This window comes from Streptomyces sp. NPDC015144, from assembly GCF_043079735.1.
In the GTDB taxonomy this organism is placed as follows: Bacteria; Actinomycetota; Actinomycetes; order Streptomycetales; family Streptomycetaceae; genus Streptomyces.
On the sequence record NZ_JBIBUU010000014.1, the window covers coordinates 1 to 56,783 of the forward strand.

Sequence of the window (56,783 nt, forward strand, 5' to 3'; positions counted from 1 at the left end):
TCCATCCCGGACTGACCGCCCAGCAGAGCCGACAACGAACCGTTCAACGCCGCCGTGATCTCGTCCGAACGACTCTTGAACGAATCGAACGCCACACGGCCCGAACCGTGGAACTTCCCTTCCAACGGCGCTGCGGCCTGCACCAGCTGACGGATCAACGTCCCCAGGTCATCACTCGACCCACGCGACTTCGACGACAGCGTCGTCAGAACCTGCGACCCCATGTCGAACTTCATCCAGTCCCCCTGCCAACCCGATCGACAACCGATCAAACAAACGTCCCGACCATCCCTATCAATCCCGCCACGATCGAAGCAATCGGGTACCGGAGGCTGTGGACAGTCTGTGACATGTGATCCCGCACCGACATGATGACGGTATGACCGACCATGAGACCCATCCGGTGCCCGCCGCCCCTCCCGCCACCCCGGCATCACCCGTGCACGCGCTGATCGTTGTGGATGTGCAGAAAGACGCCGTCGAGGGGGACCGGGCGGTGCCCGACGCGGCGAGGCTCGTCGACCGGACGGCGGAGCTGATCGCCCGCGCCCGTGCGGGCGGCGCGCTCGTCGTCCACGTACAGAACGACGGGCAGCCCGGGGCCGGGGACGAGCCGGGCACGCCCGGGTGGGCGCTGCACCACCCCGTGACGGAGTCGGCCACGGAGCACGCGATCCGCAAGACCCGGGACGACGGCTTCCACGAGACGCCCCTGCGCCGCCTGTTGACGGACGCCGGGGTGCGGGCGCTCGCCGTGTGCGGGGTGATGTCCGAGATGTGCGTGCAGGCCACCGCCCGTACGGCGTTGGAGCTGGGGTACCGGGTCGTCATGCCGCACGACGCCCACGCCACGCACGACATCCCGGCCGCGCCGGGGATCAGCGGGGTGGTTCCGGCCGCCGCGGTCTCGCGGGTCGCGGAGTGGGCCCTCGGCAGCGATCTGGAGGTCGTGCCGCACGCCGCGGACGTCTCCTTCACCGCCCCGGACGCCCCGGCCGGCTGATTCCGGAACTCCGGGAACCGCGCCCCACGCTTATGCCGTCCTTACGCCCGCGCCACCCCGCGCGGCCCGTGCACCGGTGCCCGATCCGGCGCCGTCCCCAGTGCCGCGCGGACCGCGCCACATCCGAGGAGTTGAGGAGCAGCATGAGAGTGAACGGCAGCACGCGCCCCCACGGCGGCAGCCGGTCCGGTACTGGTTCCGCACCGCGCCGCCGCTCCCGTACGGCTCTGCTGAACGGTTCGAAGGCAGTGCTGGCGGTCGCGCTCGTCCTGGGCGCGGGCAGCGCCTGCGACAAGGGGACGAGCGACGGGACGCATGCGGCCAAGGACTGGAAGGTCGGCGACTGCGCCGGTCCCGACAGCAGCGCGAAGGACGCCTACCAGCCGCTGGACTGCGGCGACTCCAAGGCGACCATCAAGGCCCTGGAGGTCAAGGACGGAGCGGTCTTCGCCGACTCCATCCAGTGCCCGGCCGGCACGGACGAGATCATCTCGGTGAAGGTCTCCTTCGGTTCCGGCGACGCCAAGGGCGGCATCCCCAGCAAGACCATCTGCGGCCGCAACCTGGCCGGTGAGCACCCCGGTGACGCCGGTGCGGGCGGCGGCCAGCTGGTGAAGGGCGACTGTGTGACGGATCAGGCCAAGGAAGTGCCCTGCGCCGACGGCGGCGGGAGCAAGGTCCTCGACCTGACGAAGAAGGCGGAGGACTGCCCGTCCGGCAGCACACCGCTGGAACTGTTCCCGAGCCCGGGACGCCCGTACGACGCGATCTGCACCGGCAAGGCCTGACCGGCGGCCGGAACACCACACCCCCGGACGCGCCGCAGGGCGGGTCCGGGGGTGTTTCGTACCCGGTGCGGCGCGGCGGTCCGTGCCCGGCGCCCGGCGCGCCGCGCGGGCGGTCCACCGGGCGCCGGGCAACGACGCGGGGGCGTGAATGCGCAGGCTGCGCGCCCCCCTGGCGGGTGTTTCTTCGGGCGTCCGGGAGGCAAGGAGGCCCCGGAAGTGATGGAGTGCCAGAGCGCCGCGTGGAACTCCACACCGACAACGGTTCGACACGTCATCGGACATGGCTGGAAGCCACCCCGCGCGCACCGGAACCACGCGTGGCGAACCCACCACCGGCCGGGCGGAGCGGGGAGAGTGGGGGCAGCGGTACGGACGACGAAGGAGGACCGATGACGGGTGTCGTGGCGAGCCGGCGGAACGGGGCGGTCGGGCAGTCCATGGAGCTCCTGGGAGCCAGGGACCGACTGCTGCGCGCGGGGCGGGAGTTGTTCGGCGCGTACGGGTACGCGCATACGAGTGTCGAGGACCTGTGCGCCCGCGCGAAGGTGCCGGTCCACGTCTTCCAGCAGGAGTTCCTCTCCCGGGAGGTCCTGCTGATGGCGCTGTACGACGAGGTGGCGACGCTCGGGCTGCGCGCGGCCGAGAACGCCCTGATGGCGGAGGGCATGGAGGACTGCTCCACGGCGGTGCGGTGCCGGCTGCTCTTCGAGGCGTACGTGAAGGCGGTGACCGAGGACCCGTGCGCGGCGCGGGTGGCCTTCGTCGAGGTGCTCGGGGTCAGTTACGAGGTGGACAACCACCTGACGACCTGGCGGACGATGTGGCTGGAGTTCCTGACCTCGGAGGCCGAGCGCGCGGTGCGCCGGGGCGAGGCGGTGGAGAGCGACCACCAGGTGACCGTCACGGTGCTGACCCACGCGGTGGACGAGCTGATGGCCCACCACGGCCGCCGCCCCCGCCAGGTCGACGCCGAGTGGCTGACCGACGAGCTGACCCGGCTCTCGCTCTCCATGATCCTGTCGACCTGACATGGGCGGGACCGGGGCCCGGACCGCGCCGGTTCGTCGGACGAGCCGAATAATGGACGCATGGCAGAAGGCGCGGACCACCCGGACCACCGGGAACGAGCAGGACGAGCGGAACGACCGGAACGGCCGGAAGAACCGGGTGACGACGAGATCACGTCGGTCCTGACCGGTGTCGGCCCGCGCCTGCGTGTGCTGCGGCGGCAGCGCGGTACGACCCTCGCCCAGCTCAGCGAGACGACCGGGATCTCCCTCAGCACCCTCTCGCGGCTGGAGTCGGGCGGCCGTAAACCCACGCTCGAACTCCTGCTCCCGCTGGCCAAGGCGTACGGGGTGCAGCTCGACGAGCTGGTCGGCGCCCCCGCCACCGGGGATCCGCGCGTCCACTTCCGCCCCTTCACCCGCGACGGCATGACCTTCGTCCCGCTCACCCGGCACCTCGGCGGCCTCCAGGCGTACAAGCAGATCCTGCCCGGCGGCCGGGGCACCACCGGGCCGCTGGAACAGCGGGTGCACGAGGGGTACGAGTGGCTGTACGTCCTGGCGGGGCGGCTGCGGCTGTTGCTGGGGGAGCACGATCTGGTGCTCACGGCGGGCGAGGCGGCCGAGTTCGACACGCGTACCCCGCACGCCTGGGCCAGTGCCGGGCCGGAACCGGTCGAGTTCCTCAGTCTCTTCGGTCAGCAGGGCGAGCGGATGCACGTACGGGCCCGGCCCGCCACGGAGCGGTGAGCGCCCCCACGGAGCGGATGGACCGCCCGACCGGTCAGGGGCGCGGTACGTACGGGCCGCCCAGGCCCCACGCCTGGTGCATCGCGTCGGCGAAGGCGCCCGCCAGCGCGTGCTCGCCACTGGGGCCGGGATGCGTGCCGTCGTACGTGTCCTCGTGGATGTCGTAGCCCGGCGGGCGGGAGGCCAGCAGCACCGGGGACGACGGCTCGTCGAGATCGGCCACGGCCTTCGCCAGCAGCTCGTTGAACCGGTCGCACTCGGCGGCGAACGGGGCGTCCGACTCGGCCCGTATGTTCGGGATCACGGGCAGCAGAACCATCCTGACGTGCGGATTCGCGGTGCGCGCCGCCGTGATGAACGCCCGCGCGTTCTCCGCGGTCTGCCCGCTGTCGGTGTAGAACCCGAGGTCTATCAGGCCGAGCGAGACGAGCAGCACGTCACTGCGGTACGCGGTCACCACGTCCGCGATCACCGGGGCCATGTGCAGCCAGCCCTCGCCCCATCCGGCCAGGTGGGCGCGGGCAGCGGTGGGGAAGTCCGGCGCGCCGTACGCGTCCGAGACGGGGGCGCCCGCGTCGGTGTCGTACAGCTCGGTGCGCGGGCCGACGATCGAGAACGGGCCGTCGAACGTGGCGTCGAGGTGCTGCCACATCCGGTAGCGCCAGGTGAAGTCGCCGCTCCGGCCTATCGTCATCGAATCGCCGACCGGCGTGAATCTCATGGCCTCATCATCGTGGATCGTTCCCACGGGCTGCGACGTGACGATGGACACTTGTCCCATGCCTTCGTACCTGACCGTGCTGCCAGCCGCCGCGCTGCTCCTCCTCGCCGGGGCGGCCCCGGCCGCGGCGGAGGGCGGGGCCGACCGGACCTTCACCATCGAGGACCCGCGGATCACCGAGTCCAGCGGCCTCGCCGCCAGCCGCACCCACCCGGGCATCTACTGGACGCACAACGACAGCGACGACGGCCCGTACGTCTACGCCGTCGACTCCCGGACCGGACGGACGGTGGCGACCATCACCATGAAGGGCGTCGGCAGCCCCCGCGACGTGGAGGCGATCTCGCTGGGCCCGGACGGCAACCTGTACGTCGGCGACATCGGCGACAACCTGAACGGAAGCTGGGACCACGTCTGGATCTACCGCTTCCCGGAGCCGAAGCGGCTGAAGGACGCGACGGTCACCGCCACCCAGTTCGACGTGAAGTACGCCGACGGCCCGCGCAACGCCGAGGCGCTGATGGTCCACCCGAAGACCGGGCGGGTCTACATCGCGTCGAAGAACGAGGGCGGCGGCGGGCTGTACGAGGGCCCGGCGAAGCTGACCACCTCCGCCACCAACGTCTTCCGGCGGGTGGGCGAGGTGCCGTGGGTGACGGACGGGGCGTTCTCCCCGGACGGCAAGGAGCTGGTGCTGCGCTCCTACTTCAGCGCCCGTGCCTACGCCTTCAAGAACGGCAGGCTCGGCGCCGACCGCGCGGTCCAGGGACCGCTCCAGCCGCAGGCGGAGTCCGTGACGTTCACGCCGGACGGCTCGGCGCTGATGTTCGGCTCGGAGGGGAAGCGGAGCGAGGTGGTGCGGGTGGACGTGGACGGGGACGGCGGCGGGAAGTCCCCGTCCGGGAAGGGCGGATCCCCGACCCCGCCCGCCGGGGCGGAGGGCGCCACCGGCGGCGGCAAGGGCCTCGGCACGACCGGCACGCTGGTGCTCCTGGGGGCGGCCGTCCTGGTCTTCCTGGGCGTGCGACGGAAGAAGGGGTGACGGAGGGCCGAGGCGCGGAGCGGGGCGTTGTCAGTGGTGGCTGCCAGAGTGAGGGACGTACGCACCGAATGGGCGTACGCACCGTGGACGGGTGCCGTGGGGCACCCGTGTGCGTGCACGACCTGCGCGAAGGGCAGTTCAGATGGGTACGTGGGACACCGGCCATTTCGACAGCGACAGCGCCGCGGACTTCTCCGGTCAGGTGGACGACACGCCGTGGGCGGAGCGGGAAGCGGTGGTCCGCGAGGCGCTGGCTTTCGCGGCCGAGACGTCGGAGTACCTGGACAGTGACGAGGGAGCGGTCGCCGTCGCGGCGGCCGCGCTGGTGGCCGCCCAGTGCCCGGGCGGCGCGGCGGTGACCACCCCGTACGGTCCGAAGGAGGCGCTGCCGGTCTTCGCCCCGGAGCTGCGCCAGCTGGCGGTGCGGGCACTCGACGCGGTCCTGGGGGAGGACTCGGAGCTGCGTGAGCTGTGGGACGAGTCGGGGGACAAGGCGTGGGCCGCGGGCATAGCCCGGCTGAAGGAGATCCTGACGGCGGCCCCCGCCGGCTGAGGCGGGCAGGGCGGGCGGCAAGCGGTTCGGCCGGACACGGGGGCGGCCGAACCGGATGATCAGGTACGGGGGCGGCCCGCCCTGACGAGCGCGTCGACATCGAGCGTCACGGGGGCGCCGAGGGAGCCGGGCAGCTCGGCCGTCTGACCGGGGGCGTACACCTGGTGGCTGTCGTAGCCGCCGCCCATGGGCTCGGTCAGGACGTGCACCCGGCCGTGCTTGCGGTCGACGATCACATAGACCGGGATCTTGGCCTCGGAGTACGCCGCGACCTTGTTGCGCAGGTCGTTGTTGTAGTTGCTGGAGGTGACCTCCAGCACGAGGCGGAAGACGGCGGGGTCGTAGCAGTTGTTCTCGATCAGGTGCTTGTCGAAGTCGGCGTCGACGAGTGCCAGGTCCGGGATGGCGTAGTCCTCGGGGCCACCGGGGAGCCACAGGCCGATTCCCTGGAGGACCTTGGTTTCCTCGCTGTGGAGACCTGCGGCCAGGAAGGGGACCATGATCGTGGTCAGTGCGTTGGCATGCGGTCCGTCCGGGGGTGGGGCCACGGTGATGACGCCTCCGATGATCTCGACGCGGGAACCCGGGTTCTGCTCCGCGAGCCTGTTGGCCAGCGTGAGCTGTGACTCCGGCTCACCGTCACAGGGGTGCTCGACTGCTGCTGCAGACACTGCGGGCCTCCTGAAGGGGTGTGGTCGAGGACATCATCGTAGGACGGATCGGGCGTTCGCGGACGGATGCGCGTGCGCCACTCGACCGGGTGAACGACGAGGGGCCCCGCGCGTCGGCGCGGGGCCCCTCACCGGATGCCTGGTCCGGTTACAGCTTCTCGATCACGTAGTCGATGCAGGCGGTCAGGGCCTCGACGTCCGCCGGGTCGATCGCCGGGAACATCGCCACGCGCAGCTGGTTGCGGCCCAGCTTGCGGTAGGGCTCGGTGTCGACGATGCCGTTGGCGCGCAGCGCCTTGGCGACGGCGGCGGCGTCGATCTCGTCCGCGAAGTCGATCGTGCCGATGACCTGCGAGCGCTTCGCCGGGTCGGTGACGAACGGGGTCGCGTACTTGGACTCCTCGGCCCAGCCGTACAGGTTCCGCGCCGAGGTGGCCGTGCGGCCGGTGGTGAACTCCAGGCCGCCCTGGGTGTTCATCCAGGTCAGCTGCTCGTTGAGCAGGAAGAGCGTGGCCAGGGCGGGGGTGTTGTACGTCTGGTTCTTGAGGGAGTTGTCGATCGCGGTGGGCAGCGAGAAGAACTCCGGGACGTGCCGGCCCGAGGCGTGGACGCGCGCGGCGCGTTCCAGGGCGGCCGGGGAGAAGACGCCGATCCACAGGCCGCCGTCGGAGGCGAAGGACTTCTGCGGGGCGAAGTAGTAGACGTCCGTCTCGGTGATGTCGACGGGCAGGCCGCCCGCGCCGGAGGTGGCGTCCACCAGGACCAGGGCGCCCTCGTCGGCGCCCGCGACACGCCGGACGGGAGCGGCGACGCCGGTGGAGGTCTCGTTGTGGGTGAGCGCGTAGACGTCGACGCCCGCCTCGGCCTGCGGCTCCGGGTGGGTGCCCGGCTCGGAGGCGATGACGGTCGGGTCGTCGAGCCACGGGGCGAGCTTGGCGGCCTTCGCGAACTTCGACGAGAACTCGCCGAAGTTGAGGTGCTGGGACCTGGTCTCGATGAGCCCGTGCGTCGCGACGTCCCAGAAGGCGGTGGAGCCGCCGTTGCCCAGGATCACCTCGTACCCCTCGGGGAGGGAGAAGAGGTCGCGTACGCCCTGGCGCACGGAGCCGACCAGGTTCTTCACCGGGGCCTGGCGGTGCGACGTACCGAGGAGGGACGTGCCGGTGGCGGCCAGCGCGTCGAGCGCCTCCGTGCGCACCTTGGAGGGACCGGCGCCGAAGCGTCCGTCGGCGGGCTTGATGTCAGCGGGAATCTGGATATCGGCCACGAACCGGAGCGTAGTGCCTCACGGACACGGTCGAGCACCGTGTCCGTGAGATGAGATGCGCGCTCCGGTCCGTGGACGGCGGTCCGGCGGCCCGGATCAGCCCAGCGTGACCGGCAGGTCGTACAGGTCGTTCTGGGTGACGATCGGCTTGTTCCGCAGCTCGGAGGCGGGTACGGCGAGCTCCAGTCCGGGGAACCGCTCGTACAGCGCGGGCAGCGCCACGCCGGCCTCCAGCCGGGAGAGCGCCGCGCCCGGACAGACGTGCGGGCCGTGCCCGAAGGCGATGTGGCGGTTGGGGGAGCGGGTGACGTCGAACTCGGCGGCGTTCGGGCCGTGCTGCGTCTCGTCGCGGCCGAGCGCGCCGAAGGAGACGATCAGGGCCTCGCCCTTCGGCAGGACCTTCTCGCCGACCTGGACGTCCTCGGTGGCGAACCGGATCAGGACGTGCGAGGTGGGGGAGGACCAGCGCAGGGTCTCCTCGATCACGTTCTCCCACGGGACCTCGCCGCTCAGCACCCGCTCGCGCTGCTCGGGGTGGGTCTGGAGGGCGACGACCGCGTTCACGACCAGGCTGATCGTGGTCTCGTGACCGGCCGCGATGATCAGCTGGAGGGTGTTGACGATCTCCTCGTCGGTGAGCTGGTCGCCGTCCTCGGAGGCGGCGATCAGGGCGCTGGTGAGGTCGTCGCCCGGGTTGTTCCGCTTGCCCTCGACGATCTTCGTGAAGTGCGCGCCGAGGTCCGCCATCATCTGCGGGACCTCCTCCGGCGGGGTCTGCGTCGAGAAGAACTTCTCGAACAGCTCCTTCAGCCGGGGGTGGTCGGCCTTGTCGACGCCCATCAGTTCGCTGATGACGTTCATCGGCAGCGGGTAGGCGAACTCGGCCTTCAGGTCGACCGGCTCGTCCGTGGGCAGGGCGGCCAGCCGGTCCAGGCTCGCGGTGGTCAGGGCCTCGATGCCCTCGCGCAGCCGCTCCACCCGCTTCACCGTGAGCGCCTGCGCGACCAGGGTGCGCAGCCGGCGGTGGTCCGCGCCGTCGACGGTCAGCATGGAGCGGCCCGGGTTGGCGAGGCCGATCAGCGGCCAGTCGAGGGGTATCTCGCCGCGCTGCCAGGCGTTCCAGACGTTGATGTCCTTCACGATCCGGCTGTCGGTGAGCAGCTGGCGGGCCTCGGCGTGGTGGGTGACCGCGTAGCAGTTCACCCCGCCGGGCAGCTCCACCTCGGCGAGCGGGCCGGCGGCCCGCAGCCGGGCGCTCTCGCCGTCGAGGTCGGTGACGAAGGGGTCGAGGGCGATGCGGGTCATCTCTGGCCTCCGGGTTCGGTGTGGTCTCCCGCGGCCGGTCCCGTGACGGGGCCCAGGGCGAGGGTGGGCGTGAAGGTCAACGGCAGGTCGGTCAGGCCCCGCAGCCACGGGGACGGGCGCCGGGTGAGTTCGGCGGCCGGGACGGCGAGGTCGATGTCCGGGAGCCGGTCGAGCAGGACCTCGATGCCGGTCCGGGCGATGACCTCGGCGGTCTCCTGGGCCGGGAACGGGCAGCGGTGCTCGCCGTGGCCGAAGGAGAGGAAGGCGTTGTTGCCGCCGGTCATCGCGGAGCCGTCGGTGCGGATCTGCGGGTCGTAGTTGGCGGCGGCGATGCCCAGGAGGAGCAGGTCGCCGGCCTTGATGTGGCGCCCGCCGAGGTGGGTGTCGCGGGAGGCCCAGCGGCCCGCGACGTTCTGGGTCGGGGTGTCCTCCCACAGGACCTCGTTCATGGCCTCGGCGACGCTGTGCCGGCCGCCCGAGAGGGAGGCGGCGAACCGGTCGTCGGTGAGCATCAGCCGCAGCGAGTTGCCGATCCAGTCGGCGGTCGGCTGGTGGCCCGCGGCCATCATGACCATCAGGTCCTGCGCGATTTCCTCGTCGGTGAAGCCGCCGCGGTCGGCGAGCATCCGGGAGGCGACGTCGTCGCCGGGCTCGGCGTGCTTGTCGGCGAGGAGCTGGAACATGGACGTGGCCAGGTGCTGCTGGCCCGCCAGGGCCCGCTCCCGTCCGTCGATCATGTCGTTGAGCGAGCCGACCAGGGCCGCGCCGATGGTGTCGTCGAAGCCGTAGATCCGGGCGAGGACGAGGGCGGGCAGCAGCATCGCGTAGTCGGCGATGATGTCGGTGCCGCCGGTGGTGCAGAAGCGGTCGATGAGCCCGTCGGCGAAGCCCTCCGCGTACCGCTTGAGGGTGAACGGGTCGACTGCCTCCAGCGCGTTGCTGATCATCGCGGCGCGTTCGGTGTGCCGGGGGCCGACCGTGTAGAGGATCGACGGCTGCTTGCGGCCGATCATCGGCAGCAGGGGCCAGTCGTCGGGTATCCGCTCCCACTGGTTCCACAGGTCGGAGTCGCGGCTGAACAGCACCGGGTCGCCGGTGACCTGGTGCAGCTCGCGGTAGCCGAGGACCAGCCAGGCGGGCACGTCCCCGTCGAGGACGACCGGGGCCACGGCGCCGTGGTCGCGCCGCATCTCGCGGTAGAGCCGGGTCGGCTCGCTCTGGAAGCGGGGGCCGGAGAGCGGTACGCGGTCCTGGGATACGGGGCAGCCGGCGGGCGGCGCCGGGGGCTGGGTCACGGGGTGGGCTCCGGGGTCATCTCCGGCGCGGACGCCGGACGGACGGCGGCGGAGGACCGGGCCGGAGCCCCGTTCCCCGAGGACTTCGAGAGGGAGTGCAGGTACTCGACCAGGGTGATCAGCACGTACTTGCTGGACGAGCGGTCCCGCGCGTCGCACTCCACCAGCGGCACGTCGTCCGAGAGGGCGAGCGCCTCGCGTATCTGCTGTTCGGTGTGGAGCGGGCCGCCGAAGTCGTTGCAGGCGACGATGAACGGCGTGCCGTGGTGCTCCAGCCGGTCGATCGCGTACCAGGAGTCGGCGAGCCTGCGGGTGTCGACGAGGACGACGGCGCCGAGGGTGCCGGAGAACAGCCGGTCCCACAGGAACCAGAAGCGCTCCTGGCCGGGTGCGCCGAAGAGGTACAGCACGGACCGTTCGTCGAGCGATATTCGGCCGAAGTCGAAGGCGACCGTCGTGGACGTCTTCGAGTGCACCCCGTCGAGGCTGTCGACGGCCTCGCCCGCGCGGGTCATCGTCTCCTCCGTGTTCAGCGGACGGATCTCGCTGACGGAGCGGACCATGGTGGTCTTGCCGACCCCGAAGCCGCCGACGACGACGATCTTCAGTCCGTTGTCGGCGGTCGCCTGCAGGGCGGCACGGTCAGAGGTTGCGGAGTCCAACGAGCACCTGTTCCAGGATGTCGGGGTCGGGGAGCCGGTCCGCGACACGGGCAGTACGGGGGTGACGGGCGCTGATCCGTCCGGTGTCCAGCAGGTCGGAGAGCATGATGCGGACGATGCTGACGGGCAGGTCGAGGGCCGCGGAGATCTCCACGACCGCGGTGGGGGACTGGCACATCCGCAGGATCGTCACGTGCTCCGACTGCATGCCGGGGGACGGTTCGCACTCGGAGACCACCAGGGTCACCAGGTCGAACGCGTCCGAGTCGGACCGGCTGCGGCCACCGGTGAGGGTGTACAGCCGGTCCGGCGTGTCGTCCCGGCCGGGCCGGAGGGAGCGGGGCCGGTTCATACGGTCGCGTCGGCGTCGGCCGCGTCCGCGCGGGAGCGCGGCGGGGCGCTGAGGTGTTCGCCGAGCTGTTCGACGAGTTCGCTCATGTTGTGGCCGATGAGGCCGACGTCGGAGTCCTCGGAGGCGACGACCGCGAGGTGGGCGCCGTCGCCCGCCTCGACGATGAACAGCACCCCGCCGTAGAACTCGGCCATGGCGGACCGTACGCCGCCGCTTCCGTCACCGAACTCGACGGACGCGCCGTGCGACAGGCTCTGGATGCCGGCCGAGATCGCGGCCAGCTGGTCGGCCTGGTCCACGGAGAGCTCGGGGGTGCGGCACAGCTTGAGGCCGTCCCTGGACAGGACGAGGGCGTGACGAGTGCCGGGGGTGCGCTCCAGGAGCCCCTCCAGCAGCCAGTTGAGCTTCTCGTCGGTGGTGGCGGTCATCGGGTGTTGCCTTCTTCCGGGTGCGGGGAGTTGGAGCGGACGGCCCGGCGGAAGCTGCTGAAGCGGGCTGCCTGTTCCTTCGGGTCGGAGGTACGGGGCCGGGAGGCCGGGGTGCCTTCGGCGTTGGCCTGGGCGGCGCGGGCCTCGGCGGCGGCGAGGGTGCGGCCGCGGGGGCGCCGGGGCAGCCCGCTCTCGCCGAAGCGGGGGAGGCCGCCGGTGGTCTCGGACGCGGCGGCGTCGGTCGCGGCGGCCGGTTCCGGGCGGTCCGGGGTCTCCAGGGCCTCGGGGGTGTGCGCGGCCTCCGTGGTGCCGGTGTTCCGCGCGGTGCCGTGGACGGGCTCGGGCTCGGCCATCGGGGCCGGTGCCTGGGCCGGAACCGGCGCCTGGTTCTGGGTCTGCGTCTGGGACCGGGCCGGGAGCGCCGGGTTCGCGGCCGCCGGGGCCGGTGCGGGGGCGGCGGCCGGTACGGCGGCCGGGGTCCGGGCGAGGAGCTCCTGCGGGATCATCATCAGGGCGCCGGTGCCGCCGCGCGCGGACGGCCGGAAGGACACGGTCAGCCCGTGCTTGCGGGCCAGCCGGCCGACGACGGCGAGGCCGAGCCGGGTGCCGGACAGGCCGGTCAGGTCCTGGTCGACGGCCGAGACGGCGCGCTCGGCGCGGCGCAGCTGCACATCGCTCATGACCAGGCCGCTGTCCTCGACGGTCAGGACGATGCCGGCCGGCACCTCCTCGACGTACACGTGGACCTCCGCCGTGGGCGGCGAGAAGTTGGCGGCGTTGTCGAGGAGCTCGGCGAGCGCGTGCATGACGCCCTCGGCGGCGTGACCGGCGACCGCGACATCACTGGTCGAGTGGAGCCGTACGCGCTGGTACCCGCTGATCCGGCCCATCGCGCCGCGCAGGATCGACTCCATCACGATCGGCTTCGCCCAGCGCCGGCCGGAGCGGGCCCCGGTCAGTACGGCGATGGAGTCGGCGAGCCTGCCTGCCTGGGCGGTGCGGTGGTCGAGGTGGAGCAGGTCGCCGAGGACGTCCTCGGCGGAGTGCCGGTGCTCCATCTCGCGCAGGTCGGCGAGCATGCTGGTGGACAGGGCCTGCATCCGGCCCGCGGCGTTGGCGCAGGCGGCGACGGCGGCGGCGCGCTCGGTCTCGCTGCGGGTGGCGCGGGCCTTGAGCCGGGCGATGTCGGCGGTGAGCCGCTCGCTCTCGGCGGCGGCCTGCGCGGTGAGCCGGGCCGTCTCGGCCTCGGCCGCGGCCTTGAGCCGGGCCGTCTCGGCGGCCGCCGCGGCCTTGATCCGGGCGGTCTCGGCGGTGAACCGCTGACCGTCGGCCGCGGAGGCGGACACCAGACGGCTTATCTCACCGGTGAACCGCTGGGTCTCCGAGGCGAGCCGGGCACGCTGCCGCTTCACCTCGGCGCGGGCACGGACGGCGACGGCCACGGCGGTGGACAGCAGCACGGCGGCCCCGCCCAGACCCCAGGCGAGTTCGGTCCGCACCGAGTCGGGGGCGGCGAGGACCGCCCACAGGCACAGGGAGCCGGTGACGACCAGCGATATCAGCAGGGCCGCTGCGGTTGGCCGGGAAGAGGCGCTCAATGGGGGTCCTTGGGAGCGGACGAGGAACGGGCGGAGGGCGGATGGAACGGGCGGATCGGGTATAACGGGCGGGTCGAACAGCTTACGGGGGGTCAGTCCGGTACGTCAGCCGCAAAAGCGACAACTGGAGCTGACAATTCCAAGCTAAGTCCTGGTCACTATATGAGAATTGACGCTCTCTTTGGGAAGACCTTGTGGCGCTCTCTGTTGTGTATGTGACCACGCATCCGACCTATTCCGACGTATTGACGTACCCGGGGGAAACAGGAAGCGTCGTGGGGCTCAGTGACCCGATCAACGGCATCCTGGGTCCCATGGCCGTAGTACAGAATCCGACGGAACCCGACGAACTCGCACAGGCCCTGCGTGGCGCGATCCGTGGTGAGGTCGAATTCGGCCCCACCGCACGGGCGTTGAACACGATGGACGCATCCAACCACCGCAGGGTGCCGCTCGGCGTCGTCCGACCGTGTGACGCCGACGACGTGTCCGCCGCGCTTGCCGTCTGCCGCGCGCACGGCGCGCCGGTCGTACCGCGCGGCGGCGGCACCTCCATCGCGGGCCAGGCCACCGGCACCGGCGTCGTGGTCGACCTCACCCGCCACCTGGACCGGCTGGTCGCCCTGGACCCGGTGGCCCGCACCGCCGTCGTCCAGCCCGGCCTGGTCCTCGACGAGCTGCGCGCCGCCGCCGCCCCGTACGGCCTCACCTTCGGCCCGGACCCGTCCACCCACAGCCGCTGCACGCTCGGCGGCATGATCGGCAACAACTCCTGCGGCGCCCACTCGGTCGCCTGGGGCACCACCGCCGACCAGGTCCGCGAGCTGACGGTGGCCCGCTACGGCGGCGACGTCCTGCGCCTGGCCCCGGGCGCGGTCCCCGCCCCGCTGGACGCCCTCACCGCCCTCGTCCGCGAGAACCTCGCCCTGCTGCGCACCGGCTACCCGGACCTCCCGCGCCGGATCTCCGGATACGCCCTCGACGCCCTGCTGCCCGAGCGCGGCACCGACCCGGCCCGCGCGTTCTGCGGCAGCGAGGGCACGCTCGGCGTGGTGATGGAGGCGACCGTACGGCTGGTCGAGGCCCCGGCCGCCCGCGCCCTGGCCGTACTCGGCTACCCGGACGAGTCCGCCGCCGCCGAGGCCGCCCCCGGCCTGCTGCCGCACCACCCGCTCACCGTCGAGGGCATGGCCGCCGACCTCGTACGCGAACCCGCCGGGCTGCCGCGCGGCGCGGCCTGGCTCTTCGTCGAGACGGGCGGCGCCACCCCCGCCGAGGCGCGGGCCCACGCCGAACGCGTCGTGCGCGCCGCCGACGCCCTGGATTCCGCCGTCGTCACCGACCCGGCGGCGCAGCGGGCCCTGTGGCGCATCCGGGAGCGCGCGGCGGGCACCGCGACCCGGATGCCCGACGGCACCGAGGCATGGCCCGGCTGGGAGGACTGCGCCGTACCGCCCGCCCGCCTCGGCCCCTACCTGCGCGACTTCCGCGCCCTGCTCGCCGCCCACGGCCTGCGCGGCACCCCGTACGGACACTTCGGCGAGGGCTGCGTCCATGTCCGGATCGACTTCGACCTGCTGGACCCGGCGGGCGTCGCCCGCTACCGCCGCTTCTCCGAGGAACTGGCGGACCTGGTCGTCGCGCACGGCGGCTCGCTCAGCGGCGAGCACGGCGACGGCCTGGCCCGCGCCGAACTGCTGCCCCGCATGTACGGGGACGAACTGGTCGCCCTCTTCGCCCGCTTCAAGGACGTCTGGGACCCGGACGGCGGCATGAACCCCGGTGTCCTCGCCCGCCCCGCCCGTCTCGACGAGCACCTCCGCTTCGACGTGCTGCCGAAACGCCCGGTGGACGTCGCGTTCGGCTACCCGCACGACGGCGGCGACTTCTCGGCCGCGGTCCGCCGCTGCGTGGGCGTCGCCGCCTGCCGTACGGCGGTGCCGACGGCGGGTCCGGGCGTGATGTGCCCGTCGTTCCGGGTGACCGGCGAGGAGGCCCACTCCACCCGGGGCCGGGCCCGGCTGCTCCACGAGATGCTCGCCGGGGAGGTGATCACCGGTGGCTGGCGGTCGACGGAGGTACGCGACGCGCTCGACCTCTGCCTGTCCTGCAAGGGCTGCCGCCACGACTGCCCGGTCGGCGTCGACATGGCCACGTACAAGGCGGAGTTCCTCCACCACCACTACCGGGGTCGCCTCCGCCCCGCCGCGCACTACGCGATGGGCGGGCTGCCCCGGTGGCTGCGGCTCGCCGCCCCCTTCGCACCGGTCCTGAACGCCCTGGCCCGCGTCCGCCCCCTGGCCGCCCTGGCCAAACGGCTGGCCGGGATCGCCCCCGAACGCACGATCCCCGTCCTCCCGCGCCACCCCTTCACCCACGGGCCCGCCCGGCGCGGAGGCGGGCGGACGGAGACCGTCTCCGACGAACGGACCGTCACCCTCTGGCCCGACACCTTCACCACCCACCTCTCGCCCGAGGTGGGCCGGGCGGCGGTCGAGGTCCTGGAAGCGGCGGGCCGTACCGTACTGCTCCCCGGCGGACGGGGCCTGTGCTGCGGCCTCACCTACGTGTCCACGGGCCGGCTCGACCGGGCCCGCGCGGTGATGCGCCGCACCCTGGACCGGATGGGCCCGTCCCTGGGCGACCCGCTCGTCGTCCTCGAACCGAGCTGCGCCGCCACGCTCCGCACCGACCTGCCTGAGCTCCTCCCCGACGACCCCCGGGCAGCCGAACTCGCCGCCTCCGTCAGAACACTGGCCCAGTACCTGGAGGAGTACGCCCCCGACTGGCAGCCGCCCCGCCTGGACCGCCCGGTCGCCGGTCAGACCCACTGCCACCAGCACGCGGTCCTGGGCGACGCGGCCGAACGCCGCCTGCGCGAACGGGCGGGCCTGACCGGCGAGCTGAGCGGCGGATGCTGCGGGCTGGCCGGGAACTTCGGCTTCGAACGCGGCCACTGGGACGTGTCGGTGGCCTGCGCGGAGGAGACCCTGCTCCCCTCGGTACGGGCGGCCGAACCGGGCACGGCCCTCCTCGCGGACGGCTTCTCGTGCCGTACTCAGCTCGCCCAGCTCGGCGGCGTACGCGCCCGCCACCTGGCCGAACTCCTGGCGGAGGCCCTGCGCCCGGAGAGCCCCCGGTCTCCCTGAGCCCGCCCCGAATCCCGAGACCCGAGCTTCGGGTGCCGAGCTTCGGGAGGGGCCGGTTCACTCTTTCGTGGGCGGGGGGTGGGTCTCTGGGTCGGGGCTTGAGCTTCGGGATTCGGGGGTCGGGATCCGGGCTTCGGGATTCGAGAGGTGTGTTCCAAGTGGTTGGTTTCTTGGGTGGGTTGGGAAACCCCACCCGCCCTCCCGAACCCGGCACGGCCAGCAAGTATGACTAATCGTGATCGAGTTGCGGCGCAGAGTCGCGCCCGCTTACGGTGCGAACGAATCGACCCCGACGCGGTGTTAGAGCACCGGCCGGGGTCTGACCGCAAGATCGCACCCAAGTAGAAAAGACGATCCCTTGGCTGTTTCCGAGCTTATCCCCGACCGTTGTGCCTCCGCAGCTCCGCGCGTTCTCCCTTCGAGGGCGAAGCCGGGTTACGGGAAGCGTTCCGTTCCGGAGGAACGCCCGTCGAACGAGGCCGACTTCGCGTTGTTGCCGGTGCGTGAGCGGCACATCGCGGGTTATGTGGAGGCGTTGGCGGAGGGTGCGGCGATGGGCATCAAGTCGCTTGCGAAGTCGCTGCCGTTGTACGGGCAGATGGCGGTGGGCAGTGCGTTACGGGCCCTGAGCGTGGCCGGGCATCTTCGGCGGGGGCGTTGCGTGAGCATCGAGGACGGTCAGGTCCGTTGGGTCACGCGGACGTTCTGGTCGCGGGTCGCCCACGACAACGAGTGGTGGACCGCCTTCCTCGCCGCCGAGAACCACCGAGCCGCCCAACAGCCCAACCCCCAGGCCCCCGCCGCCGCTCCTTCGGTGCCTGCTCCCGCTTCCGTACCCGTGCCTGCTGCGCAGGTCCCGCAGCCGCGTGCGGCGGAGCCGGTGCCCCCGGTTCAGCCGCAGCCGCAGTCGCATGGTGGTGTTCCCTCGCCCGCGTTCGCGGCCCTGGCGCGGCTGGGGCGTGTGGACTCCCGCCTGGCGCTTTCGGCGGCGGACTGTGCGGGGTTGGAGGGGCTGGCGGCCGAGTGGTTCGCGCGGGGTGTGGATGCCGATTACCTGACCAGCGTCCTGACGGCGGGGCTTCCCGATGCGGTCGGTTCGCCGTTCGGGCTGGTGCGCCGCCGCCTTCAGGACAAGCTTCCGCCGAGTCTGCCCGCGACGCCCGTTCCGCCCGTACCGGCGGAGGCCCCGGTGCGTCGGGTGATGCCGGAGTGCACCGAGTGTGGCGTACCGGGAAGGCCCGAAGCCTTCCGCGACGGACTCTGCCGCCCCTGCCGCGAACCCGACCCCACCCCCTGAGCGAACGACGTGCGTCTCAGTCGTGTGTGGCGGGCGCGTCGGGGAGGGACACGGTGAGGTCCAGCTCGACGAGCTGCCCGGTGAAGCCCAGTTGGGCGACGCCCAGCAGCGTGCTCGCGGTGGTGAACGCCGGTCCCAGGGCCGATTCGGTCAGGCGCCGCCAGACCGCCCCCAGGGCCGCGTCACCGTCGCTGACGACGTAGATCACCGAACGGACGACGTGTTCCGGCCGGGCGTCCACCGCGTCCAGGGCGGCGACGGAGTTGGCCACCACCTGGTCGATCTGGGCATCGAGATCGCCCGGCCCCACGACCTCCCCCGACGCGTCGAGCGGGCACTGACCCGCCAGGTACGCGGTCCGGCCGGCCTCCACCACGGTGATGTGGTGGTAGCCGGGGGTCGTGTGGAGGTGGGCGGGGTTGATGCGCGTGATCCTGGAATCCATGTGCCGAGTCTGGTGACCCGGCCCGTCGGCCGCACTGGTTTTTCGGCGGACCGGATCCGGGCGCGGTTCGGCGGTCCGATGGCCTGGTGGCTCGACGGCCTGGCGGCTTGCGGGAGGGGCGGGTGCCGGAACGGAGGCGGGGGTGCTCCCGGTGCCCCGGCCCCGTTGCTCAGCCGGTGGTGCCCCGGCCGTGCGCCACCACCTCGTGGGCCAGGGCGAGCAGGTCGGGCAGGGCGGGGTGGCCGGGGGCGTCGCGGCGGGCGAGGAGTACGGGTACGGGCGGGGCGTCGGTCAGCGGGCGGTAGGCGACGCCGGGGTGCGGGTGCATGGAAGCGGTGGAGGCGCCGGAGACCCCGACCCCCCGCCCGGCCGCGATGGCGGCGAGCCAGTCGTCGGTGTTGGCGACCGTCAGTGTCGCGGAGGGCCGCCCGCCCGGGGGCCACAGCTCGACCGTGGTGGTGCCGGACACGGTGTTGAGGACGACCGTCTCGCCCCGCAGATCGGCGAGCCGGAGCGTGGCACGGGCGGCGAGTGGGCCGTCCGTGGCGACCGCCGCCACCCGGTCCTCCTCGAACAGCAGCTCGGTGACGAGACCGGGCGCCTCGACCGGCCCCCGCAACAGTGCCGCGTCGACCTCGCCACGGGTCAGCCCGGCGGTGCGGTCGTCGATCCGCAGCAGCTCCAGCGGGGTCCGCGGATACCGCTCCTGCCAGCGGCGCAGCAGCGGAGTCGTGTACGGGCCGAATGCCGACCAGGCATGCCCGAGCCGCAGCGGCCACCGGCGCAGCCCGCCCGGGTCCAGCGCCTCGTCGAAGGCGGCGACCGCGGCGGCGGCCCTGTCGCGGAAGACGACACCCTCCGGGGTGAGGGCGAGATGGTGGGTGGACCGGTCGACGAGCCGGGTGCCCAGGTGCCGCTCCAGCGCGGCCAGGGTGCGCGAGACCGCCGGCTGGGTGAGGTGCAGGCGGGTGGCGGCGCGGGTGACATTGCCCTCGTCCGCCACGGCGAGGAAGGCGCGCAGATGCCGTACCTCGATGCCGCGGCCGGTGCTTTCCCCGGAACGTCCGATGCTCATGCGCGCGGAGCATAACCGGAGCCCTTTCGACATTTCACATGGCACGCGGAGGTACCTACCGTAAGAGGACGTACCGAACCAACGGCGGCCCGGCCGGGGTACGGGAGGTGCAGTACCTTCGACCGGGTTGTCCACTGGAGTGGACTTCGGACATGGGAGGGACACCGCAGGTGAACGACCAGCGCAGCGCGGCAGGAGCCGCGGCCGTCGCCGTACCCGAGGCGGTCGCCGCCCCGGTCGGTGCCACGGGCGGTGCTCCTGGCCCCCGGGGGCGGGGCGGGGCGCTCGCCCCGATCGCGTTGGTGGTCGCGAGCGGACTCTCCGTGCAGTTCGGCTCCGCCGTCGCGGTGCTGCTGATGCCGCGGGCCGGGGCGCTCGGGGTCGTCACGCTGCGACTGGCCGTGGCCGCCGTGGTGATGCTGATCGTCTGCCGGCCGAAGGTGCGCGGCTACTCGCGTGCCGACTGGGGCACCGTCGTCGCCTTCGGCCTGGCCATGGGCGGCATGAACACGCTCTTCTACCAGGCCGTCGACCGCATCCCGCTGGGTGCGGCCGTCACCCTGGAGGTGCTGGGGCCGCTCGTCCTCTCCGTGGTGGCCTCCCGCCGGCTGGTCAACGTGGTGTGGGCGGGGCTCGCGCTGGGCGGTGTGGTGCTGCTGGGCGGTGGCGGGTTCGACCGCCTCGACCCGGTCGGCGCCGCCTGCGCACTGGGCGCGGGCGCCCTGTGGGCGACGTACATCGTCTTCAGCGCCCGTACCGGCCGCCGCTTTCCGCAGGCGGACGGGCTGGCCCTGGCCCTGGCCGTCGCCGCCCTCCTCGTCCTGCCCCTGGGCCTCGTCGAGTCCGGGCCGAAGCTGCTGGTCCCGGCCACGCTGGGGCTCGGCTCGCTGGTGGCGCTGCTGAGCTCGGTGCTCCCGTACACCCTGGAGTTCATGGCGCTGCGCCGGCTGCCCGCCCCCACCTTCGCGATCCTGATGAGCCTGGAGCCGGCGATCGCCGCCCTGGCCGGATTCCTGGTCCTCGACCAGGCCCTGTCGACCACCGACGCACTGGCGATCGCCCTCGTCATCGGGGCGAGCATGGGCGCGGTACGCAGCCAGGCGCGGCGTGTGAAGGCCCGCGAACGCACCTGACGGCCCGTCCGGAGCGGCCCCGGACGGGCCCGGCGGCGGAGGTGCGAAGGGCCTTGTCGGGCGCGATCCGCGCACGGGACAATGTCGGCCCGTCCCGTCCGATCCCGCCGGGGGAGCCCCATGGTCGTCGCCATCGCCGCCGTCTACTTCGTCCTTTCCCTCGGCGGGACCATGATGTTCCGGAAGCAGGCGGACCGCCTCATGGACGGACCCCGGCTCCGGGCCATCTGGGCCGAGGGCCGCACCGCCGAGGCCCGCTGCACCGGCATACGTGTCGAGGAGGGGCAGGACGCCGAGGGCGGCTTCGTCGTCCACCGCCACCCCACCCTGGAGTTCCGCACCGAGGACGGGCGCACCGTCAGCTTCGAGGAGCGGCAGGCGCGCATCTCCCCGGCCGTGGGCGACTCGGTGACCGTCCACTACAGCGCCGCCGACCCGGAGGGCGCGACGACCCGGGGCCCGTCGTTCGCGATACTCCGTCTCAGGGGCCTGATCACCGCGGTGGGGGGCGCCTTCGCCCTGGTGGGGGCAGCCGTCATCGCCGTGGTCGCCTGAGCCGTCGGCCCCTCGCCGGCCGGCCCTCCTGCGTGTCCTGCCGTCCGGCCCTCCTGCCCGGCCTGCCCGCCGGGCCTCGCGTCCGGCGCACCGGCCTCCCCCGACCGTGTCCGCCCCGGCGGGGGGCGGCCCGTCGCCGCGTAGAGGAAGTGCCGCTCCGCCGCCGCTACCCACCCGCCGTGCACGCGTGTGCGTTCCCGCACCGGTCGCCACCACGACCGGTGCGAAGGCACGCACCGGGACCGCCGCCGTCATGGACCCGATGACGGCGGCGGTCGCATGCGGGGGTGAGGCCGGGCGGCCGTGGCGGAGCAACCCGCTCCGGCGTATGCGCCGGGTATGCGGCCGGGGCCGCCCGGGCGGTATTCCGGCTGCATGACGGCCGCTGAGGATGGCACTCGAACCAGGCCCCCGGGCCCGGTTCCCATCCCCAGCGAAAGGAGGTGACAGACACATGAACCTTGTTCGCGCATGGAAGGACCCCGAGTACCGGGCCACCCTCAGCGAGGCTCCCGCCAACCCGGCCGGCCTCGTCGAGCTGGCCGACGATCAGCTCGACGGCGTCGCGGGCGGGACCACGTGGGTGTGCGCCACGGTCACTCTGACCGTCACGGTGTGCTCCCCGACCGGGACCCTCTGCGGCAGCTGCAGCATGGGCACGCGCGGCTGTTGCTGAGCCTGCCCGATTCCTACAGGGAGTGATGATTCGTGGACATAGTCCGGTCCTGGAAGGACGCCGACTACCGGCTGTCCCTCGGGAGTGAGGCCCCCGCCCATCCGTCGGGCGAAGGCCTCACCGCAATCACCGACGAAGAGCTGACCGAGATCAACGGAGCCGGCTCCGGCGTTCTCGGCACTCTCGGGTGCTGCTCGTGCCTGCCGTGGTACTCGGGCTGGACCGTATGCGGTCTGGCCTGCAACCCCGGTAAGCCCTGCAAGAACTAGCAGCGTACCGAAGAAATGACGTGACCGGCAGGGGCGGCGACCGTACGCCCCCGCCGGTCATGTTTATGCCCCAGGAGGAAGAGCGGAATGCCTGACGTCGCAAGCGAGCACCCCATCGGCGGGTCGGCGGGGGTCCACCTCCCCTGGCACCGGGCCGCCACCCTGGCCGAAAGGCTCGGCGGTACCCCGTCGCGGATCGACCCGGTGCGGGGCGAGAAGCGCCTGGCCATGTGGAGGGAGCTGGCGCCCCTGACCGGTGAACGCGCCACCCTGGACGCACGGCTGGCACCGCTGGGCGTCACCGCCGACGAACTGACCGCCCTGCTCGGGGAGAGCGACGACTCCCTCGTCGCCCGCCTGACGGACGAACCCGACTGGCACCGGACCTTCCGGCGGTGGTGGGCCGAAGGCATGGCCACCACGGACGCCACCCGCCGCCTCGACCCGGACATGGGCCTCCTGGAAGTGATACGCCCGCTCGTGGAAGGCGCCGTCCACGAACTCGACGCGCTCGTCGAGGAACGGGTACGGGGCAGCGACGACCCCGTCCTCGCCGACCTCGGGCACGTTCTCGACGTCGTCCGCGCGACCGCCCCCGCCGCCGACCTCCTCGGCCACGTGCAGCGCACTCTCGTCCTCGAACTCAACATCGCCCGGGTCGAGGACCGCCTCGACGGCGAGACCCCCGAGGAACGCTTCTCCTCCTACGTCGGACTCCTCCGGTCGGAGGCCGACGCACTCGCCCTCTGGGACGAATACCCGGTCCTGGCACGGCTGATCGTGGCCCAGCTCCGGTTCTGGATCGACACCCGGGTCGAGCTGATCGAAGCGCTCGTGGCCGATCTGCCCGTGCTGCGCGGGAGCCTGCTCGCCGCCCAGGAGCCCCGGCGGCTGGTCCGCCTGGAGTTCGGCGCCGGCGACAAGCACCGGCGGGGCCGCTCCGTCGCCATGGTCGAGTTCGACACCGCCACCCTGGTCTTCAAACCCCGTCCGCTGGCCATGGACACCGCCTTCGACGGACTCCTGGACTGGGTCAACCGGCAGGAGACCCCGCACGACCTGGCCCGGATCGGCATCGTGGACCGGGGCGACCACGGATGGGTCGAACAGGTCGACACCACCGCGACCACCGACGCCGAGGGCGGCGACCGGTACGCCTGGCGGCTCGGCGCCCTGACCTCGCTCCTCTACCTCCTGCACGCCACCGACTTCCACTTCGAGAACGTGCTGGCCGCGGGCGAGTACCCGGTCCTCGTCGACCTGGAGGCGCTGCTGCACAACGACAAGACCGCGGCGGTCGTCAAGATCGACGGTGAGACGGACATCGCCGCGGTCACCCTCGCCGACTCCGTCCAGTCCGTGGGCATCCTCCCCAACCGCCTGCTGGTGCGCGGCGAGGACGGCACCTTCGGCCTGGATGTCAGCGGACTCGCGGGACACGGCGGGCAGTTGACGCCCATGGCGGTGCCCATCTGGGAGGACAGCGGCACCGACCGCATGCGGCTGGTCAAGCGGCGGATGGAGATGGACGCCGAGCGCAACCACCCGATGACCGCCGACGGGGAACCGATCGACCTGGTCGGCCGGGTCGACGCGTTCGTCGAGGGCTTCACCCACGTCTACCGGCTCCTGGAAGCGGGGCGGGACGAACTGCTCGCCCCCGGCGGGGCGCTGGCCGCCTTCGGTCCCGTACGGACCCGGCTCATCGCCAGACCGACCCACATCTACGGGCGGCTGCTGCTGGAGAGCACCCACCCGGACTTCATGCGCGACGGCCTCGACCACTCCCGCTCGCTCGCCCGGCTGGCCGGCGGCCACATCGAGATGCCGGAGTCCCGCACCGCGATGGTCCTGGACGAGGTCGCCGAACTCACCCTCGGGGACATCCCCATGTTCACCGTCGACGCGGAGGACGGGACCCTGCGCGGCGGGCTGGACGAGGCACCCATCGGCACCCGCTACCCGCCGCTCACCGCCGTACGCGAACGCCTCCTCGCCCTCGGCGACGCCGACCTCGCCTTCCAGGAACGCGTCATCCGCTCGTGCGTCGCCGCCACCGCGATGGGGGAGAGCGACGCCCGCTGGCCCAACTGGCACCGGCCCCGGATGGACGGCGCCGCCGACCCCGGCGACTTCGCCGAGGAGGCGCTGCGGCTGGCGCGCCGCCTGTCCGACCTGTGCGTCCGCGACGAACACGGCCTGGGCTGGATCGGGCTGGACCTCGTCGACGAGAAGTACTGGCAGTACGCGCCCGCCCCCATCGGCCTCTACACCGGGACCGCCGGCATCGCGCACGCCCTCGACGCCGTCGCGGCCGTCACCGGTGACGAGCGCACCGGCGAGCTGGCCCGAGCCGCCTTCGACCAGGTGGCGAAGCGGTCGCTGCTCATCGCCGAGACGCTGGCGGGCCTCGCGAAGAAGCCCGGGGCCAACGAGTTCGGCATCGGCGCGTTCGGCCCGTTCGGCGGCGCCGTCTACGCCCTCGCCCACGCGGCCGTGCGCCACGACCGGCCCGAGTACGCCGAGGCCGCGGCCGCCCTGCTGCCCGCCGTCGACGAACTCGCCGACGACGACGGACTCCTGGACATCGTCTCCGGCTCGGCGGGCGCGATCCTCGCCCTCCTCGCCCTGGAAGCGGCCCGGCCGGGCACCGGAGCGGCCCGGATCGCGGTGCGCTGCGCCGACCGGCTGCTGGCCACCCGGCAGGAACACGGCGACGGATGGGGCTGGGCCACCCCGATCAACCCGGAGGAGCCGCTCGCGGGCTTCTCGCACGGCGCCTCCGGCATCGCGTACGCCCTCGCCCGGCTCGACCGGGTCGCCCCCCGGCCCGAGTACCGGGAGGCCGTCCGGCGCGCGCTCGCGTACGAGCGGACCGTCTTCGACCCGGAGCTGCGCACCTGGCGCGACCTGCGGCCGGCCAACCTCGGCGGGCGCACGGTCATGAACGCCTGGTGCCACGGCGCCCCGGGCATCGCGATGGCCCGCACCGCCCTCCACGGGCTGGGCACCGTCCCGGACCTCGCCGACCTGGTCGAGAGCGAGCGGCACACGGCCGTGCTCGCCGCCATCTCGACGGGGCTCGACCTCGACCCGGTGTCCGGTCTCGGCAACCACAGCCTCTGCCACGGGGACATCGGCAACCTGCTCATCATCGACGGGAGCACCAGGGCCGACCAGGAACCCCAGGTGGCCGACCTGCTGCCCCGGGTGTGGAAGACCCTGCTGCACGAGGGGCGGGAGAACGGCTGGCTGTGCGGCGTCCCGAAGGGCGTGGAGACACCCGGCCTCATGACCGGACTGGCCGGCATCGCCTGGGGCCTGGCCCGCAAGGCCGCACCCGGGCAGGTACCGGACCTGCTGACGCTCGCCGCCCCCGAACCCCGGGGGGCGACGTGCTGAACGGCGTGTCCGCCCCCGAGGCCCCGGACGGCACGCTCGCCGACGGCGTCTACCGGCCGAGCATGGTGGCCGCCTACCGCGCCAACCCGCGCGGCGCCGCCCGCACCGGGTTCCACCCCGAACGGATGCGGCCCCGGTGGCGCTGGGCCCTGGCCGCGACCCTGCTCCTCGTCCTCACCGCGGCGGCGGGCCTCGTGGTGCGGGTGCCGGTCGGGCCGACCGGCACCCTCGCCGGGGTCAACGGGCGCCAGGGCGTGCTGGCCTTCCCGGGATTCAGCCCGCCGGCCAAGGGCAGCGACGTCCTGCTGCGGGTGGACGGCCGGGACATGGAGGGCCGGGTGAAGGACTTCCGGACCGGCCAGGGCGGGACCCAGGTCACCATGGTGCTCGTCGAACTCCCCGACGGTGTCGCCGACGGGCTGGAGGAGGGCGCGTCCGTCGTCCTCGACCAGGGCACCCGCCCCCTGCTCCTGGACCTCTGGAACGAAAGGGGCGACCAGTGAGTGCTGTCCGCCGCAGGGTACCCGTGCGGCTGCAGTCGACCTCGGTCGAATGCGGTGTCGCCGCCCTCGCCATGGTGCTCGGCCACCACGGCCGCTCCACCACCGTCGCGGAGCTGCGCGACCGGATGGTGCTCTCGCGCGACGGGGCGAGCGCCGCCTCCATCGCCCGGCAGGCACGCGAACTCGGCATGAAGGTACGGGCGTTCCGGGCGGAGCCGGACGCGCTGCGCGGGCTCGCCCTGCCGCTGATCGTGCACTGGGGGATGAACCACTTCGTCGTCGTCGAGCGCTTCACCCGCCGCGGCGTCGACATCGTCGATCCGGCGTCCGGGCGGCGGCGCATCACCTACGCGGAACTCGACGCGTCCTTCACCGGGGTCGCGCTGGAGCTGGAGCCGACCGAGGAGCTCGAACGCCGCGACGGCGCCGAGGCGGGACTGTGGTCCTTCGTCCGGCCCTTCCTGCCCCGTTCCGTGCCCGTCGTCGCCGCGGTCGTCGGGGCCTCGGCCGCGCTCACCCTCCTCGGGCTGCTCCCGGCGTTCCTGACGGCGTACGTCGTCGACCGCGTCCTGCCGGGGCGCGGCGAGGACACCCTGCTCGTCCTGGCGGCCGGTCTCGTCGCGTACACCATCAGCCACGGGCTGATGACGCTGGCGAGGGCCGAACTGCTGCTGTGGCTGCAGACCCGGATGGACTGGTCGATGATGGGGACGTTCCTCAGACATCTGATGTCCCTGCCGTACAAGTTCTTCCAGCTCCGCACCGGGGGCGACCTGCTCGTCCGGGTGTCGAGCATGACGTACGTCCGGGACGCGATCTCCAGCCAGCTCCTGGCGGTCCTGCTCGACGTGGCGCTGCTCGGCGTCTACCTCGTGGTGATCGGCTTCACGTCGCTGCTGTTCGTCGCCGCGATCCTCGCCGTGGCCGCCGTGCAGCTCGCGGTCATGTTCGCCTCGGCCCGGACCGCCCAGCGGCTGACCGAGCGCGAACTCCAGGCGCTCGGGGAGGCGCAGAGCACGCTCCTGGAGGCGGTCACCGGTGCCGAGACGGTCAAGTCCTCCGGTGCCGAACACGTCGTGGTGCAGCGCTGGTCGGGGAAGTTCGCCGAGCAGCTGGAGTCCTCCGTTCGCCGGAGCAGGCTGGACAACACGATCGACGGCGTCCTCGGCATGCTGGGCACCGCGTCCCCGCTGCTCATGCTCGTCCTCGGCGCGTACCTCGTCTTCAGCGACAACATGTCGCTCGGGACGATGCTCGCGCTCATCGCCCTGGCCGGCTCCGCGCTCGCCCCGGTGGCCCAACTCGGGCGCGGGATCAAGACGTTCCAGACCATCCGGGTCCACCTCGACCGGTTGCGCGACGTGCTCAACGAACCCCCGGAGTCCGTGGGCCAGGGCACCGGGAAGGTCGATCTGAACGAGCCGATCACCCTGACCGACGTGGGCTTCCGCTACTCCGGGGACGGGCCGGAGGCCCTGTCCGGGATCTCGCTCACCGTCCGGCCGGGCGAGAAGATCGCCATCGTCGGCAGCAGCGGATCGGGGAAGTCCACCCTGGCCCGGCTCATCCTCGGGCTCTACGACCCGACCGACGGGGAGATCACCTACGGGTCCACCCCGCTGACCGAACTGGACCTCGGCCATCTGCGCCGCCAGTGCGGTGTCGTCACCCAGGACGCGGACATCTTCAGCGGGTCGGTGCTCACCAACATCGCGCTGGTCATGCCCGACGCCACCCTCGACGACGTCGTCGAGGCGGCCCGCCTCGCCGCCGTCCACGACGACATCACGCACATGCCGATGGGGTACGAGACGATCCTCGGCGAGGGCGGCAACGGCCTCTCCGGCGGGCAGCGGCAGCGGGTGGCGCTGGCCCGCGCCGTCGTGCACCGGCCGAGGGTCCTGCTGCTCGACGAGGCCACCAGCCACCTGGACGCCACCACCGAGGCGACCGTGCACGAGAACCTCTCGGCACTCGACTGCACCCGCATCGTCATCGCGCACCGCCTGAGCACCGTGCGCGACGCGGACCGCATCCTGGTCATCGACCGCGGCCGGATCGTCGAGGACGGAAACCACGAGGATCTGGTCGCACGGGGCGGCGCGTACGCGGCGCTCGTTGGACAGCAACTGGTCCATGACTGACCGGTTCTCGCGCACGGGCCCACGGCCCGGCCCCGCACGCGATGCTGGGAGCGTGACCCCTGCGACACGCTCCCGCACCGCGTTGCTGAACCGGCTGCGCACGCTGGCCCTGGTGGAGGCGGCGGACGCCGTACTGATCGGCTGGGTGGTGTTCGCCGCCTTCGGCGCGCCCGCCAACGCCGCGAACACGGTGGGCTTCGCCCTGACGGCCGGACTCCTGCTCATCGGGTCCGCCTACTGGGCGCTGAAACACCGGCAACTGCGGACCGGGGCGGCGCTGCCGTCGGCGATCGGGGCGTTCCGCCCGCTCCGGTCGCTGTGCGCCCTGGCCCTGCTGGCCGGCCCGTTCGTCATCGCGGTCCCGGCCGTCCAGGGCCGGCCGCCGTCGCACTGGGCCCCCGGCCTTCTGCTGTACGGCCTGGCCCTGGCGGAGTACGTCAACTACTTCCACCGGCAGCTCATGCACGACACCCGGGCGGACTGGCGCCGGCTGCTGCGCACCCGCCGTCCGCGCCGGTCGCACCTGGCGGCGGATCTGCGCGCCCACCGCGACCGGCGGCGATGACACCCCGTCCCGCCCCGTACGACCTCGACGGCCCGACGACCCCAGCGGCTCCCGAGCGCCGTGCCGGGAGGCCCGGCACGGCCGCCGCGCGCACGTGAGGAGCAGAGTTCATGACCCCGACGGAAGCGGCGAACGCGCCGGACCCGGCAGGAGGCCGGCCCATCGAGTTCCGGGCCCTGTCGAAGCGGTACCGGGACAGATGGGCGGTGCGGGACCTGTCCTTCACCGTCGCGCCGGGACGCGTCACGGGCTTCCTCGGCCCCAACGGCGCGGGCAAGTCGACGACGCTCCGGATGCTCCTCGGCCTGACCGCCCCGACGTCCGGCACCGCCACCGTCGGCGGACGGCCGTACCGGGACCTGGAGCAGCCGCTCGCGACGGTCGGGGCGATGCTCGACGAGTCCGGTACGCACCGCAGGCGCACGGGCCGTGACCACCTGCGCGTGCAGTGCGCGGCGACGGGCCTGCCGGCCCGGCGGGCGGACGAGGTGCTCGACCGGGTCGGACTGGCCGCGGCCGGCGGGCGCCGCTACGAGGAGTACTCGCTCGGCATGCGCCAACGCCTCAACCTCGCCCAGGCGCTGCTCGGCGACCCGCCCGTCCTCGTGCTGGACGAGCCCACCAACGGGCTCGACCCGGAGGGGATCGCCTGGATGCGGGCGCTGCTGCGGACCCTGGCGGCCGAGGGCCGCACCGTGCTCGTCTCCAGCCATCTGATCGCCGAGGTCGAGCAGACCGCCGACGACCTCGTGATCATCAGCCGGGGACGGCTGGTGGCGGAGGGGGCGAGCCGGGAGATCGCCGCCCGGGTGCGGGGCGAGGCCCGGGTGCGGGTCCGCGTGGCGCTCCCCGCCGAGCTGGCGTCGGCGCTCGTCCGGGCCGGAGCGTCCGTGGACCGCCCGCCCGCCGAGGAGGGCCTCCTGGTCGTGAGCGGCCTCGGGGCGGGCGCGGTGGCCGCGGCGGCGGCCGCCCACGGCGGGGAACTGTACGAACTGACCGAGGACACACCCGATCTGGAGCAGGCGTTCCTCCAGCTCACCCAGGGAGAGGCGGAGATCCGGTGAGGCGACTGATCGGCAGCGAACTGCTCAAGCTCCGCACGCTGCCCACCTGGTGGGTCACCGGTGCGGCGATGGCCGGTGCGGCGGTGCTCCTCGCGCTGTGGAACAGCTGGCAGGCCCATACGTTCATGCAGCCGTTCGAGGACTACCTGTCCGGGGCGATCCTGACCCCCCGCGAGGAGATGTCCGCCGAACAGGTCGGCACAATGCGGGAGTTGTGGGAGACCCAGAGCGCTCCGGGCCGTATCGCCGCGACCCTCTACACCTCCGGGCAGAGCTTCGGCCTGCTGCTGTCGGGTGTGGTGGCGGTCCTGCTGGTGACCAACGAGTACCACTACCGGACCCTGACGGCCACGTTCCTCGCGGCGCCGCGACGGGGCCGCGTCGTCGTCGCCAAACTCGTCGCGGTCGTGCTCTCCTCGGCCGGGCTGTGGCTGGTGGCGACCCTGGGAAGCGTCCTGGTGGGCGGGGTCTTCCTGTCGACGCAGGGGGCCGGCCTCGGGCTCGGGCGCGGGGACGTGCTCGGCGCGGTCCTGCTGAACCTGGCCGCCTACATGGTGTGGGGTGTGTTCGGGTTCGGACTCGGGGTGCTCATCCGCAGTCAGACCGCTGCCACCGTCACCGCGGTGGTGCTCTACTTCCTGTCCTCGGTGGTCGTCGCGTTCGCCTTCCAGGTTCTCCACGATCTCGTCCTGGAGAAGGACTGGGTGCTTCAGGCGCAGGTGCTGCTGCCCGGGGTGGCGTCGCAGATCATGACCACGCCCGGCGAGCTCTTCGCCGGGGCTCCGGCCTCCTGGACGGGCGCCGTCGTGCTCGTCGGCTACGGGCTGGTGGGCGGCTTCGCGGGAACGCTGCTCCTGCTCCGGCGGGACGTCGCCTGAGCCCGGTGGTTGGAGGAGGACCACCGGACCCTCATCGGGGCCTCCGCGTCACTGGGAAGGGGGACGCGGAGGTCTTCGGCACGCGCACGGATCGGTGGAGGCCCGGGCCCGGGAGGCGACGAGTCGCACGGCCTCCTCGCGGTCCCAGTTGAGCGCCGCCGTCCGCATCGCCTCGATGCCCGGGGGCAGATCGAGCCCCAGGTCTTCCGCGAACAGCTTCTGGCAGCGGTTGACCGCCGACAGGGTGCTCACGGTGTCGCCGTGCAGGCAGTGCACCGCCGCGAGGAGTTCCCACAGGTGCTGCCGGTAGGGAGCCTCGGCGATCAGGCTCTCGATGCGGTAGGCCAGCATGGTGGTCCGGTCGGCGAGGACGGACGCGGTGAAGAGATCCTGATAGGCGTCCAGCCGGGCATTGTTGAGCCCGGCGACATGGGCGTTGAACCACCGGGTGGGCGGGAGATCCTGCCCGAAGGGGCCGTTCCAGAGGCTCACGGCCTGCTCCAGGGCGTCGGCCGCCGGCCCGGGCGCCCCGCCCAGCAGCCGTTTCCGGCCGCATTGGACCGCTGCGGTGAACCGCGGCAGATCGAATTCCGCGGCCTCGATCTGTAATCCGTATCCGCACTGGGCGCCCCGGTAGGTGCGCATCCGGTCGCCCAGTCCCGGTTCGATCTCGTCGAGATCCCTGCGTAACGCCGTGACGTGGCTGCGGAGGTTCGCCGTCGCCGACGCGGGCGGGTCGTCCCACAGGATCTCGCTGAACTCCGCGATCCCGATGGGTCTTCCGAACCGGAGGAGGCAGGCGGTGAGGACCGCGCGCCGGACGGGTGAGGTGACCGACATGGTCCTGCCGCGGACCGAGAGCCGCCCGAGGATGCCGAAGCACGGGTCCGGGCGCTCCGCGGGAGGGTCGGGCGCGGCCGCCGGGACCGGGGGCTCCGGCTCGTCGCCCGCGGTGCGGTCGGCGGGGCCGTCGGGGGCGTCCGGTTCCGGGTGACGGGTCAGCAAGTCTCCTCCCGCCCACGTCCGGCGGGGAGGGCGCCGGCCGCTGAAGGAGGGACCCCGGCTGTCCGATTCTCCCCGCCTCGCCAGGCCGGGGAAGAGCCTCTTCGTGCGGACTTCGGCGAGCTGCGACTCAAGCGCGTCATATTGTCTCCTGCTTGGTCAGGGCAGGGGGAATGCGCACAGGAGTTCCCCGTTCGTTCCCCCCGTTGGAACTGCGTTCACGCTCTCAGAGGGAGCGGGATTCGGCTAGCAACATCGGATAATTGATCCAAATTTCATGGCCGATAATCTTCCAGTCTTCGGTACTCGGGCGTAGCATCCGCCGCTTCCGTTCGTGGAGGTCCGACAGTCCCGCTCACTCTGCGCGCGCACGGCCGGGTCCGGACCGAAAAGCATGCAAGCGTGCTTGATTGTTTATGGCCCCGGTGCCATGCTCCTGGACACACCGCCACGCCCCGAGGGGAGCGCACCGTGTCCCAAGTCGCAGCCGTGCTCGGCGATCTGCGCGACGAGAGCGAGGAACTCGACCGGCTGGTCGGCGCCCTGGACCCCGGCCGGTGGTCCGCGCCGACCCCCGCGCCCGGCTGGGACATCGCCCGGCAGATCGCCCACCTCACCTGGACCGACGAGGTCGCGCTGCTGGCCGCGACCGACGCCGACGCCTTCGCCGGGGAGGTGGCCCGGGCCGCGGGGGCGCCCGACACCTTCGTGGACCGGGGCGCCGAGGAGATCGCCGCGGCCCACACCCCGCAGACCCTGCTCGCGCGCTGGCGCGAGGGGCGGGAGCGGCTGGCGGCGGTGCTGCGGGACGCGCCGGAGGGCACCCGCATCCCCTGGTACGGGCCGCCGATGAGCATCGCGTCCATGGCGACCGCCCGGCTCATGGAGACGTGGGCGCACGGCCAGGACATCGCCGACGCCCTCGGAACCGTCCGCGCCCCCACCGACCGGCTCCGCCACATCGCCCGGATCGGGGTACGGGCCCGCGACTACGCCTACCTGGTCCGGGGGCTGACGGCGCCCGGCGAGGAGTTCCGCGTCGAACTGGAGGCCCCCGGCGGCGCCACCGTCGCCTTCGGCCCCGAGGACGCGGCGCAGCGCGTGACCGGGCCGCTCCTCGACTTCTGCCTGCTCGTCACGCAACGGGCGCACCGCGACGACCTCGCCGTCCGGGCGGTCGGGCCCGACGCCGACCAGTGGCTCGGCATCGCCCAGGCCTTCGCCGGACCCCCCGGACCGGGCCGGGAACCCGGACAGGGCCGGACGCGGCGGGAGGGCGGCGCGTGACCGGCACACCGGACCCGGCCTCCGTACGGGGCGCGGCCGGGACACAGAGCGCGGCCGGGGCTCGGAGCGCGGCAGGCATACCGGGCGCGGCCGGGGTCCTGCGGATCGGCAATGCCTCCGGGTTCTACGGGGACCGCTTCGACGCCCTGCGCGAGATGCTCACCGGCGGCCCGCTCGACGTCCTCACCGGCGACTACCTGGCCGAGCTGACCATGCTCATCCTCGCCCGCAGCAGGCTCAAGAACCCCGACCGGGGCTACGCCACCACCTTCCTGCGCCAGCTGGAGGAGGGGCTCGGGCTCGCCCACGAGCGCGGGGTGCGGATCGTCACCAACGCGGGCGGGCTCAACCCGGCCGGACTGGCCACCGCCGTCCGGGAACTCGCGGAGAAGGTCGGCGTCCCGGTGCGCGTCGCCCACGTCGAGGGTGACAGCCTCCCCGTACCGGAGGGCTTCCTCACCGCCAACGCCTACCTCGGCGGCGCCGGGATCGCCGCCTGCCTCGACGCGGGCGCCGACATCGTCGTCACCGGGCGGGTCACCGACGCCGCGCTGGTCACCGGGCCCGCCGCCGCCCGCTTCGGCTGGGGCCCCGACGACCTGGACGCACTCGCCGGGGCCGTCGTCGCCGGACACGTACTGGAGTGCGGCACCCAGGCCACCGGCGGGAACTACGCCTTCTTCCGGGGCCACGACCTGCGCCGCCCCGGCTTCCCCGTCGCCGAGATCCACGCCGACGGCTCGTCCGTCATCACCAAGCACGACGGCACCGGCGGCGTCGTCGACGTCGGCACCGTCACCGCCCAACTGCTCTACGAGACCGGCGGCGCCCGCTACGCCGGGCCGGACGTCACCGCCCGGCTCGACACCGTACGGCTGGACCAGGACGGGCCCGACCGGGTCAGGATCTCCGGGGTGCGCGGCGAGGCCCCGCCACCCACCCTCAAGGTCGGGCTGAACCGGCTCGGCGGGTGGCGCAACGAGGTCGTCTTCGTCCTCACCGGCCTCGACATCGAGGAGAAGGCCCGGCTGGTGCGGGAGCAGTTCACCGACGCGCTCGACCGCTCCGGCACCCGCCCCGAGGAGGTGCGCTGGGAACTGGCCCGCACCGACCGGGCCGACGCCGCCACCGAGGAGACCGCCAGCGCCCTGCTCCGGCTCGTCGTCCGCGACCCCGACCCGGAGACCGTCGGCCGGGCCGTCTCCGGCACCGCGATCGAGCTGGCGCTCGGCAGCTACCCCGGCTTCCACGTCACCGCCCCGCCCGGGAAGGGCGCCCCGTACGGGGTGTTCGAGGCCCGGTACGTACCGGTCGGCGAGGTCCCCCACCTGGCCGTCCTGCCCGACGGGCGGCGCGTGACCGTGCCGCCCCCGGCCACGACCCGGCCGCTGCGGGACGCCGACGAACCCGCGCTCCCCGCCCCCCTCGCCGACCCCGGCCCCACCCGCCCCGCCCCGCTCGGCCGGATCGCGGGCGCCCGCAGCGGCGACAAGGGTGGCGACGCCAACGTGGGCGTCTGGGCCGTCGACGAGGACGCCTGGCGGTGGCTGGCCCACGAACTGACCGTCGACCGCTTCCAGGAACTCCTCCCGGAGACCGCCCCGCTCACCGTCGTACGCCATGTCCTGCCCCACCTGCGCGCCCTGAACTTCACCGTGCACGGGCTGCTCGGCGAGGGCGTCGCCGCCCAGCACCGCTTCGACCCGCAGGCCAAGGCGGTGGGGGAGTGGCTGCGCTCCCGGCACCTGCCGATCCCCGTATCGCTGCTGGAAGCCGCCCGGGGACGGGAAACGGACCCGGCCGCCCACGTACCACCGGAGGCGCACGCATGACCGTCCTGCCCACCGCGCTCGACACCACGGGCCCCGAGTACACCGCCCACCGCACGGCGATGCTCGCCCGACTCGACGAACTCGCCGCCGAACACACCAGGGCGCAGGCGGGCGGCGGCGAGAAGTACGTGGCCCGGCACCGCGCCCGGGGCAAACTCCTGGCCCGGGAACGCATCGAGCTGCTGATCGACGAGGACACCCCGTTCCTCGAACTGTCGCCGCTCGCCGCCTGGGGCAGCGACTACGCCGTGGGCGCCTCGCTCGTCACCGGGATCGGGGTGATCGAGGGCGTGGAGTGCCTGATCACCGCCAACGACCCGACCGTACGCGGCGGCGCCTCCAACCCCTGGACCCTGAAGAAGGCCCTGCGCGCCAACGAGATCGCCTTCGCCAACCGGCTGCCCTGCGTCAGCCTCGTCGAGTCCGGCGGCGCCGACCTGCCGTCCCAGAAGGAGATCTTCATCCCCGGCGGGGCCCTCTTCCGCGACCTGACCCGGCTCTCCGCGGCCGGCATCCCCACCGTCGCCGTCGTCTTCGGGAACTCCACCGCGGGCGGCGCGTACGTCCCCGGCATGTCCGACCACACCGTCATGATCAAGGACCGGTCCAAGGTCTTCCTCGGCGGACCGCCCCTGGTCAAGATGGCCACCGGCGAGGAGAGCGACGACGAATCGCTCGGCGGCGCCGAGATGCACGCCCGCACCTCCGGCCTCGCCGACCACTACGCCGTCGACGAGCAGGACGCGCTGCGCCAGGCCCGCCGCATCGTCGCCCGCCTCAACTGGCGCAAGGCCCACCCCGACCCCGGCCCCACCGCACCGCCCAAGTACGACGAGGACGAACTCGTCGGCATCGTCCCCGGCGACCTCAAGGTCCCCTTCGACCCCCGCGAGGTCATCGCCCGCCTCGTCGACGGCTCCGACTTCGACGCGTTCAAACCGCTCTACGGGACCAGCCTGGTCACCGGCTGGGCCACCCTCCACGGCTACCCGGTCGGCATCCTCGCCAACGCGCAGGGCGTGCTGTTCAGCGAGGAGTCGCAGAAGGCCGCCCAGTTCATCCAGCTCGCCAACCAGCGCGACATCCCGCTGCTCTTCCTCCACAACACCACCGGCTACATGGTCGGCAAGGAGTACGAACAGGGCGGCATCATCAAACACGGCGCCATGATGATCAACGCGGTGTCCAACTCGAAGGTCCCCCACCTCTCCGTGCTGATGGGCGCCTCCTACGGGGCCGGGCACTACGGCATGTGCGGCCGCGCCTACGACCCGCGGTTCCTCTTCGCCTGGCCGAGCAGCAAGTCCGCCGTCATGGGCCCGCAGCAGCTCGCCGGGGTGCTCTCCATCGTCGCCCGCGCCTCCGCCGCCGCCAAGGGACAGCCCTACGACGACGAGGCCGACGCGGCGCTGCGCGCCATGGTCGAGCAGCAGATCGAGTCCGAGTCCCTGCCGATGTTCCTCTCCGGGCGGCTGTACGACGACGGGGTCATCGACCCCCGCGACACCAGGACCGTCCTCGGGATGTGCCTGTCCGCGATCCACACCGCCCCGGTCGAAGGCGCCCGCGGCGGCTTCGGCGTCTTCCGGATGTGAGGCCCTGATGATCTCCACGCTGCTCGTCGCCAACCGGGGCGAGATCGCCTGCCGGATCTTCCGGACCTGCCGCGAACTCGGCATCGCCACCGTCGCCGTGTACTCCGACGCGGACGCCGACGCCCTCCACGTACGGGAGGCCGACACCGCCGTACGGCTGCCCGGCGCCGCCCCCGCCGACACCTACCTGCGCGGCGGACTCGTCGTACGCGCCGCGCTCGCCGCCGGGGCCGACGCCGTCCACCCCGGCTACGGCTTCCTCTCCGAGAACGCCGGATTCGCCCGCGACGTCCAGGACGCCGGGCTCCTCTGGGTGGGCCCGCCCCCCAAGGCCATCGAGCTGATGGCCTCCAAGACCCGCGCCAAGGAACTCATGGCCGAAGCCGGGGTGCCGCTGCTCGCCCCCGTCGACCCGGACCGGGCCACCGCCGAGGACCTGCCGCTGCTCCTCAAGGCGGCGGCGGGCGGCGGCGGCCGGGGCATGCGCATCGTCCGTGAACTGGCCCAACTGCAAGCTGAGTTGACGGCAGCGACGGCCGAGGCGACCGCCGCGTTCGGGGACGGCGAGGTCTTCGCCGAGCCGTACGTGGAACGCGGCCGTCATGTCGAGGTCCAGATCATGGCCGACGCGCACGGCGGGGTCTGGGCGCTCGGCACCCGCGACTGCTCCCTCCAGCGCCGCCACCAGAAGGTCGTCGAGGAAGCCCCCGCCCCCGGTCTCGACGACGCCGAGCGCACCCGGCTGCACGACGCCGCCACCGCCGCCGCCCAGGCGGTCGGCTACCGGGGCGCGGGCACCGTCGAATTCCTCCTCGCCGCCGACGGGCGCCCGTACTTCCTGGAGATGAACACCCGCCTCCAGGTCGAACACCCCGTCACAGAGGCCGTCTTCGGGACCGACCTCGTCGCCCTGCAACTCCGCGTCGCCGAGGGCGACGCCCTCCCGACCCCGACGCCCCCGGAGCCGCGCGGCCACGCCGTCGAGGCCCGCCTCTACGCCGAGGACCCGGCCCGCGACTGGCAGCCCCAGACCGGCACCCTGCACACCCTGGACGTGCCCGGCGGGCCCGGCGTCCGGCTCGACACCGGATACACGGACGGCGACACCATCGGCGTCCACTACGACCCGATGATCGCCAAGGTCGTCGCCCACGCCGCCACCCGCGCCGAGGCCGTACGCCTGCTCGCCCGCACTCTGGAACGCGCCCGGATCCACGGCCCGGTCACCAACCGCGACCTGCTCGTACGGTCCCTGCGCCACCCGGACTTCCGCGCCGCCCGCTTCGACACCGGCTTCTACGACCGCCACCTCACCGCCCTCACGGCGGCCCCCGAAGTGGCGGCCCCCGAAACCGCGGCCCCCGAATCGGAGGCCCCCGAAACCACCGGGCCGGAAGGCGCGGAAGCCGCCGCTCCGGAAGCGCCCCGCACCCCCGTGCACCGCGCCGTCCTCGCCGCCGCCCTCGCCGACGCCGCCGCCCGCCGCGCGGGCCCCGGACCCGGCCCCGTACGCCTGGGCGCCTGGCGGAACCTCCCCGCGCCGCCCCACGTCAAGCGCTACCGCGCCGAACCGGACGGCACCGAGTACGAGGCCGCCTACCGCACCACCCGCACCGGCCCCGTCCCCGTGACCGGCGAACGCGTCGTCGCCACCGCCCCCGACCGCGTCACCCTCGAAACCCCGGACGGCCTCACCCACCACTACGACATCGCCGTCCACCAGGGCACCGCCTACGTGGACACCGCCACCGGCTCGTACACCCTCACCCCCCTGCCCCGCTTCACCGACCCCACCGACCGCACCGAACCCGGCTCCCTGCTCGCCCCCATGCCCGGCACCGTCGTCCGCCTCGCCGACGGCCTGGCCCCCGGCGCCCGGGTCGAGGCCGGGCAGACCCTCATCTGGCTGGAGGCGATGAAGATGGAACACCGCGTCCTCGCCCCCGCCTCCGGCACCCTCGCCGCCCTCCACGCCACCCTCGGCCGACAGGTCGAGGTGGGCACCCTGCTCGCAGTCGTCACCGAATCCGCGGACACGCGGTCCGCACAGACTGGGGAGAACGCATGACCGCCGCCAGCAGCACGTCGAGCACCGTCCTCGAAACCGAGGAACAGCAGGCCCTCCGCGCCGCCGTCGCCGCCCTCGGCAAGCGCTACGGACGCGACTACATGACCTCCGTCGTCCGCGACGGCGCCCACCCCCGCGAACTCTGGGCCGACGCAGCCAAGCTCGGCTACCTCGGCGTGAACCTGCCCGAGGAGTACGGTGGCGGGGGCGGCGGCATGGCCGAACTCTCCATAGTCCTAGAAGAGTTGGGAGCGGCCGGAAGTCCGCTGCTCATGATGGTGGTCTCCCCGGCGATCTGCGGCACCGTCATCGCCCGGTTCGGCACCGAGGACCAGAAGCGCGCCTGGCTCCCCGGCCTCGCCGACGGCAGCCTCACCATGGCCTTCGGCATCACCGAACCCGACGCCGGGTCCAACTCCCACCGCATCACCACCACCGCCCGCAGGGACGGCGACGACTGGCTGCTCACCGGCCGCAAGGTCTTCGTCTCCGGCGTCGACATCGCCGACGCCACCCTCATCGTCGGCCGCACCGAGGACGCCCGGACCGGCCGGCTCAAGCCCTGCCTCTTCATCGTCCCGCGCGAGGCCCCCGGCTTCGGCCGCACCCCGATCGACATGGAACTCCAGGCCCCGGAGAAGCAGTTCGAACTCGTCCTGGACGACGTACGCCTGCCTGCCGACGCGCTGGTCGGCGATGAGGACGCCGGACTCCTCCAACTCTTCGCCGGACTCAACCCCGAGCGCATCATGACCGCCGCGTTCGGCATCGGCATGGGCCGCTACGCCCTGGACCGGGCCGTCGACTACGCCAGGACCCGCCAGGTCTGGAAGGAGCCCATCGGCGCCCACCAGGCCATCGCCCACCCCCTGGCCCAGGCCCACATCGAGCTGGAGCTGGCCCGCCTGATGATGCAGAAGGCCGCCCGGCTCTACGACGACGGCGACGACATCGGCGCGGGCGAGGCCGCCAACATGGCGAAGTACGCGGCCGGCGAGGCCTGCGTCAAGGCCGTCGACCAGGCCGTCCACACCCTCGGCGGCAACGGCCTCACCCGCGAGTACGGCCTCGCCTCCCTGATCACCGCGGCCCGGGTCGCCCGGATCGCCCCAGTCAGCCGGGAAATGATCCTGAACTACGTCTCCCACCAGTCCCTGGGCCTGCCCAAGTCCTACTGACCCCGCACCCCCGTCGATCCGTCGTCCTCCCGGAAGGGCCCGCCATGGCGCACGTGTTCCGCAGCGACCACCCCGACGTACCGCCGCTCGACCAGCCCCTCCACGACGCGGTCCTGGGCCGGGCCACCGCCGACCACGGCGACACCGTGGCCCTGATCGACGGGACGGACGACACCTCCGCCCTCACCTACCGGCAGCTCGACACCTTCCACCGCCGCATCGCCGCCGGACTCGCCGAGGCCGGACTCCGCAAGGGCGACGTGCTCGCCCTGCACAGCCCCAACACCATCGCCTACCCGGCGGTCTTCCTCGGCGCGACCCGGGCCGGGGCCACCGTCACCACCGTCCACCCGCTCGCCACGGCGGCGGAGTTCGCCAAGCAGCTCGCCGACTCCGCCGCCCGCTGGATCGTCACCGTCTCCCCGCTCCTGCCCACCGCCCTGGACGCCGCCGCCCGCGCCGGGGGCATCGAGCGGATCTACGTCTGCGACCGGGCCGAGGGCCACCCCTCCGTACTCGACCTGCTCACCACCACCGCCCCCGAACCCACCCCCGCCATCGACCCCGCCGAGGACATCGCGGCCCTCCCGTACTCCTCCGGCACCACCGGCGCCCCCAAGGGCGTCATGCTCACCCACCGCTCCATGGCCACCAACCTGGAGCAGCTGCGCCCCTTCATCCCCATGGGCCCGGGTGCCAGAATCCTGGCTGTTCTTCCGTTTTTTCACATTTACGGGCTTACGGCCCTGATGAACGCCCCGCTGCGGATGGGCGCCACCGTCGTCGTCCTGCCGCGCTTCGACCTCGACCAGTTCCTCGCCGCCGTGGAGAAGCACCGGATCACCGGCCTCTACGTGGCCCCGCCGATCGTCCTGGCCCTCGCCAAGCACCCCGCCGTCGAGCGGTACGACCTCTCCTCGCTGGAGTACGTCGTCAGCGCCGCCGCCCCGCTCGACGCGGCCCTCGCCGCCGCCTGCTCCGAGCGGCTGGGCCTGCCGCCGGTCCGCCAGGCGTACGGGATGACGGAGCTGTCGCCCGGCACCCACGTCGTCCCGCTCTCCGCCGAGAACCCGCCGCCCGGCGCGGTCGGCAGGCTGCTGCCCAGCACGGAGATGCGCCTCGTCCCGCTCTCCGACCCCTCGGACCCCGCCCCCTGCGCCGAGGGCGAGATCCTCATCCGGGGCCCCCAGGTGATGAAGGGCTACCTGGGCCGCCCCGAGGCCACCGCCGCCATGATCGACGCCGACGGCTGGCTGCACACCGGGGACGTGGGACGCGTCGACGAGGACGGCTGGCTCTTCGTCGTCGACCGGGTGAAGGAACTGATCAAGTACAAGGGCTACCAGGTCGCCCCCGCCGAACTCGAAGCCCTCCTCCTCACCCACCCGTCCATCGCCGACGCCGCCGTCATCGGCGTAACCGACGACGAGGGCAACGAGATCCCCCAGGCGTACGTGGTCCGCCGCCCCGACGCCCCCGGGCTCACCGCCGACGACGTCATGGCCTACGTCGCCGAGCGCGTCGCCCCGTACAAGAAGATCCGCCGCACCGAGTTCATCGACGCCGTCCCCCGCGCCGCCTCAGGCAAGATCCTGCGCCGCGAACTCCGGGCCCCGTGATCCCGATGGGTCACCACTGAGTGGCCAGGGCTCCCCGGCGCGATGACCCGACACTCGGGCGTGCACGGCAACTGCTGCTGATGGAAGCCGGGTTGGCCGATATCTGCGGGGGAGCCGTTGGTGTGTCCGCGTGACCACGGTGCCGCTCGGTCGTTGGACCGCGTGGACTGTGGTCCTCGATATGGGGCCGATGCCGCGCCGCCGACGTGAGGCCCACGGCTGTGCGGCCCGGCCCTGTCGCCACGGGAGGCACAGGTGGAATCAGCTCGAAGCAGCCGAGGCGCGGGAGCGGGCCACGCCGTGGTCGTCGGCGCGGGCGTCGGCGGGCTCTGCGCGGTCCGCGCGCTCAGCGAGTCCTTCACACACGTCACCCTCGTCGAACGGGACACCGTGACAACGAACGGAACCCCCAGGCGGGGGGTGCCGCAGGGAGCGCACGTGCATTCCCTGACGTCCCGCGGCGCCACGGTCCTGGAGGAGTTCTTTCCCGGCTTCATCGACGAGCTCTCCGCGGAGGGAGCCACCGTCGCAGAGGCCCTCGGTGAACTCGACATCGTCTTCTTCGGCTCCCGGCTGCGGCGGGTGCCCCTGGACAGGGTGGTCCAGGTAAGCCGGCCGTTCCTGGAGGACAGGCTGCGCGACAAGGTCCGCGCCCTGCCCAACATCACCTTCCGGCACGGAATGGAGGCGGTCGGGCCGGTCGCCGGGGACGGCACCCGCGTCACGGGCGTGCTGCTGTCCCGTCCTGGCATGCCGGAGTCCGGCGAGGTACTCGACGCAGACCTGGTCGTGGATGCCATGGGCCGGGCGGGACGCGGTGCGACCTGGCTCAAGGCCCTGGGTTACGAGAAGCCCTCCGAAACGCGCCTGGGCGTCGACGTCGGCTACGCCAGCCGCCGCTTCCGCGTCGCCGCGGACGCGGTCCGCACGGACAAGGGCGTGCTGATCGGTGCGACACCCGCCCGCCCGCGGGGCTTGGTCCTCACCCGGCAGGAGAACGACCTCTGGGTGCTGTCCCAGTACGGGTTCGGCAGACGGAACCACCCGCCCGCCACCCATGAGGAGTTCCTCCCTTACGCCCAGGAGCTGCTGCCGGTCGGCGCCTGGGAGACCCTTCAGGACGCCGAGCCGGTCACGGACGTCACCGCTTTCACGTACCCGGCGTCCGTAAGGCGCGACTTCCACCGGCTCCGCGAACTTCCCGACGGGCTCCTCTCCACCGGCGACGCGTTGTGCAGCCTCAACCCGATCTACGGTGCGGGTATGACGGTCGCTGCTCTGGAGGCCGTCGCGCTCCGGGCCTGTCTGGCGGACGGCACGCGGGACCTGCCACGACGTTTCTACAAGGCGGCCGCCCGGGCCTCGTACCTGCCCTGGTTGTTCTCCACCATGGCCGATAGGGCGCTGCCCTTCGTGCCCGGTACCCGCCCGGTCGTAGCCCGTGCTCTGGCCGCTTCCTTCCGGGCCACCATGCGGGCCGCCTCAGCCGACGCCCACGTCGCCGCCGCCGTCTGGAACGCCGTCAGCCTGACCGGTTCCCCATCGGCCCTGGCCCGGCCACGCGTTCTGGCCTCGGTACTGCGGGAGTGGTCACCACGGACCGGCAGCAGGTAACCGCGGACGCCGAACTGAAAGGAACGACCACCGTGCACTTCGACGAGAGCGAACGCAGGGACTTCGTGGACCGCTGGGTGGAAGTGTGGAACACGTCTGCAGGCACGAGGGACTCCCTCGCGTTCTACACGGAGGATGCCGAGCTCGTGGACAGGGCGAGCAACCTCACCTACCGCGGCCACGAAGAGCTGTACGCGTACTTCCGCTACACCGAGGAGATCCTCTGCGACTTCCACGTGTCCAGCCAGCAGGTGCTGGTCGCACCCTCGCACGCGGTGGTCCATCTGCGGTTCGAGGCCACCATCAAGAAGCCCTTCCTGTGCCTCCCGACAACCAGCAGGGGCAAGAGGATCTCCCTCTACATGATGAGCCTGCTCGAATTCGCGGAGGACGGCCGGATCGCGCGCGGCACCGACGTGTACGACCGGGCGTCGGCACTTCGGCAACTCGGCGTACTGCCTGGCTGAACCGATACCGCCCCTGGATGGCGCAGTCGCCGTACGGGACAGCAAGCAGCAGGCGGGGCCGGTCCTGACCTGCGCGTCCGAGGGGTGGCGGACCTTCATCGGGAGCGTGGCCGAAGGCGGGCTGTAGGACCTGCCCCGGGTGCCGGGCCTGTCCGGGCCGTACGGGGGACCGTGCGGCCCGGGGCCCGGGTGGCGGGCTCGCGTCAGACGCGGTTCTGGCCGGGGACCGTGGTGGAGCCGGTCCAGTCGAGGGCGGCGCCGGAATCGGTGACGGCCAGGGCGGTCGCGGGTGTCCAGGCGTTCCCGCTCAGGTCGTTGCCCGCGATGAGGGCGCCGGTCGCGGTGGTCGTGGTGGTGATTCCGCTCGCCGTCGTGCCGTCGCCTCTGCGGACCTTGTTGTGGGTGACGGTGCAGCGGACCGCGCCGTCCGAGAGCCGGATGCCGGCCGAGGCCGCGCCCACGATCTGGTTGCCGGTGATCAGGGCGTCGCCCAGGGTGCCCACGAAGATCCCGTGGTTGGTCGCCGTGGTGTCGACGCTGTTGCCGCCGACCGTGGCCCCGGTGTGGTTCGAGATGTTGATGCCGTTCGACCCGGTGGACCGGACGGTGTTGTTCGCGACGGTCGCCCCGCTTCCGGCCTGGACGAGGATGCCGGTGCCGCCGGCCGTGTCGACGCTGTTGCCGGTGATGCTCGGGGACGTGCAGGAGGAGACGCGGATGCCGGTGCCGCCCGAGCCCCGTACGACGTTGTCCGCGATCTTGACGCCGGAGACCTGCGCGGTCGGATAGCCGAGGACGGTGATCCCGGCGTCGGCGGCCGGGGCGTCGATGGTGTTGCCGGTAATGACCAGGGAGTGCGGGGTGAGCGAGAAACCGGCGCCGACCGGATTCGGGTGCGTCAGCCGGATACCGGCCGCGCCCGTACCGCTGATCACGTTGTTCGCGATGACCGCGCGCCGCCAGCCGTACCCGTGGATTCCCTCGGCGGCCGTGCCCTCGATCCGGTTGCCGGTGATCTGGATCCCGTCGAAGTACCGGTCGGGGGCGGCGGCGTGCGAGCCGACCGCGCGGCCGAACGGGCCGAGCCGATCGGACGGGCCGAAGAAGCAGCCGGACACGACGATGTTGTTCGCCGTGGTGTCGTCGAAGTCGCCGATCGAGCTGGACCCGGCCTTGGCGATGTCGATCTGGATCGCTTCGGACGTGCCCCGGTTCTTCTCGTCCGTCGTGTCCCTGAAGCCGAGGAAGCGGCAGCCGACCGCCCGGCCGCCGTCGACGGAGTTGAACTCCAGCGCGTGCGCCGCGCTGACGTCGGTCACCGTCACGTCCCGCACGGTGATGTCCCGGGCGTGGATGAAGTTCATGACGTCGGTCAGCGCGGTGACGGTGCCGGACGTGCCATCGGCCGCGTTGCCGTCCCAGGTGCCGCCCAGGACGTTGATGTGGGAGTGCCCGCCGTAGCCCGCGAACGTCTCGTCGGGCAGGAAGTTGCGCAGGATGCCGGAGTTCCCGATCGCGCGGAGCGTCGCCCCGTAGGCGTAGATCGTGGTGTTGTCGAAGACGACCAGGAAGGTGCCGACGCCGTACGTGCGCCCGGCGGGGACGATGACGGTGCCGCCCCCGGCGCTGTGTGCGGCGTCGAGGGCGGCCTGGATCGGCAGCCGGTCGTCCGCGACGCCGTCGCCGACCGCCCCCTGGACCACGAACAGCCGGGCGGCGTCGGAGTCGACCGGCCCGGGAAAGAGGTCCGGCCGCGTTACGGGGGCGCCCGGATACGGCACGGCGGACTGCGCCGGTACGCCCGCCGCCAGCTCCCGGCCGTCCTGGCGCCAACGCACCGGGTTCCCGGCCGCGTCCGTGTACTCGTACTCGATCGCGGGGACCGCGCAGGCGAACGGGGGGATCGTCCCCGGCGAGGCATGACCGGCCGGGTTGCTGCGGAGTTGGCCGAGCGGGGTGACCCCGTCCGTCTGGTAGAGCACGGTGACGAGTTCACCTGTGTCGGCGATACGGACGAGCAGCGGATGATCGGGGACGACGTCGCCCGTTCGGGTGGTGAGGACGTCGGTGGGGGCGCCGCCGAAGGTGTACAGGGACATGAGGGACCTCCAGGATCGGGCGGGCGGGGGCAGGCGTTGGCGGCCCGCGGGGGCCGGTGTCGTCCTGCGGATACCACATACCCGGGGGCGCCCCGGGCCGCTCGTGCCGATCCGGCCGGTTTCTCCGCTGCGGGAACGGTCGGCGGGGAGGGCTACGACCCGGAGGCGCGGACGGCAAGAACCCGGACGCCTGACCTGACCGCCTGACCGCCTGACCTCGGCTCCGTCGGCGCGCCCGGCCGGTCTCCTCAGGCCCGCTCGGTCTTGCGGGCGAGGAGCGTGGCGTAGCTCCGTTCGGCTCCCTCGGCGGGCTCCTCCACCAGGCGTGCGGTGAGGGTGAGCCCGGCCTGTTGGAGCAGCTCGGCGAGCCGGTCGGGCGGCAGCAGATGGGACTCGTACGAGACCGGGCGGCCGCCGTACGCCTGTGTGGGGCGCAGGTGCTGGCCGTGCCCCACGTGCCCGGCGAGCATCAGCCGGCCGCCGGGCGCCAGGACACGTTGGAACTCTCCGAACACCAGCGGCAGCAGCTCCGGCGGTGTGTGGTGGGTGGAGTAGTAGGCGAGAACGCCTCCGAGGACGGCGTCCCGGACCGGGAGCGCCGTCATCGAGCCGACGCAGAAGCCCAGGTCGGGGAAGGCGTCACGGGCCAGCCCGACCATGGCGGGCGACAGGTCCACGCCGAACATCGGCACCCCTCGCGCCGCGAGGTGGGCGGTGACCTTCCCCGGCCCGCACCCCAGATCGGCCACCGGTCCGATCCCGTCCGCCCGTACCGTCTCCGCGAAGACGTCCAGCATCCCGCGCGACAACGGGTCCAGTTCCGCCGGAGACTTGACACGTTCGACGTAGGCGGTGGCGACGGTGTCGTACGACTCCCGGACGGCGGCGAGGTGGGAACGGGAGAGGTTGGTCACGCGGGCGTCTCCAAACGATCGCTTCGGTGTCGGCGGGCGAGCCGGCCGCCGGGAAGTGACCGACGGAGCCGCCGTACTGCGTGACGGTCGTGAGTGCCTCGACCTCCAGCACGGTCGCGGTCGTCACGAAGGCCAGCCGTACCCCCGACGACAACGAGGCGATCCGCTCGACCAATTCGCCCGGGAACTACGCCCGTTCCGTCGTGGGCAACCGCCGGGGCAACACTCCGGCCCCGGTTCGCTCCACGTCCAGCGTGCTGCGGAACCTCACTGGACCGCTGATGAGCGGGGGTCTCGTGTACTCCGCCGGTCATGTCCGCTCTTCTCGCCGCCGCATCGACGACCAGCCGGACGCCGCCGTCCCGTGCAGCGTACTCATGGGCTGAAGCGCCCAGTGGCGCGGTGTGGTCGAACACCACATGTAGTAACGGTAGTTGGCGCCTGCGAAGACTGCTCTTGCCGCGGCTTCGACAGGAGCGGTAGGAAACCGTTGTGACTGAACAAGGGAAATTCTTCCGTGCCCTCGTAGGGCTCTCGGCCGTGGTCGTCGCCGTCTGCGCGATCTTCGTGACCGTCAAGGTGGTGGGTAGTGAGCCGCAGCGCCTGTTGGATCAGGAAGCGGTGGAGCGGCAGGCGTCAGCGACCGTGCGCTCCGGGAAGATGTCCCGGGACGGCGTGTTCTGCCCGGCGGCGATAGAAGCGAGGAAGGGCAACACATTCGAGTGCGACGTCTATGTGGCGCCCGGTGAGTCCCAGAGCGTCGAGGCCGAGGTCGTCGATGACCAGGGCAAGATCAGAATGTCCTCCTGATCGTTTCGGAACGCGGCCGGGTCGGGGCCGGAGAGGGATGCGAGTCGGGCGCGGGGGCACCGGGGCCACCGGGGACCGCATGTGCCTACTCTTCCGTCATGGACGACAACGCGCACGGCATACGGATCAGACCGGGCGGCCCGGCCGACGCACCCGCCATCCTCGCCATGCTCGACTCGGCGGTGGCCTGGATGAACGCCCGTGGAAACACCGAGCAGTGGGGCACGACGCCGTACTCCCGGATACCCGGCGGGGTGGCTCGGATCGACCAGTACACGACCGAGATGTCGCCGTTCGTCGCGGAGTTGGACGGAACGCCGGTCGGAGCCCTGGTGCTGGACATCGGCCCCAGCCCGAAGATGCCGATACCGCCGGCCGACGAACCTGAGCTGTACATCAGGCTGTTGGTCTCGGACCGGGAGCACGCCGGCCTGGGCATCGGGGCGGCGCTGCTGGCCCGGGCCGTGGTGGAGACCCGGCGGGCCGGTGTGGGACTGCTCCGGGTGGACTGCTGGGCGGGCGGCGGCGGCGAACTGGTCGCCTACTACGAGCGCAACGGCTTCACCCCCACCGACCGCTTCCTGTCCGGGACCTGGCCGGGGCAGGTGCTGGCCCGGAGGGCGGGCTGACGGCTGTCGGCGGATCGGCCTGCGGGGACCCGGACGGACGAGCGGATGGAACGCCGTACGACCGGCCCGCCGTGTGACCGCCCGCCGTACCACCGGCCCGCCGCATGACCGTCCGACGGGCCCGCCGCGTGACCACTCTCCGTACGGCCGCCCCGGCACACGACGGGGAGCAAATCATGCAAGCGTGCTTGATTGTTCTCGGTCCCGCTGCCACCCTCGACGCGACGGCCCCGCAGGAGGCGGGGCGGGTCCACAGGAGGAGAGTGACCGATGAGCCGGCTCGCCGCGCCCGTCCATGACCGGGGCATCACCACCCTCGCCCTCGACGCGCCCGCCCACCGCAACGCGCTCTCCGCGGAACTCGTCGACGAGCTCACCGCCGCCCTCGACACCTGCGCGGCGGACGAAACCGTACGGGCCGTCGTCCTCACCCACACCGGCAACACCTTCTGCGCGGGCGCCGACCTCACCGCCCCGCCCGAACCGTCGGCCCTCGTCGCCCTGATGCGGCGGATTGTGGCCCTGCCCAAGCCCGTCGTCGCCCGGGTCACCGGCCACGTCCGGGCGGGCGGGCTCGGCCTGCTCGCCGCCTGCGACATCTCCGCCGCCGGGGACGGCGCCTCCTTCGCCCTCACCGAGTCCCGGCTCGGGCTCGCCCCCGCCGTGATCTCCCTGCCGTTGCTGCCCCGCACCGATCCGCGCGCCCTCGCCCGCTACTACCTCACCGGCGAGCGCTTCGACGCCGCCGAGGCCGCCCGGATCGGCCTGGTCACCCTCGCCGCCGACGACGACGTGGACCAGGCGCTCGTCCCCGTACTGGACGGGCTGCGCCGGGCCTCCCCGCAGGGGCTGGCGGCGTCGAAGGAGCTGGTCACGGCTACTGTGCTGGAGAGTTTCGACCAGCACGCCGAAGACCTCATCGCCCGCTCGGCGGCCCTCTTCGCCTCCGCCGAGGCCCGGGAGGGGATGACGGCCTTCCTCGAACGACGGGAGCCCGCATGGGTGCTGTGACACCCCCCAACGGACGCGCCCCCCACGGCCGCGCCACCCACGACCGCGTCCCCGCCGACCGCAGCCCCAAGCAGGACCGCAGCCCCAAGCAGGACCGCAGCCGGGCCACCCGCAAGCGCCTCCTCGAAGCCGCCGTCGCCTGCCTCGCCGAACACGGCTGGGCCGGCTCCACGGTCTCCGTCGTCGCCGAACGCGCCGGAGTCTCGCGCGGCGCGGCCCAGCACCACTTCCCGACCCGCGAGGACCTGTTCACCGCGGCCGTCGAGTACGTCGCCGAGGAACGCTCCGCCGCCCTGCGCGCCCTGCCCGTCCAGGGCCGCACCGAGGTCGTCGCCGCACTCGTCGACCTGTACACCGGACCGCTCTTCCGCGCCGCGCTCCAGCTCTGGGTCGCCGCCTCCAACGAACCGCAGCTCCGCCCCCGCGTCACCGAACTCGAAGCCCGCGTCGGCCGCGAGACCCACCGCATCGCCGTCGAACTCCTCGCCGCCGACGAGGCGAAGCCCGGCGTACGCGAAACGGTCCAGGGCCTCCTGGACATGGCCCGCGGCCTCGGCCTCGCCAACGTCCTCACCGACGACACGGCCCGGCGGCGCGGCGTCGTCTCGCAGTGGGCGGCCCTCCTGGAACGCGAACTGGGCTGAGCAGCGACAAGTAGGGCTGGCACCACCCGGGTTGGGGTGCTGGCCGCAGTGATCACCGAGGTGCCGCGCGGCTAGCGTCGATCGCGTGAGACACGGACAGAGCAGAGCGAACAGACCACTCCTCACCCGCACCGCCGTCCTGGCCGCGGCCACGGCCCTGCTGGCCGCGGCCTCCGTACCGGCATCCGCGAACGCGGCCGCCGCCCCCGGGGCCACCGCCCCCGGCCTCGACCGCTACTACCACCAGCGCCTCGACTGGGGCGGCTGCGCCACCGGCCCCGACGACACCGTCGGCCACGACCTCGACGAGGCCGGGGTCCAGTGCGCGGACGCCACCGTCCCCCTCGACTACGCCGACCCCGGCGGCCGCACCCTCACCGTCGCCGTCTCCCGGCTCCGCGCCACCGACACCCGCCACCGCATCGGCGCCATCCTGCTCAACAACGGCGGCCCCGGCGGCACCGCCGTCGAGTCCCCGCCGCACGTCCGCGACATCATGAAGGGCGTCGGGGCGCGCTACGACATCATCGGCTTCGACCCCCGCTTCGTCGGCCGCAGCACCCCCCTGGACTGCTCCTGGTCCACCGGCATCTTCTTCCGCTCGGCCGGACCCGACCGGGCCGGCTTCGACCGCCAGGTCGCCTTCCAGAAGAGCCTCGCCGACAAGTGCCGCGCCACCAGCGCCGACGTCCTCCCGTACGTCACCACCCGCAACACCGCCCGCGACATGGACGTCATCCGGGGCGCCCTCGGCGAACGGAAGATCTCCTACCTCGGCTACTCGTACGGCAGTTACCTGGGCACCGTCTACAGCCAGATGTTCCCCGGCCGCTACGACCGGATGGTGCTCGACGGGGTGATCAACCCCGACGACTACGGCCCCCTGCTGCTGCGGGACGCGGTGCGGGAGAACGAACAGGCGCTCACCGCCTGGGCCGGCTGGGCCGCCGACCGCCACGACACCTACCGCCTCGGCCGCACCCGTGCGCGGGTCCTCGCCACCGTCGACCGCGTCGCGGAGGCCGCCGCCCGCAAGCCGCTGACCCTCGGCACCGGGGCCGACACCTTCCGGGTCGACGCCTCCCACGTACCGCTGCTGCTCTTCATGTCGCTCGCCGACGACCACGACGAGACCCGCGCCGTTCTCGGCGAGACCGTCTCCGCGCTCGCCGAGGCCGCGAAGGGCCGCTCGACCACCCTGTCGCCCGGGTTGACCGAGGCCCTCCGGTTCACCCTGACCGGGGCGGGCTCGCCGACCGGCAGCGTGCAGCTCGCGATCATCTGCGGCGACCGGGCCGCGCCCCGCGACCCCGAGAGCTACTGGCAGGACATCGAACGCGACCGCGCCGCCCACCCGCTCTTCGCCCCCATGACCGACAGCATCACGCCGTGCTCCTTCTGGGACCGGCCCGCCGAGCCGCCGACCCGGGTCGACAAGGACGCCCCCGCACTCCTCGTCGCCGCCACCGGCGACCCCCGCACCACCTACCGCGGCACGCTCGCCCTGCACGCCAAGCTCCCCGGCTCCCGCCTGGTCACCCTCCCCGGAGCCCTGCGCCACGCCCTCTACGGCGAGTACGGCAACGCCTGCGTCGACGCCCGCGTCAACAGCTACCTCGCCACCGGGAAACTGCCCGCCAAGGACCTGACCTGCGCCAAGTGACGGAGACGGAAAGGGGCGGGAGGCGCTCAGGCACCACCCGCCCCGCCGTCGGTCCGCCGTCGGTCCGTTGCCGGCCCGCAGCCGGTCCGCCGTCAGTTCCCCAGGTCCGCGAGCTGCTCGTACCCCGCGATCTCACGCGGGTCGCGCGGCCCCGGACCCATGTACCGCGCCGAGGGCCGCACCAGCCGCCCGGTCCGCTTCTGCTCCAGGATGTGCGCCGACCAGCCCGCCGTACGGGCACAGGTGAACATCGACGTGAACATGTGCGCCGGGACCTCCGCGAAGTCCAGCACGATCGCCGCCCAGAACTCCACGTTCGTCGCCAGCACCCGGTCCGGGCGCCGCGCGTGCAGCTCCTCCAGCGCGGCCTTCTCCAGCGCCCGCGCCACCTCGTAGCGCGGCGCCCCCAACTCCTCGGCGGTACGCCGCAGCACCCGCGCCCGGGGGTCCTCCGCCCGGTACACCCGGTGCCCGAAGCCCATCAGCCGCTCGCCCCGGTCCAGGGCCTGCTTCACGTACGCGGTGGCGTCGCCGGTCCGCTCGATCTCCTCGATCATGCCGAGCACCCGCGACGGCGCACCGCCGTGCAGAGGCCCCGACATCGCGCCCACCGCCCCCGACAGCGCGGCGGCCACGTCGGCACCGGTCGAGGCGATGACCCGGGCGGTGAACGTCGAGGCGTTCATCCCGTGCTCGGCGGCGGACGTCCAGTACGCGTCCACGGCCTTCACATGCCGGGGGTCCGGCTCCCCGCGCCACCGGATCATGAACCGCTCGACCACCGAACCGGCCTTGTCGATCTCGCTCTGCGGCACCATCGGCAGCCCCTGCCCGCGCGCCGACTGGGCCACGTACGACAGCGCCATCACGGCGGCCCGCGCCAGGTCGTCGCGGGCGGTCTCCGCGTCGATGTCGAGCAGCGGGCGCAGCCCCCACACCGGTGCGAGCATCGCCAGCGCGGACTGCACGTCCACCCGGATGTCCCCGGAGTGCACCGGGATCGGGAACGGCTCGGCAGGCGGCAGCCCCGGGTTGAACGCCCCGTCCACCAGCAGGCCCCAGACGTTCCCGAAGGACACATGGCCGACCAGATCCTCGATGTCGACGCCCCGGTAGCGGAGCGAACCGCCTTCCTTGTCCGGTTCGGCGATCTCCGTCTCGAACGCGACGACTCCCTCTAGACCCGGTACGAAGTCGGACATGGCGGCTCCCTCGGTCGGCGGCTCTGCGGAGGCCTCAACGGCCTGCCTCAAGATACTGGCGGGATTCCCCCGGGACGGGGAAGCGTGACGTCCGGCACAGGCGTGCGCGAAAGGTGCGCGGGGCACCCTCCTTGCCGGGCCGCGCGGACCACTGCGGCAGGATGACCCCGTGCCCACCGCAGACTCCTCCTCCTCAGACTCCTCCTCCGATTCCACCACCGATCCGGCCGTGATGCGCGAGCAGTACCGTTCCGAGGCCTTCACCGAGGACACGCTGGCCGACGACCCGATGCGGCAGTTCGCCCACTGGTTCCGGCAGGTCGCCGTCGGCGGTCTGCTCCACGAGCCCAACGCCATGGTGGTCTCCACCGCCACCCCGGACGGCCGCCCGTCCTCCCGCACCGTGCTGCTGAAGAAGTACGACCAGCGCGGCTTCGTCTTCTTCACCAACTACGAGTCCCGCAAGGGCCGCGAACTGACCGCCAACCCCTACGTCTCGCTGCTCTTCCCCTGGCACCCGATGGCCCGCCAGGTCGTCGTCACCGGCCGCGCCGACCGGACCGGCCGGGACGAGACCGTCGCCTACTTCCGCAGCCGCCCGCACGGCTCCCAGCTCGGCGCGTGGGCCAGCGCCCAGTCGACGGTGATCGGCTCCCGCGAGGAGCTGCTCGCCCGCTACGAGGAGCTGGCGGCCCGCTACCCGGAGGGCGAGCAGGTCCCCGCGCCCCCGCACTGGGGCGGTTTCCGCGTCGTCCCCGACACGATCGAGTTCTGGCAGGGCCACGAGAACCGCCTGCACGACCGGCTGCGGTACGTGCGCGAGGGCGAGCAGTGGCGCGTCGAGCGCCTCTGTCCGTGACCGCGACGCCGGAGAGGGCCGCACACGCAGAAACCCGCAGGCTCTGGTCCCTCCTCACGGAGGGGCCGGCCGGACTTACCGGCGAGCCTGCGGGTCGGTGACTGCTTGGGATTGGCCGACGGACCGGCCTGCACTGCAAAGAGCGCGACGACGGGCGTCAGCCCGCAGCCACCTCACGAGTCCGAGAAGAAATCACTTCTGGAACACCTCCTTTCTTCGCTGGTCCCAGCCTAGGAACCGCCCCCGCACCGCACAAGGGAATTAAATCCGGCGCGCGGCGGCAGCCGATTTCCGGGAAGTCGGTGTGGGCCGGGTCGCCTTCGAGTTCAATGGTCTGACGTGCGGAAATACCGAATGCGTCCTGCGGGGGGTACGGGGTGAACGCGTCCACGAGCAGTGGAACGACCGAGGCGCTCGGGCCCGACGAGCAGCCGGGGCCCGGGGCCGAACTGCTGGCGGCCCTGCTCGACGGGATGGACGCCGCGTTCTGCGCGTTCGACGCGAAGGGCACCATCACCCACTGGAACCGTGAGGCCGTCCGCATCCTGGGCTGGTCCGCCGAGGAGGCCGTGGGGCGGGCCGGTTTCGCCGGGTGGGCGGTGCGGCGGGCGGACGCCGGGGAGGTGCAGGCCCGGCTGATGGCGGCCATGGACGGGGCCGGGCGCCGCGTCCACGAGTTCGCGCTGCTGCGCAAGGACGGCGGGCGGGTGCTCGTGCGGACCCAGGCGGCCGGGGTCCGGGGCGCGGACGGCCGGCCGGCCGGGGTGTACTGCGCGTTCACCGAGGTGCACGCGCAGATCGGCCTGGAGCGGTCCATCGCGCTGAGCGAGGCCCTGTTCGAGGACGCGTCCTGGGGCGTGGTCGTCGTCGACGCGGACCTGCGCCCGGCGGTCGTCAACGCGTACGCGGCCCGCGCGCTGGGCGTCGGCCGTACGACGATGCTGGGGCGCCCGCTGGGCGAGCTGATCGTGCAGGGCGTCGAGGACCTGGAGGGCGCGTTGCAGCACGTGCTCGCCGAGGGCGCGCCACCGGCGCCCGCCGAGCAGTGGGTGACGCTGCGGACGCCGGAGGGGGAGCGGCGCCGGTGCTGGCGCAGCGGTTTCATGCGGCTGGCGTCGCCGCTGGCCGAGGAGCCGGTGCCGCTGGGGGTCGGCTGGGTGTTCCAGGACGTGACGGCGGAGCGGCTGGCGGCGGCGGAGGCGGACCGGACGCGGTTCCGGTCGAACCAGCTGCACCGGGCGTCGCGGGCGGCCTGCGAGTGCGAGGACCCGATGGAGGCGGCGACGTCGTATCTGGACTTCGCGCTCGCGGGCTTCGCCGACCACGCGCTGGTGGACCTGGTGTCGGGGGAGCGGCTGGTGCGGGTGGCGGCGACGCCGTCCGGGGAGCCGGGGCCGTGTCTGCCGGTGGCCGGTGGCGGTGTTCCGCTGCGGTACGCGCCGGGGCATCCGGCGCTCCAGGCGGTGGACCGTACGGGGTCGGTGCGGGCCAGCGCGGGGAGCGGGGCGGAGGCCGCGGCGTGGGCGGCGGACCGGCAGTGGCCCGCGGACGCGGTGCACGCGCTGTGCGCGGTGCTGCGGAGCCGGGGGCGCACGCTGGGCGTGGTGACCTTCCTGCGCTCCGCCCACCGCACCGCCTTCGAACGGCCCGACGCGGTGTACGCGGAGAGCGTGGCGGTGCGGGTGGCGGCGGCGGTCGACCTCCGGCAGGCGCTGGCGGCCCAGGGCCTCTGACCGCGACGGCCCGGCGGGCTACTGGCGGTAGAAGATCCGGTCGCGGTACTCCGTCATGACCCGGCCGTTCCACTCGTGGCCGCCGTCGACGTTCCCCGAGCGCAGCATCGGCGGCTCCACACCGCGCGCCACCAGCTGTTCGGCCGCGGCGGCCATCATGGCCTGCATCAGGGCGCTGGTGACCACGGTGGAGGCGGGGGCGAACGGGGCCTCGATCCCTTCGAGGGTCAGCTCCGCGTCGCCGATGGCGATCTTGCTGTCGAGCACGATGTCGCAGTGGTCGCGGAGGAAGCCGCCGGAGCTGTGCCGGGAGCGGGTGGTGTCGGCGTACGCCACCGAGGTCACGCCGATGACCTTGAGGCCGAGCGCCCGGGCGTTCACCGCCATCTCGATCGGCAGGGCGTTGCGCCCGGAGAGCGAGATGATGACGAGGACGTCGCCGGCCCGGGCGGGGCTGGAGTCCAGCACGGCACTGGCCAGCCCGTCGACCCGTTCCAGCGCGGAGCCGAGCGTCGCGGGCATCACGTCGACCCCGACCGTTCCCGGTACGGCCAGCAGGTTCATCAGGGCGAGGCCGCCCGCCCGGTAGACGACGTCCTGGGCGGCGAGCGAGGAGTGCCCGGCGCCGAAGGCGAAGAGCCGGCCGCCCGCGGCGACGGTGTCGGCGATCGCGGCACCGGCGGCGGCGATGTTGCCGGACTCCTCGTCGCGTACCCGTTCCAGCAGGCCGATCGCTGCGTCGAAGAACTGACCGGCCAGCTTGCTGTCGCTCATCGAGGAGGCCCTTTCCGGCGGTGGGGAGGGGGAGGAGACGTTCGGGGTGTCCGTGCCGCCGATCACGTTGCGGTCTGGACCAGTGACCTGTCAATACCGCCCGGGCGGCTCCACCGCACGGCGTTCGGCAGGGGAGGCACGGTTGTCGGTGGTATGCGTCAGAATTGGTGGCAGGGCCAGCACACGACTTCTTCCTGTCACAGCACCGAGGGGCACGAATGTCCGGACTGATCGACACCACGGAGATGTATCTCCGCACCATCCTCGAACTTGAGGAGGAAGGCGTGGTCCCCATGCGCGCCCGGATCGCGGAGCGGCTCGACCAGAGCGGCCCGACGGTCAGCCAGACGGTGGCGCGCATGGAGCGCGACGGGCTGGTGCAGGTCGCGGGCGACCGGCATCTGGAGCTGACGGACGAGGGGCGCCGCCTCGCGACGCGCGTGATGCGCAAGCACCGGCTCGCGGAGTGCCTGCTCGTCGACGTGATCGGCCTGGAGTGGGAGCAGGTCCACGCCGAGGCGTGCCGCTGGGAGCACGTGATGAGCGAGGCCGTGGAGCGGCGGGTGCTGGAGCTGCTGCGCCACCCGACGGAGTCGCCGTACGGGAATCCGATCCCGGGCCTGGAGGAGCTGGGCGAGAAGGCCGAGGCCGACCCGTTCCTCGACGAGGGCATGGTGAGCCTGTCGGAGCTGGACCCGGGCGCGGACGGCAAGACGGTGGTCGTGCGCCGGATCGGGGAGCCGATCCAGACGGACGCCCAGCTGATGTACACGCTGCGGCGGGCGGGCGTGCAGCCCGGTTCGGTGGTCAGCGTGACGGAGTCGGCCGGCGGGGTGCTGGTCGGCAGCAGTGGTGAGGCCGCCGAGCTGGGGCCCGACATCGCCTCGCACGTCTTCGTGGGCAAGCGCTGATCCCCGTCGGCGCGAGCTGATCCCCGCTCCGGTTCCCGGGGCCGCTCCCGCTCCGGTCCCCGGGCGGGAGGGACTGTCCCCGGCGGAACCGAGGGTGCCCTTACTGTCCCCTTTTCTTTTTCTCTGTCCCGAACCGCAGCGCTCCGACGGATTGCGTGCCAGGCTGTCGCTGAGGCATACCTGGGGGTGTCGGCCGCTGGGCCGCGCGGTCGGGAGGGGGCACAGGCGCATGCACCCGTCGCAGTCGCACGGGCGTGTCCGGCAGGTCCGGCGCG

Annotated in this window: 53 protein-coding genes; 36 read left to right on the forward strand and 17 right to left on the reverse strand. The window is 72.8% G+C overall.

The window, feature by feature from the left end:
• Nucleotides 1–236, reverse strand: a 236-nt coding sequence (locus tag ACF08W_RS22945) for a hypothetical protein (RefSeq protein ID WP_392280370.1), incomplete at its 3' end; no start/stop codon positions are given.
• Between the two features lie 143 nt (nt 237–379).
• Here ACF08W_RS22945 and ACF08W_RS22950 point away from each other — a divergent pair.
• The 4 genes from ACF08W_RS22950 (at nt 380) to ACF08W_RS22965 (ending at nt 3,548) form a co-directional block, all read left to right on the forward strand.
• Nucleotides 380–1,003, forward strand: a complete 624-nt coding sequence (locus ACF08W_RS22950; RefSeq protein WP_392280371.1) for an isochorismatase family protein — start codon at nt 380–382, stop codon at nt 1,001–1,003.
• A 143-nt stretch (nt 1,004–1,146) separates the two neighbouring features.
• Nucleotides 1,147–1,791: a hypothetical protein gene (locus ACF08W_RS22955; RefSeq protein WP_392280372.1), complete on the forward strand. Its 645-nt coding sequence runs from the start codon at nt 1,147–1,149 to the stop codon at nt 1,789–1,791.
• A 437-nt stretch (nt 1,792–2,228) separates the two neighbouring features.
• Complete coding sequence (locus tag ACF08W_RS22960) at nt 2,229–2,819, forward strand: TetR/AcrR family transcriptional regulator (RefSeq protein ID WP_352276152.1); 591 nt, start codon at nt 2,229–2,231, stop codon at nt 2,817–2,819.
• 60 nt (nt 2,820–2,879) lie between these two features.
• Nucleotides 2,880–3,548, forward strand: coding sequence for a helix-turn-helix domain-containing protein (locus ACF08W_RS22965; protein ID WP_352275828.1), 669 nt, complete (start codon nt 2,880–2,882; stop codon nt 3,546–3,548).
• A 34-nt stretch (nt 3,549–3,582) separates the two neighbouring features.
• On the opposite strand, the gene ACF08W_RS22970 is transcribed toward ACF08W_RS22965, so the two are convergent.
• Nucleotides 3,583–4,269, reverse strand: coding sequence for a GDSL-type esterase/lipase family protein (locus ACF08W_RS22970; protein ID WP_392280373.1), 687 nt, complete (start codon nt 4,267–4,269; stop codon nt 3,583–3,585).
• Between the two features lie 58 nt (nt 4,270–4,327).
• On the opposite strand from ACF08W_RS22970, the gene ACF08W_RS22975 reads away from it, so the two are divergent.
• Both ACF08W_RS22975 and ACF08W_RS22980 read left to right on the forward strand, forming a co-directional pair.
• A complete protein-coding gene (locus ACF08W_RS22975) occupies nt 4,328–5,311 on the forward strand; it encodes a WD40 repeat domain-containing protein (RefSeq protein ID WP_385207686.1) in 984 nt (327 codons plus the stop codon).
• A gap of 142 nt (nt 5,312–5,453) precedes the next feature.
• Nucleotides 5,454–5,864: a DUF4259 domain-containing protein gene (locus ACF08W_RS22980; RefSeq protein ID WP_352275832.1), complete on the forward strand. Its 411-nt coding sequence runs from the start codon at nt 5,454–5,456 to the stop codon at nt 5,862–5,864.
• 59 nt (nt 5,865–5,923) lie between these two features.
• Here ACF08W_RS22980 and ACF08W_RS22985 read toward each other — a convergent pair whose 3' ends face one another.
• From ACF08W_RS22985 to ACF08W_RS23020, 8 genes are all read right to left on the reverse strand, one after another.
• Nucleotides 5,924–6,535, reverse strand: a complete 612-nt coding sequence (locus tag ACF08W_RS22985; RefSeq protein ID WP_392280374.1) for a Uma2 family endonuclease — start codon at nt 6,533–6,535, stop codon at nt 5,924–5,926.
• A gap of 148 nt (nt 6,536–6,683) precedes the next feature.
• Nucleotides 6,684–7,802 (reverse strand): phosphoserine transaminase, encoded by a 1,119-nt coding sequence (gene serC / locus ACF08W_RS22990; protein ID WP_352275835.1) that lies wholly within the window; start codon nt 7,800–7,802, stop codon nt 6,684–6,686.
• Nucleotides 7,803–7,898: 96 nt separating this feature from the next.
• The gene (locus ACF08W_RS22995; protein ID WP_392280375.1) at nt 7,899–9,107 is read right to left on the reverse strand and encodes a cytochrome P450; all 1,209 of its coding nucleotides are present in this window, start codon (nt 9,105–9,107) and stop codon (nt 7,899–7,901) included.
• Nucleotides 9,104–10,402 carry a cytochrome P450 gene (locus ACF08W_RS23000; protein WP_392280376.1) on the reverse strand — a complete coding sequence of 433 codons (1,299 nt, stop codon included), beginning with the start codon at nt 10,400–10,402 and terminating at the stop codon, nt 9,104–9,106. The genes ACF08W_RS22995 and ACF08W_RS23000 overlap by 4 nt, the downstream gene beginning before the upstream one ends.
• Nucleotides 10,399–11,064 carry an ATP/GTP-binding protein gene (locus tag ACF08W_RS23005; protein WP_385207699.1) on the reverse strand — a complete coding sequence of 222 codons (666 nt, stop codon included), beginning with the start codon at nt 11,062–11,064 and terminating at the stop codon, nt 10,399–10,401. Before ACF08W_RS23005 ends, ACF08W_RS23000 begins: the two co-directional genes overlap by 4 nt.
• On the reverse strand, nt 11,045–11,416 hold the full coding sequence (locus ACF08W_RS23010; RefSeq protein WP_392280377.1) for a DUF742 domain-containing protein: 372 nt from the start codon (nt 11,414–11,416) through the stop codon (nt 11,045–11,047). The genes ACF08W_RS23005 and ACF08W_RS23010 overlap by 20 nt, the downstream gene beginning before the upstream one ends.
• Nucleotides 11,413–11,844, reverse strand: a complete 432-nt coding sequence (locus ACF08W_RS23015) for a roadblock/LC7 domain-containing protein (protein ID WP_352275842.1) — start codon at nt 11,842–11,844, stop codon at nt 11,413–11,415. Before ACF08W_RS23015 ends, ACF08W_RS23010 begins: the two co-directional genes overlap by 4 nt.
• Nucleotides 11,841–13,442 carry a sensor histidine kinase gene (locus tag ACF08W_RS23020; protein ID WP_392280378.1) on the reverse strand — a complete coding sequence of 534 codons (1,602 nt, stop codon included), beginning with the start codon at nt 13,440–13,442 and terminating at the stop codon, nt 11,841–11,843. The genes ACF08W_RS23015 and ACF08W_RS23020 overlap by 4 nt, the downstream gene beginning before the upstream one ends.
• Before the next feature lie 314 nt (nt 13,443–13,756).
• Here ACF08W_RS23020 and ACF08W_RS23025 point away from each other — a divergent pair, with 314 nt between their 5' ends.
• Together ACF08W_RS23025 and ACF08W_RS23030 are read left to right on the forward strand one after the other, a co-directional pair.
• Nucleotides 13,757–16,591, forward strand: a complete 2,835-nt coding sequence (locus ACF08W_RS23025) for an FAD-binding and (Fe-S)-binding domain-containing protein (RefSeq protein ID WP_392280379.1) — start codon at nt 13,757–13,759, stop codon at nt 16,589–16,591.
• Between the two features lie 358 nt (nt 16,592–16,949).
• A complete protein-coding gene (locus ACF08W_RS23030) occupies nt 16,950–17,888 on the forward strand; it encodes a MarR family transcriptional regulator (protein WP_392280380.1) in 939 nt (312 codons plus the stop codon).
• A 16-nt stretch (nt 17,889–17,904) separates the two neighbouring features.
• On the opposite strand, the gene ACF08W_RS23035 is transcribed toward ACF08W_RS23030, so the two are convergent.
• Both ACF08W_RS23035 and ACF08W_RS23040 read right to left on the reverse strand, forming a co-directional pair.
• On the reverse strand, nt 17,905–18,333 hold the full coding sequence (locus ACF08W_RS23035) for a RidA family protein (protein WP_392280381.1): 429 nt from the start codon (nt 18,331–18,333) through the stop codon (nt 17,905–17,907).
• 169 nt (nt 18,334–18,502) lie between these two features.
• Nucleotides 18,503–19,408, reverse strand: coding sequence for a LysR family transcriptional regulator (locus ACF08W_RS23040; RefSeq protein ID WP_392280382.1), 906 nt, complete (start codon nt 19,406–19,408; stop codon nt 18,503–18,505).
• A gap of 170 nt (nt 19,409–19,578) precedes the next feature.
• Here ACF08W_RS23040 and ACF08W_RS23045 point away from each other — a divergent pair, with 170 nt between their 5' ends.
• The 10 genes from ACF08W_RS23045 (at nt 19,579) to ACF08W_RS23090 (ending at nt 30,597) form a co-directional block, all read left to right on the forward strand.
• Nucleotides 19,579–20,541 (forward strand): DMT family transporter, encoded by a 963-nt coding sequence (locus tag ACF08W_RS23045; protein WP_385208631.1) that lies wholly within the window; start codon nt 19,579–19,581, stop codon nt 20,539–20,541.
• A gap of 120 nt (nt 20,542–20,661) precedes the next feature.
• The gene (locus tag ACF08W_RS23050; protein ID WP_385207715.1) at nt 20,662–21,096 is read left to right on the forward strand and encodes a DUF3592 domain-containing protein; all 435 of its coding nucleotides are present in this window, start codon (nt 20,662–20,664) and stop codon (nt 21,094–21,096) included.
• Nucleotides 21,097–21,550: 454 nt separating this feature from the next.
• Nucleotides 21,551–21,772 (forward strand): mersacidin/lichenicidin family type 2 lantibiotic, encoded by a 222-nt coding sequence (locus ACF08W_RS23055; protein WP_352275857.1) that lies wholly within the window; start codon nt 21,551–21,553, stop codon nt 21,770–21,772.
• 32 nt (nt 21,773–21,804) lie between these two features.
• Nucleotides 21,805–22,041, forward strand: a complete 237-nt coding sequence (locus ACF08W_RS23060) for a mersacidin/lichenicidin family type 2 lantibiotic (RefSeq protein ID WP_010071700.1) — start codon at nt 21,805–21,807, stop codon at nt 22,039–22,041.
• An 87-nt stretch (nt 22,042–22,128) separates the two neighbouring features.
• Nucleotides 22,129–25,443, forward strand: coding sequence for a type 2 lanthipeptide synthetase LanM family protein (locus ACF08W_RS23065; RefSeq protein ID WP_392280383.1), 3,315 nt, complete (start codon nt 22,129–22,131; stop codon nt 25,441–25,443).
• A complete protein-coding gene (locus tag ACF08W_RS23070) occupies nt 25,437–25,946 on the forward strand; it encodes a hypothetical protein (protein WP_352275860.1) in 510 nt (169 codons plus the stop codon). The genes ACF08W_RS23065 and ACF08W_RS23070 overlap by 7 nt, the downstream gene beginning before the upstream one ends.
• Nucleotides 25,943–28,090, forward strand: a complete 2,148-nt coding sequence (locus tag ACF08W_RS23075; protein ID WP_392280384.1) for a peptidase domain-containing ABC transporter — start codon at nt 25,943–25,945, stop codon at nt 28,088–28,090. The genes ACF08W_RS23070 and ACF08W_RS23075 overlap by 4 nt, the downstream gene beginning before the upstream one ends.
• 52 nt (nt 28,091–28,142) lie before the next feature.
• Complete coding sequence (locus ACF08W_RS23080) at nt 28,143–28,655, forward strand: multidrug transporter (protein WP_392280385.1); 513 nt, start codon at nt 28,143–28,145, stop codon at nt 28,653–28,655.
• 110 nt (nt 28,656–28,765) lie between these two features.
• Nucleotides 28,766–29,719: an ABC transporter ATP-binding protein gene (locus ACF08W_RS23085; protein WP_392280386.1), complete on the forward strand. Its 954-nt coding sequence runs from the start codon at nt 28,766–28,768 to the stop codon at nt 29,717–29,719.
• Nucleotides 29,716–30,597, forward strand: a complete 882-nt coding sequence (locus ACF08W_RS23090) for an ABC transporter permease subunit (protein WP_392280387.1) — start codon at nt 29,716–29,718, stop codon at nt 30,595–30,597. Before ACF08W_RS23085 ends, ACF08W_RS23090 begins: the two co-directional genes overlap by 4 nt.
• Nucleotides 30,598–30,645: 48 nt before the next feature.
• Here the strand turns inward: ACF08W_RS23090 and ACF08W_RS23095 are convergent, their stop codons facing one another.
• Nucleotides 30,646–31,602: a BTAD domain-containing putative transcriptional regulator gene (locus ACF08W_RS23095; protein WP_385207733.1), complete on the reverse strand. Its 957-nt coding sequence runs from the start codon at nt 31,600–31,602 to the stop codon at nt 30,646–30,648.
• A gap of 468 nt (nt 31,603–32,070) precedes the next feature.
• Between ACF08W_RS23095 and ACF08W_RS23100 the strand changes: the two genes are divergently transcribed.
• The 9 genes from ACF08W_RS23100 (at nt 32,071) to ACF08W_RS23140 (ending at nt 43,386) form a co-directional block, all read left to right on the forward strand.
• A complete protein-coding gene (locus tag ACF08W_RS23100; RefSeq protein WP_392280388.1) occupies nt 32,071–32,886 on the forward strand; it encodes a TIGR03084 family metal-binding protein in 816 nt (271 codons plus the stop codon).
• A gap of 77 nt (nt 32,887–32,963) precedes the next feature.
• Nucleotides 32,964–34,718, forward strand: coding sequence for an acyclic terpene utilization AtuA family protein (locus ACF08W_RS23105; protein WP_392280479.1), 1,755 nt, complete (start codon nt 32,964–32,966; stop codon nt 34,716–34,718).
• A complete protein-coding gene (locus ACF08W_RS23110) occupies nt 34,715–36,313 on the forward strand; it encodes an acyl-CoA carboxylase subunit beta (protein WP_392280389.1) in 1,599 nt (532 codons plus the stop codon). The genes ACF08W_RS23105 and ACF08W_RS23110 overlap by 4 nt, the downstream gene beginning before the upstream one ends.
• A gap of 7 nt (nt 36,314–36,320) precedes the next feature.
• On the forward strand, nt 36,321–38,381 hold the full coding sequence (locus ACF08W_RS23115) for a biotin carboxylase N-terminal domain-containing protein (protein WP_392280390.1): 2,061 nt from the start codon (nt 36,321–36,323) through the stop codon (nt 38,379–38,381).
• Complete coding sequence (locus tag ACF08W_RS23120; protein WP_385207745.1) at nt 38,378–39,559, forward strand: acyl-CoA dehydrogenase family protein; 1,182 nt, start codon at nt 38,378–38,380, stop codon at nt 39,557–39,559. The genes ACF08W_RS23115 and ACF08W_RS23120 overlap by 4 nt, the downstream gene beginning before the upstream one ends.
• Before the next feature lie 44 nt (nt 39,560–39,603).
• Nucleotides 39,604–41,178: a 4-coumarate--CoA ligase family protein gene (locus ACF08W_RS23125; RefSeq protein WP_392280391.1), complete on the forward strand. Its 1,575-nt coding sequence runs from the start codon at nt 39,604–39,606 to the stop codon at nt 41,176–41,178.
• 300 nt (nt 41,179–41,478) lie between these two features.
• A complete protein-coding gene (locus tag ACF08W_RS23130; RefSeq protein WP_392280480.1) occupies nt 41,479–42,792 on the forward strand; it encodes an FAD-dependent oxidoreductase in 1,314 nt (437 codons plus the stop codon).
• A 32-nt stretch (nt 42,793–42,824) separates the two neighbouring features.
• Nucleotides 42,825–43,259, forward strand: a complete 435-nt coding sequence (locus tag ACF08W_RS23135) for an ester cyclase (protein WP_392280392.1) — start codon at nt 42,825–42,827, stop codon at nt 43,257–43,259.
• A 13-nt stretch (nt 43,260–43,272) separates the two neighbouring features.
• Nucleotides 43,273–43,386, forward strand: coding sequence for a DUF397 domain-containing protein (locus ACF08W_RS23140; protein WP_392280481.1), 114 nt, complete (start codon nt 43,273–43,275; stop codon nt 43,384–43,386).
• Nucleotides 43,387–43,462: 76 nt separating this feature from the next.
• Here the strand turns inward: ACF08W_RS23140 and ACF08W_RS23145 are convergent, their stop codons facing one another.
• The gene (locus tag ACF08W_RS23145; protein WP_392280393.1) at nt 43,463–45,358 is read right to left on the reverse strand and encodes a right-handed parallel beta-helix repeat-containing protein; all 1,896 of its coding nucleotides are present in this window, start codon (nt 45,356–45,358) and stop codon (nt 43,463–43,465) included.
• A 248-nt stretch (nt 45,359–45,606) separates the two neighbouring features.
• Nucleotides 45,607–46,272: a class I SAM-dependent methyltransferase gene (locus ACF08W_RS23150; RefSeq protein ID WP_392280394.1), complete on the reverse strand. Its 666-nt coding sequence runs from the start codon at nt 46,270–46,272 to the stop codon at nt 45,607–45,609.
• Between the two features lie 80 nt (nt 46,273–46,352).
• Here ACF08W_RS23150 and ACF08W_RS23155 point away from each other — a divergent pair, with 80 nt between their 5' ends.
• The 6 genes from ACF08W_RS23155 (at nt 46,353) to ACF08W_RS23180 (ending at nt 51,029) form a co-directional block, all read left to right on the forward strand.
• Nucleotides 46,353–46,658, forward strand: coding sequence for a hypothetical protein (locus ACF08W_RS23155; protein WP_392280395.1), 306 nt, complete (start codon nt 46,353–46,355; stop codon nt 46,656–46,658).
• Nucleotides 46,659–46,764: 106 nt separating this feature from the next.
• Nucleotides 46,765–47,082: a DUF4333 domain-containing protein gene (locus ACF08W_RS23160; protein ID WP_352275883.1), complete on the forward strand. Its 318-nt coding sequence runs from the start codon at nt 46,765–46,767 to the stop codon at nt 47,080–47,082.
• 98 nt (nt 47,083–47,180) lie between these two features.
• Nucleotides 47,181–47,711 (forward strand): GNAT family N-acetyltransferase, encoded by a 531-nt coding sequence (locus tag ACF08W_RS23165; RefSeq protein WP_392280396.1) that lies wholly within the window; start codon nt 47,181–47,183, stop codon nt 47,709–47,711.
• A 270-nt stretch (nt 47,712–47,981) separates the two neighbouring features.
• Entirely contained in the window at nt 47,982–48,722 is a 741-nt protein-coding gene (locus ACF08W_RS23170) for an enoyl-CoA hydratase family protein (protein ID WP_392280397.1), read from the forward strand.
• Nucleotides 48,710–49,366: a TetR/AcrR family transcriptional regulator gene (locus tag ACF08W_RS23175; protein WP_392280398.1), complete on the forward strand. Its 657-nt coding sequence runs from the start codon at nt 48,710–48,712 to the stop codon at nt 49,364–49,366. The genes ACF08W_RS23170 and ACF08W_RS23175 overlap by 13 nt, the downstream gene beginning before the upstream one ends.
• Nucleotides 49,367–49,451: 85 nt before the next feature.
• A complete protein-coding gene (locus ACF08W_RS23180) occupies nt 49,452–51,029 on the forward strand; it encodes an alpha/beta hydrolase (RefSeq protein ID WP_392280399.1) in 1,578 nt (525 codons plus the stop codon).
• A gap of 92 nt (nt 51,030–51,121) precedes the next feature.
• On the opposite strand, the gene ACF08W_RS23185 is transcribed toward ACF08W_RS23180, so the two are convergent.
• Nucleotides 51,122–52,231, reverse strand: a complete 1,110-nt coding sequence (locus ACF08W_RS23185) for a citrate synthase 2 (RefSeq protein WP_352275890.1) — start codon at nt 52,229–52,231, stop codon at nt 51,122–51,124.
• A 232-nt stretch (nt 52,232–52,463) separates the two neighbouring features.
• Here ACF08W_RS23185 and pdxH point away from each other — a divergent pair, with 232 nt between their 5' ends.
• Together pdxH and ACF08W_RS23195 are read left to right on the forward strand one after the other, a co-directional pair.
• Nucleotides 52,464–53,090: a pyridoxamine 5'-phosphate oxidase gene (gene pdxH / locus ACF08W_RS23190; protein WP_385208642.1), complete on the forward strand. Its 627-nt coding sequence runs from the start codon at nt 52,464–52,466 to the stop codon at nt 53,088–53,090.
• Nucleotides 53,091–53,467: 377 nt separating this feature from the next.
• Nucleotides 53,468–54,823 (forward strand): PAS domain-containing protein, encoded by a 1,356-nt coding sequence (locus ACF08W_RS23195; RefSeq protein WP_385207781.1) that lies wholly within the window; start codon nt 53,468–53,470, stop codon nt 54,821–54,823.
• A gap of 18 nt (nt 54,824–54,841) precedes the next feature.
• Here ACF08W_RS23195 and ACF08W_RS23200 read toward each other — a convergent pair whose 3' ends face one another.
• Complete coding sequence (locus tag ACF08W_RS23200; RefSeq protein ID WP_385207784.1) at nt 54,842–55,597, reverse strand: SIS domain-containing protein; 756 nt, start codon at nt 55,595–55,597, stop codon at nt 54,842–54,844.
• A gap of 218 nt (nt 55,598–55,815) precedes the next feature.
• Between ACF08W_RS23200 and ACF08W_RS23205 the strand changes: the two genes are divergently transcribed.
• Entirely contained in the window at nt 55,816–56,508 is a 693-nt protein-coding gene (locus ACF08W_RS23205; RefSeq protein WP_352275894.1) for a metal-dependent transcriptional regulator, read from the forward strand.
• Nucleotides 56,509–56,783: the final 275 nt, after the last annotated feature.

Excerpts from the sequence above, each read along its gene's own strand:
- ACF08W_RS22970 (WP_392280373.1), bottom strand. The coding sequence starts at position 4,269 with ATGAGATTCACGCCGGTCGGCGATTCGATGACGATAGGCCGGAGCGGC.
- ACF08W_RS23065 (WP_392280383.1), top strand. The coding sequence starts at position 22,129 with ATGCCTGACGTCGCAAGCGAGCACCCCATCGGCGGGTCGGCGGGGGTC.
- pdxH (WP_385208642.1), top strand. The coding sequence starts at position 52,464 with ATGCGCGAGCAGTACCGTTCCGAGGCCTTCACCGAGGACACGCTGGCC.
- ACF08W_RS23205 (WP_352275894.1), top strand. The coding sequence starts at position 55,816 with ATGTCCGGACTGATCGACACCACGGAGATGTATCTCCGCACCATCCTC.
- ACF08W_RS23120 (WP_385207745.1), top strand. The coding sequence starts at position 38,378 with ATGACCGCCGCCAGCAGCACGTCGAGCACCGTCCTCGAAACCGAGGAA.
- ACF08W_RS23025 (WP_392280379.1), top strand. The coding sequence starts at position 13,757 with ATGGCCGTAGTACAGAATCCGACGGAACCCGACGAACTCGCACAGGCC.
- ACF08W_RS23085 (WP_392280386.1), top strand. The coding sequence starts at position 28,766 with ATGACCCCGACGGAAGCGGCGAACGCGCCGGACCCGGCAGGAGGCCGG.
- ACF08W_RS22950 (WP_392280371.1), top strand. The coding sequence starts at position 380 with ATGACCGACCATGAGACCCATCCGGTGCCCGCCGCCCCTCCCGCCACC.
- ACF08W_RS23035 (WP_392280381.1), bottom strand. The coding sequence starts at position 18,333 with ATGGATTCCAGGATCACGCGCATCAACCCCGCCCACCTCCACACGACC.
- ACF08W_RS23145 (WP_392280393.1), bottom strand. The coding sequence starts at position 45,358 with ATGTCCCTGTACACCTTCGGCGGCGCCCCCACCGACGTCCTCACCACC.
- ACF08W_RS23115 (WP_392280390.1), top strand. The coding sequence starts at position 36,321 with ATGATCTCCACGCTGCTCGTCGCCAACCGGGGCGAGATCGCCTGCCGG.
- ACF08W_RS23170 (WP_392280397.1), top strand. The coding sequence starts at position 47,982 with ATGAGCCGGCTCGCCGCGCCCGTCCATGACCGGGGCATCACCACCCTC.
- ACF08W_RS23015 (WP_352275842.1), bottom strand. The coding sequence starts at position 11,844 with ATGACCGCCACCACCGACGAGAAGCTCAACTGGCTGCTGGAGGGGCTC.
- ACF08W_RS23055 (WP_352275857.1), top strand. The coding sequence starts at position 21,551 with ATGAACCTTGTTCGCGCATGGAAGGACCCCGAGTACCGGGCCACCCTC.
- ACF08W_RS23110 (WP_392280389.1), top strand. The coding sequence starts at position 34,715 with ATGACCGTCCTGCCCACCGCGCTCGACACCACGGGCCCCGAGTACACC.
- ACF08W_RS23040 (WP_392280382.1), bottom strand. The coding sequence starts at position 19,408 with ATGAGCATCGGACGTTCCGGGGAAAGCACCGGCCGCGGCATCGAGGTA.
- ACF08W_RS23050 (WP_385207715.1), top strand. The coding sequence starts at position 20,662 with ATGGTCGTCGCCATCGCCGCCGTCTACTTCGTCCTTTCCCTCGGCGGG.
- ACF08W_RS22955 (WP_392280372.1), top strand. The coding sequence starts at position 1,147 with ATGAGAGTGAACGGCAGCACGCGCCCCCACGGCGGCAGCCGGTCCGGT.
- ACF08W_RS22995 (WP_392280375.1), bottom strand. The coding sequence starts at position 9,107 with ATGACCCGCATCGCCCTCGACCCCTTCGTCACCGACCTCGACGGCGAG.
- ACF08W_RS23200 (WP_385207784.1), bottom strand. The coding sequence starts at position 55,597 with ATGAGCGACAGCAAGCTGGCCGGTCAGTTCTTCGACGCAGCGATCGGC.
- ACF08W_RS23175 (WP_392280398.1), top strand. The coding sequence starts at position 48,710 with ATGGGTGCTGTGACACCCCCCAACGGACGCGCCCCCCACGGCCGCGCC.
- ACF08W_RS22965 (WP_352275828.1), top strand. The coding sequence starts at position 2,880 with ATGGCAGAAGGCGCGGACCACCCGGACCACCGGGAACGAGCAGGACGA.
- ACF08W_RS23010 (WP_392280377.1), bottom strand. The coding sequence starts at position 11,416 with ATGAACCGGCCCCGCTCCCTCCGGCCCGGCCGGGACGACACGCCGGAC.
- ACF08W_RS23165 (WP_392280396.1), top strand. The coding sequence starts at position 47,181 with ATGGACGACAACGCGCACGGCATACGGATCAGACCGGGCGGCCCGGCC.
- ACF08W_RS23125 (WP_392280391.1), top strand. The coding sequence starts at position 39,604 with ATGGCGCACGTGTTCCGCAGCGACCACCCCGACGTACCGCCGCTCGAC.
- ACF08W_RS22975 (WP_385207686.1), top strand. The coding sequence starts at position 4,328 with ATGCCTTCGTACCTGACCGTGCTGCCAGCCGCCGCGCTGCTCCTCCTC.
- ACF08W_RS23185 (WP_352275890.1), bottom strand. The coding sequence starts at position 52,231 with ATGTCCGACTTCGTACCGGGTCTAGAGGGAGTCGTCGCGTTCGAGACG.
- ACF08W_RS22960 (WP_352276152.1), top strand. The coding sequence starts at position 2,229 with ATGGAGCTCCTGGGAGCCAGGGACCGACTGCTGCGCGCGGGGCGGGAG.
- ACF08W_RS22980 (WP_352275832.1), top strand. The coding sequence starts at position 5,454 with ATGGGTACGTGGGACACCGGCCATTTCGACAGCGACAGCGCCGCGGAC.